The organism is Actinoplanes sp. DH11 (assembly GCF_020873875.1).
In the GTDB taxonomy this organism is placed as follows: Bacteria; Actinomycetota; Actinomycetes; order Mycobacteriales; family Micromonosporaceae; genus Actinoplanes.
Genome location: NZ_JAHWGU010000018.1, coordinates 1 through 57,469, shown reverse-complemented (window position 1 = coordinate 57,469; position 57,469 = coordinate 1). Strand labels below are relative to the sequence as shown.

At 70.6% G+C, this 57,469-nt stretch carries 53 protein-coding genes and 2 pseudogenes (1 of these 55 cut by a window edge); 33 read left to right on the top strand and 22 right to left on the bottom strand.

Features of this window, described 5'->3' with window-relative positions; genetic code table 11:
- A protein-coding gene (locus tag LPA41_RS25010; protein WP_229073212.1) for a hypothetical protein crosses the window boundary here: on the bottom strand, positions 1-58 show its 5' end (the start). The gene continues 791 nt to the left of window position 1, outside the view; only the first 58 of its 849 coding nucleotides appear in the window; it begins with the start codon at positions 56-58; its stop codon lies off the left edge, out of view.
- Between the two features lie 239 nt (positions 59-297).
- Here LPA41_RS25010 and folP point away from each other — a divergent pair, with 239 nt between their 5' ends.
- A complete protein-coding gene (folP, locus tag LPA41_RS25005; RefSeq protein ID WP_255690244.1) occupies positions 298-1,098 on the top strand; it encodes a dihydropteroate synthase in 801 nt (266 codons plus the stop codon).
- A 30-nt stretch (positions 1,099-1,128) separates the two neighbouring features.
- On the opposite strand, the gene LPA41_RS25000 is transcribed toward folP, so the two are convergent.
- Positions 1,129-1,677, bottom strand: a complete 549-nt coding sequence (locus tag LPA41_RS25000) for a TetR/AcrR family transcriptional regulator (protein ID WP_229073210.1) — start codon at positions 1,675-1,677, stop codon at positions 1,129-1,131.
- A gap of 66 nt (positions 1,678-1,743) precedes the next feature.
- On the opposite strand from LPA41_RS25000, the gene LPA41_RS24995 reads away from it, so the two are divergent.
- Entirely contained in the window at positions 1,744-3,144 is a 1,401-nt protein-coding gene (locus LPA41_RS24995) for a DHA2 family efflux MFS transporter permease subunit (protein ID WP_229073209.1), read from the top strand.
- Between the two features lie 922 nt (positions 3,145-4,066).
- On the opposite strand, the gene LPA41_RS43050 is transcribed toward LPA41_RS24995, so the two are convergent.
- Complete coding sequence (locus LPA41_RS43050) at positions 4,067-6,067, bottom strand: LamG domain-containing protein (RefSeq protein WP_229073208.1); 2,001 nt, start codon at positions 6,065-6,067, stop codon at positions 4,067-4,069.
- A gap of 165 nt (positions 6,068-6,232) precedes the next feature.
- On the opposite strand from LPA41_RS43050, the gene LPA41_RS24985 reads away from it, so the two are divergent.
- On the top strand, positions 6,233-6,679 hold the full coding sequence (locus tag LPA41_RS24985) for a hypothetical protein (protein ID WP_229073207.1): 447 nt from the start codon (positions 6,233-6,235) through the stop codon (positions 6,677-6,679).
- A 27-nt stretch (positions 6,680-6,706) separates the two neighbouring features.
- Positions 6,707-7,492 carry an LLM class F420-dependent oxidoreductase gene (locus LPA41_RS24980; RefSeq protein WP_229073206.1) on the top strand — a complete coding sequence of 262 codons (786 nt, stop codon included), beginning with the start codon at positions 6,707-6,709 and terminating at the stop codon, positions 7,490-7,492.
- Positions 7,493-7,618: 126 nt separating this feature from the next.
- Here the strand turns inward: LPA41_RS24980 and LPA41_RS24975 are convergent, their stop codons facing one another.
- The 3 genes and pseudogenes from LPA41_RS24975 to LPA41_RS42740 all read right to left on the bottom strand — a co-directional run.
- Complete coding sequence (locus tag LPA41_RS24975; protein ID WP_229073205.1) at positions 7,619-9,151, bottom strand: GntP family permease; 1,533 nt, start codon at positions 9,149-9,151, stop codon at positions 7,619-7,621.
- Positions 9,152-9,575: 424 nt separating this feature from the next.
- Positions 9,576-9,908 (bottom strand): SDR family NAD(P)-dependent oxidoreductase, encoded by a 333-nt coding sequence (locus LPA41_RS42745; RefSeq protein WP_308036611.1) that lies wholly within the window; start codon positions 9,906-9,908, stop codon positions 9,576-9,578.
- Positions 9,909-9,960: 52 nt separating this feature from the next.
- Positions 9,961-10,248, bottom strand: a pseudogene (locus tag LPA41_RS42740) (SDR family NAD(P)-dependent oxidoreductase); the annotation flags it as partial.
- Positions 10,249-10,318: 70 nt separating this feature from the next.
- Here LPA41_RS42740 and LPA41_RS24965 point away from each other — a divergent pair.
- The 3 genes from LPA41_RS24965 to LPA41_RS24955 all read left to right on the top strand — a co-directional run bounded on the left by LPA41_RS24965 (position 10,319) and on the right by LPA41_RS24955 (position 12,467).
- The gene (locus LPA41_RS24965) at positions 10,319-11,206 is read left to right on the top strand and encodes a TetR/AcrR family transcriptional regulator (protein ID WP_229073204.1); all 888 of its coding nucleotides are present in this window, start codon (positions 10,319-10,321) and stop codon (positions 11,204-11,206) included.
- 150 nt (positions 11,207-11,356) lie between these two features.
- Positions 11,357-11,515 carry a hypothetical protein gene (locus tag LPA41_RS24960; RefSeq protein WP_229073203.1) on the top strand — a complete coding sequence of 53 codons (159 nt, stop codon included), beginning with the start codon at positions 11,357-11,359 and terminating at the stop codon, positions 11,513-11,515.
- A gap of 136 nt (positions 11,516-11,651) precedes the next feature.
- Positions 11,652-12,467 (top strand): PfkB family carbohydrate kinase, encoded by an 816-nt coding sequence (locus LPA41_RS24955; RefSeq protein ID WP_229073202.1) that lies wholly within the window; start codon positions 11,652-11,654, stop codon positions 12,465-12,467.
- Here the strand turns inward: LPA41_RS24955 and htpG are convergent.
- Entirely contained in the window at positions 12,464-14,335 is a 1,872-nt protein-coding gene (gene htpG, locus LPA41_RS24950) for a molecular chaperone HtpG (RefSeq protein ID WP_229073201.1), read from the bottom strand. The two genes, LPA41_RS24955 and htpG, sit on opposite strands and share 4 nt — an antisense overlap.
- A 114-nt stretch (positions 14,336-14,449) precedes the next feature.
- Positions 14,450-14,728, bottom strand: coding sequence for a hypothetical protein (locus LPA41_RS24945; RefSeq protein WP_229073200.1), 279 nt, complete (start codon positions 14,726-14,728; stop codon positions 14,450-14,452).
- 179 nt (positions 14,729-14,907) lie between these two features.
- On the opposite strand from LPA41_RS24945, the gene LPA41_RS24940 reads away from it, so the two are divergent.
- The 3 genes from LPA41_RS24940 (at position 14,908) to LPA41_RS24930 (ending at position 17,679) form a co-directional block, all read left to right on the top strand.
- Positions 14,908-15,276 (top strand): hypothetical protein, encoded by a 369-nt coding sequence (locus LPA41_RS24940; RefSeq protein WP_229073199.1) that lies wholly within the window; start codon positions 14,908-14,910, stop codon positions 15,274-15,276.
- A gap of 225 nt (positions 15,277-15,501) precedes the next feature.
- Positions 15,502-16,644: an alpha/beta fold hydrolase gene (locus tag LPA41_RS24935; RefSeq protein ID WP_229073198.1), complete on the top strand. Its 1,143-nt coding sequence runs from the start codon at positions 15,502-15,504 to the stop codon at positions 16,642-16,644.
- 162 nt (positions 16,645-16,806) lie between these two features.
- Complete coding sequence (locus LPA41_RS24930; protein WP_229073197.1) at positions 16,807-17,679, top strand: endonuclease/exonuclease/phosphatase family protein; 873 nt, start codon at positions 16,807-16,809, stop codon at positions 17,677-17,679.
- 228 nt (positions 17,680-17,907) lie between these two features.
- Here LPA41_RS24930 and LPA41_RS24925 read toward each other — a convergent pair whose 3' ends face one another.
- Complete coding sequence (locus tag LPA41_RS24925; RefSeq protein WP_229073196.1) at positions 17,908-18,516, bottom strand: hypothetical protein; 609 nt, start codon at positions 18,514-18,516, stop codon at positions 17,908-17,910.
- A gap of 205 nt (positions 18,517-18,721) precedes the next feature.
- Between LPA41_RS24925 and LPA41_RS24920 the strand changes: the two genes are divergently transcribed.
- Positions 18,722-19,606, top strand: a complete 885-nt coding sequence (locus LPA41_RS24920) for an ABC transporter substrate-binding protein (protein WP_229073195.1) — start codon at positions 18,722-18,724, stop codon at positions 19,604-19,606.
- An 18-nt stretch (positions 19,607-19,624) separates the two neighbouring features.
- Here the strand turns inward: LPA41_RS24920 and LPA41_RS24915 are convergent, their stop codons facing one another.
- A complete protein-coding gene (locus LPA41_RS24915) occupies positions 19,625-20,377 on the bottom strand; it encodes a CDP-alcohol phosphatidyltransferase family protein (protein ID WP_229073194.1) in 753 nt (250 codons plus the stop codon).
- Between the two features lie 84 nt (positions 20,378-20,461).
- Here LPA41_RS24915 and LPA41_RS24910 point away from each other — a divergent pair, with 84 nt between their 5' ends.
- The 5 genes and pseudogenes from LPA41_RS24910 to LPA41_RS24890 form a co-directional block, all read left to right on the top strand.
- Complete coding sequence (locus tag LPA41_RS24910; RefSeq protein ID WP_229073193.1) at positions 20,462-21,439, top strand: zinc-binding alcohol dehydrogenase; 978 nt, start codon at positions 20,462-20,464, stop codon at positions 21,437-21,439.
- Positions 21,440-21,496: 57 nt separating this feature from the next.
- Entirely contained in the window at positions 21,497-21,895 is a 399-nt protein-coding gene (locus LPA41_RS24905; RefSeq protein WP_229073192.1) for a 6-carboxytetrahydropterin synthase, read from the top strand.
- On the top strand, positions 21,892-23,151 hold the full coding sequence (locus LPA41_RS24900; protein ID WP_229073191.1) for a glycosyltransferase family 4 protein: 1,260 nt from the start codon (positions 21,892-21,894) through the stop codon (positions 23,149-23,151). Before LPA41_RS24905 ends, LPA41_RS24900 begins: the two co-directional genes overlap by 4 nt.
- 260 nt (positions 23,152-23,411) lie before the next feature.
- The gene (locus LPA41_RS24895) at positions 23,412-24,176 is read left to right on the top strand and encodes a class I SAM-dependent methyltransferase (RefSeq protein ID WP_229073190.1); all 765 of its coding nucleotides are present in this window, start codon (positions 23,412-23,414) and stop codon (positions 24,174-24,176) included.
- Between the two features lie 48 nt (positions 24,177-24,224).
- Positions 24,225-25,178: pseudogene (locus tag LPA41_RS24890) on the top strand (lysylphosphatidylglycerol synthase transmembrane domain-containing protein); the annotation flags it as partial.
- A gap of 479 nt (positions 25,179-25,657) precedes the next feature.
- Here the strand turns inward: LPA41_RS24890 and LPA41_RS24885 are convergent.
- Positions 25,658-26,350, bottom strand: a complete 693-nt coding sequence (locus tag LPA41_RS24885; RefSeq protein ID WP_229073188.1) for a dihydrofolate reductase family protein — start codon at positions 26,348-26,350, stop codon at positions 25,658-25,660.
- Positions 26,351-26,457: 107 nt separating this feature from the next.
- On the opposite strand from LPA41_RS24885, the gene ribA reads away from it, so the two are divergent.
- From ribA to recQ, 4 genes are all read left to right on the top strand, one after another.
- Positions 26,458-27,120, top strand: coding sequence for a GTP cyclohydrolase II (gene ribA / locus LPA41_RS24880; RefSeq protein WP_229073187.1), 663 nt, complete (start codon positions 26,458-26,460; stop codon positions 27,118-27,120).
- A 108-nt stretch (positions 27,121-27,228) separates the two neighbouring features.
- Positions 27,229-27,477, top strand: coding sequence for a PAS domain-containing protein (locus LPA41_RS24875; RefSeq protein WP_229073186.1), 249 nt, complete (start codon positions 27,229-27,231; stop codon positions 27,475-27,477).
- A complete protein-coding gene (locus LPA41_RS24870) occupies positions 27,474-29,150 on the top strand; it encodes a SpoIIE family protein phosphatase (RefSeq protein WP_229073185.1) in 1,677 nt (558 codons plus the stop codon). Before LPA41_RS24875 ends, LPA41_RS24870 begins: the two co-directional genes overlap by 4 nt.
- A gap of 50 nt (positions 29,151-29,200) precedes the next feature.
- Positions 29,201-31,057, top strand: a complete 1,857-nt coding sequence (gene recQ, locus LPA41_RS24865; RefSeq protein WP_229073184.1) for a DNA helicase RecQ — start codon at positions 29,201-29,203, stop codon at positions 31,055-31,057.
- A 17-nt stretch (positions 31,058-31,074) separates the two neighbouring features.
- Here recQ and LPA41_RS24860 read toward each other — a convergent pair whose 3' ends face one another.
- Positions 31,075-31,707, bottom strand: coding sequence for a YceI family protein (locus LPA41_RS24860; protein WP_229073313.1), 633 nt, complete (start codon positions 31,705-31,707; stop codon positions 31,075-31,077).
- 562 nt (positions 31,708-32,269) lie between these two features.
- Here LPA41_RS24860 and LPA41_RS24855 point away from each other — a divergent pair.
- Complete coding sequence (locus LPA41_RS24855) at positions 32,270-32,683, top strand: DUF4259 domain-containing protein (RefSeq protein WP_229073183.1); 414 nt, start codon at positions 32,270-32,272, stop codon at positions 32,681-32,683.
- Positions 32,684-32,699: 16 nt separating this feature from the next.
- Here LPA41_RS24855 and LPA41_RS24850 read toward each other — a convergent pair whose 3' ends face one another.
- Entirely contained in the window at positions 32,700-33,110 is a 411-nt protein-coding gene (locus LPA41_RS24850) for a VOC family protein (protein ID WP_229073182.1), read from the bottom strand.
- Between the two features lie 307 nt (positions 33,111-33,417).
- Positions 33,418-36,096 (bottom strand): pyruvate, phosphate dikinase, encoded by a 2,679-nt coding sequence (ppdK, locus tag LPA41_RS24845; protein WP_229073181.1) that lies wholly within the window; start codon positions 36,094-36,096, stop codon positions 33,418-33,420.
- A gap of 192 nt (positions 36,097-36,288) precedes the next feature.
- On the opposite strand from ppdK, the gene LPA41_RS24840 reads away from it, so the two are divergent.
- Positions 36,289-36,963: a hypothetical protein gene (locus tag LPA41_RS24840; protein WP_229073180.1), complete on the top strand. Its 675-nt coding sequence runs from the start codon at positions 36,289-36,291 to the stop codon at positions 36,961-36,963.
- A gap of 31 nt (positions 36,964-36,994) precedes the next feature.
- Complete coding sequence (locus LPA41_RS24835) at positions 36,995-38,350, top strand: MAB_1171c family putative transporter (protein ID WP_229073179.1); 1,356 nt, start codon at positions 36,995-36,997, stop codon at positions 38,348-38,350.
- A 23-nt stretch (positions 38,351-38,373) separates the two neighbouring features.
- Here LPA41_RS24835 and LPA41_RS24830 read toward each other — a convergent pair.
- The 3 genes from LPA41_RS24830 to LPA41_RS24820 form a co-directional block, all read right to left on the bottom strand.
- Positions 38,374-39,281 (bottom strand): IS5 family transposase gene (locus tag LPA41_RS24830; RefSeq protein WP_374238206.1). Its coding sequence is split into 2 segments (ribosomal slippage): positions 38,374-38,907 and positions 38,910-39,281, totalling 906 coding nucleotides; the frame shifts between segments, so codons are not numbered across the junction.
- An 85-nt stretch (positions 39,282-39,366) separates the two neighbouring features.
- Positions 39,367-39,819: a helix-turn-helix domain-containing protein gene (locus LPA41_RS24825; protein WP_229073178.1), complete on the bottom strand. Its 453-nt coding sequence runs from the start codon at positions 39,817-39,819 to the stop codon at positions 39,367-39,369.
- Positions 39,820-40,122: 303 nt separating this feature from the next.
- The gene (locus tag LPA41_RS24820; protein ID WP_229073177.1) at positions 40,123-40,821 is read right to left on the bottom strand and encodes a hypothetical protein; all 699 of its coding nucleotides are present in this window, start codon (positions 40,819-40,821) and stop codon (positions 40,123-40,125) included.
- Positions 40,822-40,999: 178 nt separating this feature from the next.
- Here LPA41_RS24820 and LPA41_RS24815 point away from each other — a divergent pair, with 178 nt between their 5' ends.
- From LPA41_RS24815 to LPA41_RS24775, 9 genes are all read left to right on the top strand, one after another.
- Positions 41,000-42,448 carry an FAD-linked oxidase C-terminal domain-containing protein gene (locus LPA41_RS24815; protein WP_229073176.1) on the top strand — a complete coding sequence of 483 codons (1,449 nt, stop codon included), beginning with the start codon at positions 41,000-41,002 and terminating at the stop codon, positions 42,446-42,448.
- Positions 42,449-42,450: 2 nt separating this feature from the next.
- Complete coding sequence (locus tag LPA41_RS24810) at positions 42,451-43,686, top strand: FAD-binding oxidoreductase (RefSeq protein WP_229073175.1); 1,236 nt, start codon at positions 42,451-42,453, stop codon at positions 43,684-43,686.
- Positions 43,687-43,734: 48 nt separating this feature from the next.
- Positions 43,735-45,114, top strand: a complete 1,380-nt coding sequence (locus tag LPA41_RS24805; protein WP_229073174.1) for a (Fe-S)-binding protein — start codon at positions 43,735-43,737, stop codon at positions 45,112-45,114.
- A 167-nt stretch (positions 45,115-45,281) separates the two neighbouring features.
- Positions 45,282-46,406, top strand: coding sequence for a cellulose binding domain-containing protein (locus tag LPA41_RS24800; protein ID WP_229073173.1), 1,125 nt, complete (start codon positions 45,282-45,284; stop codon positions 46,404-46,406).
- Between the two features lie 114 nt (positions 46,407-46,520).
- Positions 46,521-46,952, top strand: coding sequence for a DUF1801 domain-containing protein (locus LPA41_RS24795; RefSeq protein WP_229073172.1), 432 nt, complete (start codon positions 46,521-46,523; stop codon positions 46,950-46,952).
- Between the two features lie 29 nt (positions 46,953-46,981).
- A complete protein-coding gene (locus tag LPA41_RS24790; RefSeq protein ID WP_229073171.1) occupies positions 46,982-47,275 on the top strand; it encodes a hypothetical protein in 294 nt (97 codons plus the stop codon).
- A 43-nt stretch (positions 47,276-47,318) separates the two neighbouring features.
- A complete protein-coding gene (smpB, locus tag LPA41_RS24785) occupies positions 47,319-47,798 on the top strand; it encodes an SsrA-binding protein SmpB (RefSeq protein WP_229073170.1) in 480 nt (159 codons plus the stop codon).
- Between the two features lie 9 nt (positions 47,799-47,807).
- Positions 47,808-48,830 carry an LLM class flavin-dependent oxidoreductase gene (locus tag LPA41_RS24780; RefSeq protein WP_229073169.1) on the top strand — a complete coding sequence of 341 codons (1,023 nt, stop codon included), beginning with the start codon at positions 47,808-47,810 and terminating at the stop codon, positions 48,828-48,830.
- A 19-nt stretch (positions 48,831-48,849) separates the two neighbouring features.
- Entirely contained in the window at positions 48,850-49,575 is a 726-nt protein-coding gene (locus LPA41_RS24775) for an alanyl-tRNA editing protein (protein ID WP_229073168.1), read from the top strand.
- Between the two features lie 33 nt (positions 49,576-49,608).
- Here LPA41_RS24775 and LPA41_RS24770 read toward each other — a convergent pair whose 3' ends face one another.
- The 5 genes from LPA41_RS24770 to LPA41_RS24750 all read right to left on the bottom strand — a co-directional run bounded on the left by LPA41_RS24770 (position 49,609) and on the right by LPA41_RS24750 (position 55,649).
- Complete coding sequence (locus LPA41_RS24770) at positions 49,609-50,730, bottom strand: sugar ABC transporter substrate-binding protein (protein WP_229073167.1); 1,122 nt, start codon at positions 50,728-50,730, stop codon at positions 49,609-49,611.
- A gap of 220 nt (positions 50,731-50,950) precedes the next feature.
- On the bottom strand, positions 50,951-51,820 hold the full coding sequence (locus LPA41_RS24765) for a carbohydrate ABC transporter permease (RefSeq protein WP_229073166.1): 870 nt from the start codon (positions 51,818-51,820) through the stop codon (positions 50,951-50,953).
- Positions 51,817-52,761: a carbohydrate ABC transporter permease gene (locus tag LPA41_RS24760; RefSeq protein ID WP_229073165.1), complete on the bottom strand. Its 945-nt coding sequence runs from the start codon at positions 52,759-52,761 to the stop codon at positions 51,817-51,819. The genes LPA41_RS24765 and LPA41_RS24760 overlap by 4 nt, the downstream gene beginning before the upstream one ends.
- Positions 52,758-54,140 (bottom strand): ABC transporter substrate-binding protein, encoded by a 1,383-nt coding sequence (locus LPA41_RS24755; RefSeq protein ID WP_229073164.1) that lies wholly within the window; start codon positions 54,138-54,140, stop codon positions 52,758-52,760. Before LPA41_RS24755 ends, LPA41_RS24760 begins: the two co-directional genes overlap by 4 nt.
- A gap of 81 nt (positions 54,141-54,221) precedes the next feature.
- Entirely contained in the window at positions 54,222-55,649 is a 1,428-nt protein-coding gene (locus tag LPA41_RS24750) for an NAD-dependent succinate-semialdehyde dehydrogenase (RefSeq protein WP_229073163.1), read from the bottom strand.
- 72 nt (positions 55,650-55,721) lie between these two features.
- Here LPA41_RS24750 and LPA41_RS24745 point away from each other — a divergent pair, with 72 nt between their 5' ends.
- Positions 55,722-57,197 carry an alpha-amylase family glycosyl hydrolase gene (locus tag LPA41_RS24745; protein WP_229073162.1) on the top strand — a complete coding sequence of 492 codons (1,476 nt, stop codon included), beginning with the start codon at positions 55,722-55,724 and terminating at the stop codon, positions 57,195-57,197.
- Positions 57,198-57,469 lie beyond the last annotated feature (272 nt).

Here is a 57,469-nt window from a genome sequence, read left to right as displayed (position 1 = left end):
CGTCGAGCGGGTAGGCCGGATCGGCCGGCACGCGGCCGCCCGGTGCGATGTCGCTCATGGTTCCTCCGAGTGGGGATGTCAGTCGTTGCTTGCAAGCCATCACCTACCCCCGGCGGCACCAGCCGACGCATCCTCCGTTGTGATGAATAGCGCGAAAGGATCAACCTATAAAACCCCAGATCAGGGGTAAGCCCACCGGTTCCGCACCGGCTGTTAGGGTCGCTGATCGTGAGCGAAACCAGCGGCGCGCGCGTCATCGGCGGCCGGACCTACGACTTCTCCCGCCGCGTCGTCGTGATGGCGATCGTGAACCGTACGCCCGACTCCTTTCACGACCGCGGCCGCACGTTCGCGCTGGAGCGGGCCACCGAGGCGGTCCGCGCGGCGGCCGGGGACGGCGCCGACTGGATCGACATCGGCGGGGTGCCGTTCGCGCCCGGCCCGGAGGTCACCGCCGCCGAGGAACTCGACCGGGTGATGCCGGTGGTGGAGGCGGCCCGCGGTCTCGCGGTGGTCTCGGTGGACACCTTCCGCCCCGAGGTGGCCCGCGCGGTGATCGAGGCCGGCGCCGGGGTCATCAACGACACCTCGGGTCTGCGGGACCCGGCGATGGCCGACGCGGTCGCCGGCACCGGCGCGCAACTGGTGATCACCCACAGCCTGGCGGCGCCGCGGACCCGGCATCCGCGCCCGCAGTACGGCGACGTCACCGCCGAGGTGGCCAAGTTCCTGCGCGAGCGGGTCGACCTGGCACTCTCCCGCGGGGTGCGGCCGGATCAGATCATCATCGACCCGGGTCACGATCTCAACAAGAACACCCTGCACTCGCTGGAGATCACCCGCCGGCTCGAGGAGATCACCTCGATCGGTTACCCGACCCTTGCCGCACTGAGCAACAAGGACTTCATCGGCGAGACGCTGGACCGGCCGCAGCCGGACCGGCTCGCCGGAACGCTTGCCACGGTGGTCTTCTGCATCCTGCGCGGAGCCCGGATCATGCGGGTGCACGACGTGCGCGCGGCCGTCGACGCGGTCCGGATGACCGAGGCGATGCTGGGCTGGCGGGAACCCGTCCACCTGCGCCACAACATGGACTGAGCCACCCTCCGGCTGCCCGCTCGGCAGCATTCACGCCGGTGGGAGCGTGCTCAGCAGCTCGGTCATCCACGGCTGGGCCGGCACCGCGTCCGGGCCCAGCACCCGGATCGCGCCGAGCACGGTGATCAGCATCCCGGAGGCGAAGAAGTCCCGCACCTCCTCGGCGGAGGCGCCGGTCAGCTCCCGGACGACCGTGTAGAGGTTGCCGTACGAGTCGCGCACCGCCTCGCCGATCACCGGGTCGGCGGCGGCCGCCGCGTACCCGTGCAGCAGCACGGCCAGCAGCTCCTTCTCGGCGAGCAGCTCCTTGTAGGCCCGGCCCAGCCCGGGCAGGGTCGGCTCCTTCGCGGCGGCCGCCCGCCACTTCTGCTCGATCCGGTCCGACGCGTGGCGCACGGTCGCCAGGAACAGTTCCTGCTTGGTGCGGAAGAGCCGGATCACGTACGGCTGGGAGACACCGGCGATCCGGGCCACCTGGTCGGTGGTAGTGCCGGCGTAGCCACCCTCGGCGAAGGCCTGCAGCGCAGCCGACAGCAGCTGGGTGTGGCGTTCCTGGGCGGTGAGGCGGGTCCGGGTCACGTTGACAGGTTATCAGTCAATGCATACCGTGCTGAGTTATCAGTGAATAACAACCAGGGGGAAACAGTGACCACGCTTGCACCCGCGACACCACACCCCGGCCGGCGGCGGACCCGCCCGCTCGGCCTGGTGCTGGCCGCCGTCGGCATCCCGACCTTCATGGGTTCGCTCGACAACCTCGTCGTCAGCACGGCACTGCCGGTCATCCGCACCGAACTCGGCGCGTCCCTCACCGACCTGCAGTGGTTCGTCAACGCCTACACCCTCCCGTTCGCGGCGTTCCTGCTCACCGCGGCAGCACTCGGTGACCGGATCGGCCGGCGCCGGATGTTCCTGGCCGGCATCGCGCTGTTCACCGCGGCCTCCGCCGGCGCCGCCCTCGCCACCGAGCCGTGGCAGCTCACCGCCGCCCGCGCCGTGCAGGGCATCGGCGGCGCGGCAGTCACCCCGCTGTCACTCACCCTGCTCGCGGCGGCCGTCCCCGATCGGCTGCGCAACACCGCGGTCGGCATCTGGGGCGGCATCACCGGCCTCGGCGTCGCCCTCGGCCCGGTGGTCGGCGGCGCGGTGGTGGACGGTCTCACCTGGAACTGGATCTTCTGGGTCAACGTGCCGATCGGCGTGATCGCCCTGGCACTCGCCGCCGTCGTACTGGAGGAGTCCCGCGGCGGCGCCCGCCGGCTCGACCCCCTCGGCCTGGTGCTCTCCGCCGGCGGCATGCTGCTGCTGATCTGGGGCGTCGTCGACGGCCCCGAGCACGGATGGACCACCGGCCGGGTGCCGGTCATGCTCGGCGGAGGATTGGCGCTGATCGCCGGGTTCCTCTTCTGGCAGAGCCGCAACAGTACGCCGATGCTGCCGTTGCGCCTCTTCCGCTCGCGCGGGTTCAGCCTCGTCAACGCCGTGACCCTGACGTTCTCGGCGGGCGCGTTCGGCGCGGTCTTCCTGCTCGCCCAGTTCTTCCAGGTGGTCCAGGGACTGAGCCCGCTCGAGGCCGGCCTGCGCACGCTGCCATGGACGGCCGCCCCGATGATCGTCGCCCCGCTCGCCGGCATCTTCGGCGCCCGCCTCGGCATCCGCAACCTGATCGTCGCCGGCCAACTCTTCCTCGCCGCCGGCCTGCTCTGGATCGGCCTGGCCACCACGACCGACGTCACCTACGGCCGGCTGGTCGTCGCGTTCGCCTTGGCCGGGATCGGCATGGGGCTCACGTTCGCCCCGGTCAGCACGATGACCCTCGCGTCGGTGAGCGCGGACCAGCGAGGCGTGGCCTCCGGGACGAACAACACGATCCGCGAGTTCGGGGTGGCCGCCGGCGTGGCAGCCCTGTCATCCATCTTCAGCACCTACGGCGGCTACGCCGGCCACCAGGACTTCGTCGACGGCCTGACCCCGGCCGTACTCACCGGCGCCGCCGTGATCGCCGCCGGCGCGGTCGTCGCGGCCTTCCTCCCCCGGCGCACCTGACTCCCCCACCAGCGGGACCAGGCCGCCGTCCGCGGCCTGGTCCGACCCCCTCGAGCCGGGCTTACAACGACCACAAGCACTGAAGGTCGTCGACATCCAGGCCGAACATGGCGAGCGCGCCGCAGGCAAGAACACCACGCGACCCTCACCGGCCGCACAGCCCGCCGCGTCGACGTCCTGCACGCCATGCTTCGCACCCACACCACACCCCGCCACCCGCACTCGCCACCCGCACTCGCCATCCGCACTCGCACTCCCACTCGTCACCCGCACTCGCCACTCGCACTCGCCAAACCCACCGCCACTGGCACCGCCACCGCCACCGCCACCGGCACGGCACAAAAGCGGCAAAAGGCGCGCGCCCCGTCGCGCCTCGCAGTGGCGACGGATGCGCCGTCCAACCAGCGAGAAGTTGATCTGCTAGCGCTACGAAATCGCCGTGATCAAGGGGTTGAAACCGCGACTTCGTAGCGCTAGCAGATCAACTTCTCCGCGCGGGTCCACCACGGCTGGTCGTGGCTGCGTGTTCCGGACCGCGACAGAGCCGAGGGCGAGCAACACCACGCCGCACCGGCCTCCTCCCCGGCGCGCCCGCCGTCCGGCCCGTCCCGCGCCGCTGCGGAGCGGGCCGCACCATGCAACATCGATTAACGGAAAGAAGCCTGCCTGTTGCACTTCTGCAACATGACTGCAACGATGACCTTCGATTCCGTGCCGTCGGGTCACCGCGGGGTCACCGGCCACCGTCCTCGCCGGCCGACCCATGTCGTGGTGCCCCCGTTCCCCAACGGGCACGGGATCAAGCCGCTGGTGCACCGGCGGTGCGCGAAGCTGTGTGTGCCGGCCCTCCGACCGGCACACACATTCCTGCCCCGGCGGTCTGCCGCCGTCCGCGCCGGCTGCCGGGGCTCACACCCACGACTCAGCCCACCTGCACCCAGACGTCGTCGAGGGTGCCGTGGAACTGGTCGTTGTCGGCCCCCACACCCTTGCCACCGATGGTGAACGGATGATCGGTCTCCACGGACAGGCCGGCGGGGACCGCCACGGTCGCCTCCAGCCGGTCGTCGACCAGGAGCGCCAGGGTGGGCCCGGTGCGGCGGCACTCCAGCGTGTGCCACTTGCCGTCGGCCACCGATGTGCGGCTGCGGGCGACGTGCACGGCCGTACCGTCCTGGTCGCCGATGCCGCAGCTCGGCTTGCCGGAGAAACCGTCGACCTGGAGCTTGTACTGACCGCCGCCGGTCGAGTACCCCTTCTGCAGGATGTTCTCGCCGCGCCCGGTCTCAGCCGGTGACAGCAGCACCCCGGCGCCGTACCGCAGCGGCCGCGTGCCCGGATTCAGGTCGTCCGTGTCGCCGGCCTGCAGGATCAGCCGCGGGCAGTTGTCGCCGGCGCACCGGGCCGGGAAGTTCAGTGCCTGCCCGGTGCCGTGCGGCACCAGTTTCGGCGCACCGCCGTTCCGGGTCACCGCCCGCAGCAGATGGCCGTGACCGGACCCGTCGTCGAAGGTGCCGTCCGCGATGGTCGAGTCGAAGTTGTACGCGGCGACGAACGCGGCCCGCGGCGACGCGACGGCCGGAGCCGCCGGGTCCGCCGAGGCACTCGGAGCGGCTGGACCGCCCGAGGCAGCGGGAGCAGCTGGGCTGCCCGAGGAGGCGGGAGCGGCCGGGCTTCCCGAGGCAGCCGGAGCGGTTGGACTTGCCGCGGACGCCGGAACGGTTGGACTTGCCGCGACGGCCGGAGCCTGTGAAGCCGCCGGGCCCGGGCGGGACTCCGCGAACGCCGACGGCGAGGTTCCGGTGAACTCGGCGTACCGCTTGCGCGTCGCCCCACCCACCATCGTGAAGTCACCGACCGCGCTCACCGACCGCTGTGCCTGGCTGGCCGTGAGCGCCCGGGTGCCGGCGACCCCGTTGGCCTGCGGCGCCCACGCCAGCAGGTTGCCGTCCAGGTCCGCCGCGGCGAGCTTGCCCCGGATCACCGAGCCGTCGGTGCAGATCCCCTTGACGCCGTTGTTCGTGGTGGTGCAGGCCTTGTCGAAGTGCCCGCCCACGTACACCACGTCGCCGAGCAGCGTGATCGCCTGGGCATCACCGTCGAAGACCCGGGTCCAGCGAGTCTCCCCGGTCCGGGTGTACGACACCGCCCGTCCGCCCAGCCCGCCGAGCGCCGCGAACACCCCGTCGGTGTGCGCCGCGAGGGCGAAGACCTGCGACACCGGCTTGGCCCGGAACGCGGGATCGAGCACCCCGGTGACCGGGTGCACCGCGGTGAGCCGCAGCGTGCTGCTGACGTTGTTGGTGCGGTGGAACCGCCCGCCGACGTAGACCCGGTCGCTCGTGACGGCGAGCGCGTTCACCATGTCGTCGGTGGTCGGCGCCCACGGGTCGAGCGCGCCGTCGGCCAGGCGCAAGGCGGCGAGGTTGCCCCGCGGCACCCCGTCGACCGCGGTGATCCGGCCGCCCACGTAGAGCCGGCCGTTCCCGGCGGCCAGCGCGCTGGGCTGCCCGGCCACGGAGTGCTGGAGCGGGGTGAGCGCGCCGCTTGTCGCGCCGATCCCGGCGACCGCGTCCCGCGCTTCGCCGTTGACCGTGTCGAAATCGCCCGCCGCGTAGATCGTGTCACCGTCGACGGCGAGGGCTCGCACGTTGGCGTCCGCGGCCGGCTTCCAATCGAGCAACGCGCCGGTGCGGGCGCTGAAGGCGGCGAGACGGGTACGGGGTGTGCTCCGCCCGTTGACGACGGCGCTGGTGAAGTTGCCGCCGACATAGACGGTGTCGCCGCGATAGGCGACCGCGTAGACGGAGCCGTTGAAGGACGGTGAGGTCACCGGGTCGGAGGAGACGATCTCGGCGAACGCCGTGCCGCCGGCCGCGACGAGCACCGTCGCGACCCCGACGGTCACGATCCGCCTGATCACCGACTCACCTTTTTTCGACTTATCAACCACGCCAAGTCAACTTCCGACTCCGGCAAAGGTGGCGCACCGGCAGTCCGGCACCACCGGCCCAGGCGTACGCCCACCCGGCTGTCCGATCCGGGGGTTATGCTCCGCCCGTACGATCGATCGACGAAGGGGAATGTCGTGCCGCAGCGTCGCCGCACCTCCGCGCCCATCGCCCTGGCCGCAGCCCTGATCACCGCCACCGCCGCGCTGAGCGGCTGCACCGTCGAGGTCCCCGCCGGCGCGATCCCGGCGCCGTTCAGCCAGGCGCCGGTGCCGTCCGCCTCCGTCGGCCACCCGGCCTACGTCTGCACCGCCGTCTACCAGGTCCTCACCGACGGCGCGGTTCGGCTCGCCCCGTACACGACCGGTGACGCGGACGCCGTGCAGGGCCTGCGGGACACTTTCGCGGCGATGTCCGCGGACGTCGCCGCGGCCGCCGCTACCAGCATCGACCCGGCACAGCGGGGAACCGTCGAGCGGATCGCGGGCTCTCTCGACGAGGCCGCCCGGGGCGCCGACCCGCGGGCTTTCCTGACCGGCGAGTTCCGCACAATCAGCCAGGAACTGGACGACACCTGCGCATGATCACCGACCGGTCGATATGGTCTGCACATGATCAAGAGGCCGATCCGGATCGGGCTGCAGCTGCAGCCACAGCACATGGACTACGCGACCATCCGCCGCACCGCGTCCGAGGCCGAAGAACTCGGCGCGGACATCCTGTTCAACTGGGACCACTTCTATCCGCTCTACGGCGAGAAGGACGGCCTGCACTTCGAGTGCTGGACCATGCTGGCCGCCTGGGCCGAGTCGACGTCCCGGGTCGAGATCGGCGCCCTGGTCACGTGCAACAGCTACCGCAACCCGGACCTGCTCGCCGACATGGCCCGCACCGTCGACCACATCAGTGACGGCCGGGTCATCCTCGGCATCGGTTCCGGCTGGTTCGAGCGCGACTACACCGAGTACGGCTACGAGTTCGGCACCGCCGGCTCCCGGCTCGACGACCTCGCCGAGGCGCTGCCCCGCATCGAGTCCCGCTGGGGCAAGCTGAACCCGGCACCCACCCGCAAGATCCCGGTCCTGATCGGTGGCGGCGGCGAGAAGAAGACGCTGCGCCTGGTCGCGAAGCACGCCGACATCTGGCACAGCTTCGCCGACGCGGACGTTCTCCCGCGCAAGCTGGGCATCCTCCGCGACCACTGCGCCGCCGTGGGCCGCGACCCCGCCGAGATCGAGGTGTCGGTCGAGGTCGGCGGCGAGGCCGACCCCTCCGCCGCCGGCCAGCAGTTCCGCGACCTGGGCGCCTCGCTCTTCACCATCGGCGTCGGCGGCCCCAAGCCCGACCTCTCCCGCCTGCGCGACTGGCTCGCCTGGCGCGACGAGGCCAACGCCTAGCCCTTACCGCGGAGCTCCTCGCGGGTTGCCCGGGAGATCTCCGTGCGCTCTCGCGAAATCCCCTGAACGGCAGATCTCACCGATCCGGCCCTTACCGGATCGGTGAGATCATCCGATGTCAGGACGTCAGAAGAACAGGCTCAGCAGCATCACACACGCGAAGCCAACCACCGAGATGATCGTCTCCATCACCGACCAGGTCTTGATGGTCTGCCCGACGGTCATCCCGAAGTACTCCTTGACCATCCAGAACCCGGCGTCGTTGACGTGCGAGAAGAACAGCGATCCCGCACCGATCGCCAGCGCCAGCAGCGCCACGGTGGGCGAGTCCAGCGTCGTGGCCAGCGGCGCCACGATGCCCGCAGCGGTGATGGTGGCGACCGTCGCCGACCCGGTGGCAACCCGGATGCCGACCGCCACCAGCCAGCCCAGCACCAGCGCGTTGATGTTCGCGTCCTGCGCCGCGTTCGCGATCACGTTGCCCACGCCGGCGTCGACCAGCACCTGCTTGAACCCGCCACCCGCCGCAACGATCAGCAGGATGCCCGCGACCGGGGGAAGCGCGCCGCCCAGCACCGCCGACGTCTCCTTGCGGTCAAACCCGGCCCGGTACCCGAGCGCCCACATCGCCAGGAACACGCCGGCCAGCAGCGCCACCACCGGCTCGCCGATCACTTCGAACGCGTTGCGAACGGCGTCACCCTCGGGCAGCAGCAGTTCGGCGATGCCGCGCGCCAGCATCAGCACGACCGGCAGAAGCACAGTGAGCACGGCCGCCCAGAACCCCGGGTTGCGCCGGCGACCGACCTGCTCGTCCACAAGTTTTGCGGGCCGCTCCGCACCGGGGTTCGCCAGGTCGTCCCGGTCGACGAAGTCCTGACCTCCCACGGGTCCGGAGGCGGGCCGACCGGCCGAGGACCGCTCCGCGTCGGCCGAACTCCGCTCCGCGCCGCTCAGGGCGCCCGAGCCTTCCCCGCCGGAGACACCCGGCAGCGCCGGCACGGGCAGCGGAACCCGCTTCGCGATGAAGTTACCGAACACCGGTCCGGCGATGATCACCGTAGGGATCGCGCAGAGCAGACCGAGCAGCAGCGTCAGACCGAGGTCCGCGTTCAGACTGGAGATGGCGACGAGCGGTCCCGGGTGCGGCGGCACAAGCCCGTGCAACACGGAAAGTCCCGCCAGCGCCGGAATGCCGAGGCGCAGCAACCCGACATCGGTACGGCGGGCCACCAGCAGCACGATCGGCACCAGCAGCACGACGCCGACCTCGAAGAAGAGCGGCAACCCGATCAGGGCAGCGACCCCCGCCATCGCCCACGGCAGCGCCGCGCCCGAAACGCCGTTCACGATCCGGTTCACGATGCCGTCGGCCCCACCGGACTCGGCGAGCAACGCACCGATCATCGACCCGAGCGCGATCAGCAACCCGACGTTGCCGACCGTAGTGCCCAGCCCGGTCGTGAACGAGTCGATCGTGGCACCGGGCGCAGCGCCCGCCACCAGGCCGAGCACGCCCGAACCGGTGATCAGCGCCAGGAACGGATGCCATTTCGCCCACGCGATGAGGAGAACGACGACCGCGATGCCAAGCACCGCGGCAAGGACCAGTTGACCTGTGCCGGCATCAGTGATGGCCTCGGCTGCGATCGTCGACATGAAGCGCCGGTACCCCCGTGAAACACTTTTCAATCTCCCAGTCCGGTCCCCTCTCCCAGCCATCGACGCTGCCATTCGCGGTGACCGATTCAGCGCAACCCGGGCTCGGTGCCGGCCGCGCTCCAGGCCCGAAACGTCGGACTTGAGTTCAGGTCCGTCTCGGGCTCAGGCCCGTCTCGGGCTCAGGCCCGTCTCGGGCTCAGGCCGGTGCCGCGACTGGCCCTGCACGCCGGGCCGTAGACGTCGCCGGTGGATATGCCGCCCACGACCTTGGGCTATCCGCTGCTCCTACGGACTCGTCGAGGTCACGCGCAGCGCACCCGTTCTTCGCCGCCCACCACGCGCTCACCCAGACCCCCACCCCAGGCCCGAGGGTTGCTCAGCGCGGCCGTCCCACTGTGTCCCGACCGCGAAATCTCGCGGGTCAGCCCGCCAGGCTCGCCTTGACCTGCTCGGTCAGCGCGTCGGCGAGCACTTCGCGGTCCCCCCGCTCGACGGCGTCCAGCGCCAGTTTCGCGACCACGGCGGGGTCGGTCTTGTGCTCCGGCGGGACGGACGCCGCCATGTCGGTGTCCATGTAGCCGACGTGCAACCCGGTCACCGTGATCCCCCGGGGCGCCAGCAGTTCGCGGCTGGAGTTGGTGAGCGCCCACGCCGCCGCTTTCGCCGCCGAGTAGGAGCCCAGGTCTGCGGGGTGCAACCAGGAGAGCACCGAGAGCACGTTGAGGATCGCTCCCCCGCCGTTGGCCTCGATCACCGGGCGCGAACGCCCGGGTGGCGGACAGGGTGCCGAAGTAGTTGGTTTCCATGTCGAGCCGATTGCCGTCGAGGTCGCCGCCGATCAGCGGCTGGCCGGCCGAGACACCGGCGTTGTTGATCAGCAGGGTGGCGTCAGCGGCCTCCGCTGCCGCACGCGCCACCGACTCCGGATCAGTGACGTCGAGCCGGAGCGGAGTCACGCCCGGCAGGCTGATGCTCCCCGGATGCCGGGCGGCGCCATAGACCTTGGCGCCTCGCCCCAGCAGCTGAGCGGCGAGGTGACAGCCGAACCCACGGTTGGCCCCGGTGACGACTGCGACTGCGTTGGCGAGTTCCATGCCACTTAGATTAGGACCATCATCTAAAATTGGCAAGCTATAGATGACGCCTCTCATCTATAGTGGGCGCATGGGACGGGTCTCGCAGGCACAGGCGAAGCAGAATCGGGAGCGCATCGTCGCTACCGCGGCGCGGCTCTTCCGGGAGCGGGGCATAGGTGGCGTGAGCGTCGCCGACGTGATGGCTGAGGCCGGGCTGACCCACGGCGGCTTCTACAAGCACTTCGCGTCCAAGGACGCTCTGGCCGCCGAGGCCGTGGGCGAGGCCTTCAGTGAGCAGGCGGCCGCACTCGGGCTTACGTTCAGCTATCCGCGCGCCGACACGCCGCTGCGCTACGTGGGTCACGCCCACGCCGACGGCCGGGATGCCACCACGCCGACCAGCACCGAGGCCGTGCACCCGCAGGCCGTGGGCGATGCGCCGCTCAGCGCAGACACCGTCGGACCCGAGTGCCCGGCCAGCCATGACGCAAGCATCGTCGCCACCACGACGTCATCAGCATCGGGTGACGGCGAGACGATCGATTCGTTCACCAGCCGGACGACCACCCCGACCGGCAGAGCTGCCCTTCTCGACGCCTATCTTTCCGCTGATCACCGGGATCACGCAGGGGCAGGCTGCCCTTCGGCCGGGTTCGGGAGCGACGTCGCGCGGGCGGCCGGCGGCGAGGAGACCCGGCGGGCTTACGCGGCGGGTGTCGAGGCTTTCGCCCGCCACCTGGGCACCTCCGGCGAGCCCGATCTCGCCGCCCTCAGCACGATGGTCGGCGCCCTGATCCTCTCCCGGGCGACCGCCGGCACCGACCTTTCGGACCGCATCCTGGCCGCCGCCCGAGCAGCCCTGCCCGACGACAGCGCATCGCCGCTCGACAATCGCCCTGGCGATTTCCCTGAGCACACGACATCGCCCGAAAACGGCCCGAGCCCGAGACGACCGCGCACCGCCCGCCCGTCATGAGGGGTTCCATGCCGCTATGTGGCGGCAATCGGCCGGCTCACCAGCCGCGACACATCGGGCGGCTGCCGTCTGCTCCGGCGCGCCGCACCCGCCGGGTCGCGAGCGTGTGTCACGATCGCGCGTGGCCTATCAGGGGAATCGGAGGACATGATGAAGAAGGTCCTCGGCTGGGTCCTGCTGTTCCTGCTGGTTTTCTGGATCGGCACGAACCCCGGTCAGGCCGCCGACGTGGCACGCAGCCTCGGCGACGGAGTGGCCCAGATCTTCCGCAACATCGGCACGTTCTTCTCCGAGCTGGCCAACGGCTGACAAGTCCCGCAGCCCCGCGCGACAAAGGCGGGATGGACGGGATTCGCCGGCCTCTCCGGGCCGGTGGCGGCCACGAGCAGGCCTGCACACGACGGTCCCGGCAGGCGATGTCAACCCTGACTGATCGCGGGCGTCCATGACCGTGCGGATTCTCTGCGTCGGGCTGGCGACGGTGGACCTGGTGCAACGGGTCGACCGGCTGCCGGGCGTCGACGAGAAGGTGCAGTCCGAGTCCGTCGAGGTGGCGGCGGGCGGACCGGCCGCGAACGCCGCCGTCACCGCTGCCGCCCTGGGCGCGGAGGTCACGCTGGTGACCGCAGTCGGCGCGCACCCGCTCGGCGCGCTGATCCGCGCCGACCTGGCGGCTCACGGGGTGACCTTGATCGACGCGGCGCCCCATGACACCGGGCCGCCACCGGTCTCCGCGGTGACCGTCCTCGCGGGCACGGGCGAGCGCACGATCGTCAGCCGCAACGCGGGCAGCCGCACCGTGGCCGTCCCCGCCGCCGGGCTTCCGGAAGCGGATCTGACGCTTGTCGACGGCCACCATCCCCACCTGGCCGTGGCGGCGGCGACAGCGGCTCGCCGTCTGGTCGTGGACGCGGGCAGTTGGCGGCCGGTCTTCACGGAGATCCTGCCGTACGCCGAGGTGGTGGCCTGCTCCGGCGACTTCCGACATCCCCATGCGGCCGTCGACGGGATAGCACCGCACGTGGTGATCACCCACGGCGCCGAACCGGTGCAATGGTTCAGCGCCGGGCGATCAGGGGAGATCGAGGTGCCGCGCGTGGAGGCCGCCGACACCTCGGGCGCGGGCGATGCCTTCCACGGGGCCTTGGCCGTGAGGCTGGCCAGGGACGACGACGTGCTGACCGCCGTTCGGGAAGCGATCCGGGTGGCCGGCGTCCGTGTCGCGCACGCCGGCCCCCGTGACTGGCTGAAAGAGCTTTAGACGGTCTGCGCCAGCCGGTCCGCGAGCAGTTTGGCGAAGCGTGCCGGGTCCTCCAGGTCGCCGCCTTCGGCGAGCAGCGCGGTCCCGTACAGCAGCTCCGCGGTGTCCGGCAGGGCCGAGTCCTCCGCGCCGCGCTCGTGGGCGGCACGGAGCCCGACCACCAGCGGGTGGTTCGGGTTGAGCTCGAGGATCCGCTTGACCCGCGGGCCTTCCTGGCCCATCGCCCGGTACATCTTCTCCAGCGCGGGCGTGATGTCGTTCGCGTCGCTGACCAGGCAGGCCGGCGAGGTCGTCAGCCGGTGCGACAGACGGACCTCCTTGACGTGCTCGTCCAGCTTCTCGGTGAGGAAGCCGAGCAGCGGGCCGAAGTCACCCTCCGGTTCCTTCGTCTCTTCGTCTTTCTTCAGGTCGACCGAGCCGCGGGCGATGGAGCGCAGCTTCTTGCCGTCGAACTCGGTGACCGCGTCCACCCAGATCTCGTCGACCGGGTCGGTCAGGATCAGCACCTCGTAGCCCTGCTCGCTGAAGGCTTCCATGTGCGGCGAGTTCACAACCTGGGAGCGGCTCTCGCCGGTCAGGAAGTAGATCTCCTCCTGGCCTTCCTTCATTCGCTCCACGTAGGCGGCAAGGGTGGTCGGCTCATCGCCGGCGGTGGTCGCGAAGGAGGCGATCTCGAGGATCGGCTGGTGGTTGTCGGGCTCGCTGAGCAGGCCTTCCTTCACCGCCCGGCCGAACTCGCGCCAGAAGGTCGCGTACTTCTCCGGGTTGCTGCTCATCAGGTCCTTGATCGTGGAAAGGACCTTCTTGGTGAGCCGGCGCCGGATCATCTGGATGTGGCGGTCCTGCTGGAGGATCTCGCGGGAGATGTTCAGCGACAGGTCGGCCGCATCCACCACGCCCTTGACGAAGCGCAGGTAGTCGGGGATCAGCTCCTTGCTGTCGTCCATGATGAAGACGCGCTTGACGTAGAGCTGGAGGCCGCGCCGGGCTTCGCGCTGGAACAGGTCGAACGGCGCACGCGACGGGATGAAGAGCAGCGCCTCGTACTCGAAGGTGCCCTCCGCCTTCATGTTGATGATCTCGAGCGGGTCGGTCCAGTCGTGGCTGATATGCCGGTAGAACTGGTGGTATTCCTCGTCGCTGACCTCACTGCGGGGTCGCGCCCACAGCGCCTTCATCGAGTTCAGCGTCTCCGGCTCCGGGGTTTCCGCGCCCTCCTCGGCGGGGGCGGCGGCCATCCGGATCGGGAAGGCGATGAAGTCGGAGTACCGCTTGACGATCTCCTTGATCTTCCACGTGTCCGCGTAGTCGTAGAGGGCGTCGTCCTCGTCCTTCGGCCGCAGATGCAGCGTCACCGTGGTGCCGACCGGCGCGTTCTCCGCGTCGTCGATCGTGTAGGTGCCCGCGCCCTCCGACTCCCAGCGCGTCCCGTGCCCCTCGGTTCCGGCCTTGCGCGTTACCAGCGTGACCCGGTCGGCGACCATGAACGTCGAGTAGAAGCCGACACCGAACTGGCCGATCAGCTCGGGGCTCTCCTTGGCCTCCTTGAGCTTGGTCAGCAGCTCGGCGGTGCCGGATTTCGCGATCGTGCCGATCAGCTCGACGACCTCTTCGCGGGTCATGCCGATGCCGTTGTCACGCACGGTCAGCGTTCGCGCCTCGCTGTCCGCCTCGATCTCGATGTGCAGGTCGGAGGTGTCCGCTTCCAGGCCGTCCTGCAGCTTGGCGAGGCGCAGCTTGTCCAGCGCGTCGGACGCATTCGAGATCAGCTCGCGCAGGAAGATGTCCTTGTTCGAATAGATCGAGTGGACCATCAGCTGCAGCAGCTGGCGCGCCTCTGCTTGGAACTCCAACGTCTCCATCGTCACCCGTTCCCGTCATGTCCGGTGTACACACCGATCGTAGGACGTCCCTGGTACGCGGAGTCACCGGAGGCGGCGAACGACCTTTCACCAGCCATGCCGCGACGTTGGCGCATCCGATCAGGCGGCGGCGCATCCCGGTCCGGCGGCGAGGCCTTCTTTGATGCGGTACGCGGAAATGTCGCCCCGCACCCAGCCGTAGAGCTGCTCGATGGACGTGGGCGCCTCCCCGTTGACACTCACGTAACCCACGATCGCGGTGTCCACGGTCCGGCAGGTGGCCCGGTCCGCAACCGTCTGCGCATCGCCCTTCAACTTCTCCGGGTTGTACGCAACGTAAGAAACACCGGAAATACCCACCGTGAGCGCCATCGTCATCGCCATCTCCGCCAGCCGCATGAGAGCAGGCTAGTCGCCATTACACAGAGTGTCCAACCGGCCGAACGGCCTGAGCCGTGAATACGGAAGGTGAGATTGCATCCTGGCGCGAATGAATAGCCGTGAGGCTTTACTGGCGGGATGGGTGTTCTGTACGTTGATTACTCCGAGCAACGGTCTAGTAACGCAGGAGGACCCCCATGCGTCGTGCCGCTGTCGTTTTCACCCTCGTCCTGGCCGGTCTCTGGATCGCCGCGCCCGCGCAGGCGTTCGCGCACAACAGAGTTCACAGCCCTGCCCTGCACGCACTTCTGGACGGCTTGACCCTGCTGGTCGCTTCGGCGCCGGTGTGGACCGCGCTGCTCTGGAGCGGCGGCCGCCGCTGGCTGCTGGCCGCACTGATCGCCGTGGTGCAGATCCCGGTCGCGATCATCGGTTTCGTGCCGATCGTGAACCCGTACCTGCACCTGACCCTGTTCGTCCTCGCCCTCGGCCTCACCGCCGTCAGCCTGCGGGTGGTCCGGAGCCAGGCACGGGCTACCGCCGCACCCGCACCCAGTCGCCACTAGGCGACGCGACGGCCAGGCCGGCAACGGTCTGGCCGTCTTCGATCGCAACGCCCCGGCGCAGCCGCGTCCGTCGCGTCGTCGAACAGCGGAGTGCCCCACTCGCCGTGACACGCCCGGCAGCATCCCTTGGCGACAACACGCTGCTCAGCAAGATCCGCGATGGGACCCGCGATGTGATGTCCATTTAACGTGCCCGCAAGTGAGCATCGCCACACTGGTGCCGTGGTGACCGAGACGATATTGCCGGTCAACGGCATCCAGCTATGTGTCGAGACGTTCGGCGAAGCTACCGACGACCCGCTGCTGCTCCTGGCCGGGGACGCCAGTTCGATGGACTGGTGGGACGACGAGTTCTGCCGGCGCCTCGCCGCCGGCGGCCGATTCGTGGTCCGCTACGACCACCGGGACACCGGGCGGTCCACGTGCTTCCCCATCGGCTCCCCCGCCTACACGGGGCTGGACCTGCGCGACGACGCCCTGGGCGTACTCGACGTGCTCGGACTGCCTGCCGCTCACCTGGTCGGTTTCTCTCTGGGCGGCGGCATCGCACAGCGCATGGCGGTCGACCACCCGGAGCGCGTGCTGAGCCTTACCCTGATCTCCACAAGCGCCGGCTCCGGCGACGCCGACCCGCCGCCGCCGTTGATCGACCGACCCGCTCCCGTCCGGCAACAGGTGAAAGCGACGACCTCGTCGTCCGGCGAAGCGAGACCCTCGGACACCGCGCGCGGAGAAGCCGAGCGACCGCGCGCGGCATCCCGTGAGGCACCCGCCTCCGTGCCCCGTGACGCGCGGGCCTCCGTGCCCCGTGACGCGCGGGCCTCCCTGCCGCGTGACGCGTCGGCATCCGTGCCACGCGAGGCGCCGACATCCGTGGCGCGTGAGGCACCGGCTTCAGCGCCCGATCGGGCAACGGGCTCGGCGGGCGTTGACGCGTGGAGCACCGGGTCGCCGGGTGTTGCCGTCCGGACCGTTCCCGAGCTCGACTGGTCGGACCGCAGAACCGCCGTCGCCCGGCTGATCACCGAGATCCGGGCTCAGGGCGGCCCGTTCACGGCGGCCGAACCGCACCTACGCCGGCTCGCCGAGCGAATCTTCGACCGCACGGCGGATCTGGCGACAGGCCGTCGCAATCATCGAACGGCGGGGTACGGCCCACCGATCCGCGAACGCCTCGGCAGCATCACGGCACCGACCGTGGTGTTGCACGGCACCTTGGACCAGCGTTTCCCCGCCGAGCACCCGAAAGAACTGGCAGCCACCATACCGGGCGCCCGCCTGGTCTGGCTCGACGGTGTAGGACACGAACTGCCCCCACGCGCGGTCTGGGACACCGTCCTGGGCGAAATCCTCCGAACGCACGCCTGATCACCACCCACCGCCAAGGCCGCATCCACCCGGATCTCCGTCGAGGAGGCCCGGCAACCGCCCGGCTCGGAGCCGCGGCAACACCCGTGGACGGCGCCCACCGAGCCGCCGCCCGCGTCTGTCGCACCCACAGATGTGCACAGGCCTGCCACCATGGCGCGGGTGTCGATCATCGTTGCTGCCCTATTGCTCTTCCACGGGGCCGTGCCGTCCGCAGGTCTGCTCGAGACGTTCCTTCCCTGGCTGGGCCTGGCAATCCCGTTGCTGCTGGCCCGTGCCTGGTTCCGTTCGTTGCGTGCCCTCGTCGTCGCTCTCCTCCCCCTGGTCGTTTGGCTGGGGCTCTTCGGCGACCGGCTGCTGCCGGCATCGACCGGTCCGCATCAGCTCGTCGCCGTGCAACACAACGTCAGCGACGAGAACCCGGACCCGGCCGGCACCGCCCGTGCCCTGCTGCGCTCCGGCCCGGACCTGATCGGCCTGGAAGAGATCGTCCCTGCCGCCCTGCCCGCCTACGAGGAGGCGCTGCGCGCCACGCACCCCCACTCCGCCGTGCACGGCACGGTCGCCCTCTGGTCACGGCACCCACTCGTCGAGTCGGGCCCGCTGGACATCCGGCCACGTTCGCTGGGCGCCGACTGGAACCGTGGCCTGCGCGCCGTCGCCCGCACCCCGCACGGCGACATCGCGGTCTACGTCGTGCACCTGCCGTCCGTACGCCTCAACCCGGCCGGCTTCGACACGGCCCGCCGCGACGAGAGCGGCCGCAAACTCGCCGCCGCGCTGGCCGCCGAGCCTCTCCATCGGATCCTGTTGCTGGGCGACCTGAACAGCACCGTGGACGACCGGGTGCTCACCCCCGTCCTGTCGCGCCTGAACACCTCGGACTCACGTTTCGCCTTCAGCTGGCCGGCCGCCACTCCCCTGGCCCGGATCGACCACGTGATGGCCGGCGGGATGACCGTCCTGGACGTCCGGACACTCCCGCGCACCGGCAGTGATCACCTCCCGGTGGCAGCCCACCTGCACGTTCCCTGACCGCGGCGACCGCAGGACCACATCGCAGGTCGTCCCACTGCCTGATCGGCCTGACGCAGCCCGGCGAGCTGATCGGCCTGGCCCAGCCTGGCAAGCCAATCGCCCTGACGCAGCCAAGCAAGCTGATCGGCTTGCCGCGGCCCGGCGAGCTGATCGGCCTGGCGCGGCCCGGCGAGCTGATCGGTCGGCGCGGCCCGGCGAGCTGATCGGTCGGCGCGGCCCGGCGAGTTAATCGCTCTGGCGCAGCCCGGCGAGCAGGGCGAGCCCGGCGATCACCGAGCCGGCGCAGGCGCCGAGGTAGAGCACCAGCAGACCGAGCCCGCTGCTGACCCCAGCCACCACCAGCGCGGTCATCAGGGCCCCGGCCACCGCGCCGGTGGTGAGCACCCAGCCGGCCGCTTTCTGCGCCGGACTCCAACTCGACGACCCGGTGGCGATCAGCATGCCGGCGCCCGGGCCCACCACCGGCAGAACGAAGCCACCGACCAGCAGCAGCGCGATCGCCGCGTGCTCGGCACCGCCGCCGGTCGTCCGAGCGGGTGATCGCGGTGCCGGACGGGCCGGTGTCAGCGGGCCGGGAAGACGGAGATGACTCGGCATGCCGCCGCGGCGCACCGTGTCGGCCAGTTGCTCCGGTGGACCGAGGCGGATGATCACCTGGGCAGGGTCGTCGGCGAGATCCCGTCGCAGTGCGATGTAGCCGGTCACCGTGTTCATCAGTTCGTCGCGCGTCTCGGGTGTGAGGTCCTCACTGGCCGCCCAGAGCGCGGCCAGGTAGTCGAGGACGAGCGTGTCGGCATGGGCGAGCGGCGCCGCGACTTCAGGTGAGGCGGTCATCGTTTCCTCCAGCGTGGGCGACGGGCAGCACCGGCGATCAGCGGCCGGAACGTTCGGCAGCAGCGGCGATGTCAGCCAGCATGCCGCCGCCCGTACCTCTGACGCATCGGACCAGGGTCGTATTTGTCGCACCCGATCTCAGACTTTCGGCCTACCGCCCTGAAGGAAGCGAGTGGTAGCCGCCAACAGGGGGCAGGATGGGGGCATGCGCCTCGTGTCCCTGCTGCCCTCCGCAACCGAGATCGTCTACGCCCTCGGGCTCGGTGACGACCTCGTCGGTGTGACGTTCGAGTGCGACGAGCCGGCTGCGGCCCGCTCCACGAAGACCGTGGTCGTCGGCGGCCGCGACACCAGGGCCATGACACCGGCCGAGATCGACGACTATGTCCGGACGCAGATGGCGGCCGGCGGCGACCTCTACACCTTGCACGCCGACGCGCTGGCCGGCCTGGCGCCGGACCTCATTCTGACGCAGGACCTGTGCCGGGTGTGCGCGCTGCCCTCGGGCCATGTGGACGACGCGCTGACACATCTGGGCTGCCGGGCCGACGTGCTTTCGCTGGACCCGCACACGCTGCGGGAGGTGCTCGACACCTTCATCGAGGTGGCCGGCGCGGTGGGCGTACCCGAACGGGGTCAGAACCTGCTGTCGCAGCTGGAGGAACGCCTGGCGCGGGTTGCCGCAGCGGTCGAGGGGCGGCCGCGCCCGAAGGTGACCGTGGTGGAGTGGGTGGATCCGCCGTTCGGGGCCGGGCACTGGGTCCCGGACCTGATCGAGGCGGCGGGTGGTCGGCCGGTGGCGGCGCGTGCCGGGCAGCGGTCGGTGCAGGTGACATGGGCCGAGCTGACCGCCCCGCAGCCGGAGATCGTGCTGGTCACGCCGTGCGGATATCACCTGGAGGGCGCGATCCGGCAGGCCGAGACGGTGCGGCCGCACTTCCCGGGAGCGCAGATCTGGGCAATCGACGGCGACGGCCTGGTGGTGCGGCCGGGCCCCCGCCTGGTCGACGGGGTGGAGGCGATCGCCGCGATCCTGCATCCGGACGCCGTCCCGCCGGCGCCGCCGGGCACCATCGCCCGGGTCGCCTGAGGGCTCACCCGGCGCGGACTACTGGGTGACGAGCGTGGCGGACCAGCGCTCGCGTGCGGTCTCGCGGACCCGGGAGGCCTGGTGGAGCCAGACGACGTCGCGACCGAACGACCAGGTCAACGATCCCAGCGCCACCCCGAGAGTGGCCACGGCCAGCCACCCCGGCAGCAGGCCGCTCGCCACGACGGCCAGCATCACACCCTGCTGAGCGGCCACCACCTTGCGCCCGAAGCGGGGCGGCAGCGGCGCGTTCAGCCACGGCCACAGCCACGAGGCAACGACGAAGACGTACCGGAAAGCGCCGATCGCCAGGGCCCACCAGCCGTGCTCGATGGCGGCCGACACGCTCAGCACCAGGATCAGGAACGCGTCCACCTCCATGTCGAAGCGGGCGCCGAACGAGGTGCTCGTTCCGGTGCGCCGGGCCACCTGCCCGTCGACGCCGTCCATGGCCAGCGCGACAGTCGCGATGGTGACCAGCAGGAGAGCCGGGACGGCGACGCCGGAGGCGGACGTGGCGACCAGGGCGAAAACTCCACCCGTCAGGATGGCGCGTCCGAAAGTGATCAGATTCGCCCACCCGAGCGACGGCAGGGCGGCGCGGTGCAGCAGACCGCAGAGCACGACACCGAACGCGACCCCCGCCACCCAACCCCAGCTGCTCAGACCGGCGGAAGCGGCGAGAACGACCAGGAGGAGGAGCTGAGCCGCGAACCCGGCCAGCGGAGCCCGTGACGGACTCGTCGTGGTCGTGTCGGTACTGATGGTCACCAGTCCTCCTGGACGTAGGGTTTAGCCGCTGTCCCCGATTGACACGCTCTCCGGGGAAGTTCGGTTCACGGAAAGGACGACCTCTTGTCGAAATCGGCCCGCGCCTTCTGGATGCCTTGCCCGGGATCGGGCGAGATACGCACCGAGGACCTGCCCGATCCCGGCCCGGGTGAGGTACTTGTCCGGACCCTTCACTCCGGGGTGAGCCGCGGCACCGAGACACTCGTCTTCCAGGGCCGCGTCCCGCAAAGTCAGTGGGAGACGATGCGGGCGCCGTTCCAGGCCGGGGACTTTCCGGGGCCGGTGAAGTACGGCTACCTCAACGTCGGCGTGGTCGAGGCCGGTGACGACCGCCTCGTCGGCAGGACCGTCTTCTGCCTCTACCCGCACCAGACTCACTACGTGGTACCGGCCACGAGTGTGACGGTGGTGCCGGAGGGCGTACCGGCGGACCGGGCCGTACTCACCGGAACGGTGGAGACCGCGGTGAACGCCGTCTGGGACGCGAATCCCCAGATCGGAGACCGGATCACGGTCGTCGGGGGCGGCATGATCGGGCTGTCGGTCGCGGCCGTCCTGGCCGGCTTCCCCGGTGCTGATGTCCAGCTCGCCGACACCGACCCGAGCCGGGCCGGCATCGCGTCGTCACTCGGGATCCAGTTCGCGCACCCGGACCAGGCCGACACCGATCGCGACCTGGTGATCCACGCCAGTGCCACCACTGCCGGCCTGAGCCGGTCCCTGGAGCTGCTGCGGCCCGAGGGCACGGTGGTCGAGCTCAGCTGGCACGGGGACGCGCCGGTCGCCGTGCCCCTGGGTGAGTTCTTCCATTCGCGGAGGCTGACCATCCGCAGCAGCCAGGTCGGCGGCATCCGGCCCGACCGCCACCGCACCTATGCCGAACGGCTCGCTCTCGCCCTGAAGCTGCTGAAAGACCCCCGTTTCGAAACGCTGATCAGCGGCCGCTCGGACTTCGACGACCTGCCCGAGGTGCTCCCCGAACTGACCGGCGGCACCCGGCCGGCTCTCTGCCACGTCATCGACTACCCCACCGGGAATTGATCTTTCCCGGACGGGTAACCGTAGATCCGCACATCCGCACACCGAGGAGACGATCACTTGTTCAGCGTCACCGTCCGCGACCACATCATGATCGCGCACAGCTTCTCCGGCGAGGTCTTCGGACCGGCTCAGCGCCTGCACGGCGCCACCTTCGTGGTGGACGCGACGTTCCGCCGGCCTGAGCTGGACGACGACAACATCGTGGTGGACATCGGGCGGGCAAGCGAGCAGTTGCGCACCATCTGCTCCACCCTCAGTTACCGCAACCTCGACGACGACCCGGAGTTCTCGGGCGTCAACACCTCCACCGAGTTCCTGGCGAAAGTGATCACCGACCGCCTCGCCGTCCGGGTTCAGGCCGGTGAACTCGGCCCGGGCGCGAACGGCCTGACCAGCATTTCGGTCACTCTGCACGAGTCGCACATCGCGTGGGCGAGCTACGAGCGCGACCTGTGATTCTGCACGTGGTGCTGCCGGGTGGCGTCGACGACCCGGCAGCACCGAGCGGGGGCAACCGTTACGACCGCGAGGTGCTGCGGCGGCTCTCCACACTTCCCAACCCCTTTCTCGTACGGGAATGCGCCGTCCCCGGCGACTGGCCCCGCCCCGGCAGCACCGGGGAGCATGCCGTCGGCGAGGTTCTCCATGAGGTGCCCGACAACGGCACCGTCCTGCTCGACGGCCTCGTGGCCTGCGGTATCCCCCATGTCCTCGAGCCGCACACCGACCGCCTGCGGCTGGTGATCCTGGTGCACCTTCCACTGGCTGACGAGACAGGGCTGTCCGCAGCGGAGGCCGCGGAACGGTCGGCCCTGGAACACCGCGCCCTGCACCTGGCCACCGCTGTGATCGCCACCAGCACCCCGGCAGCGCGCCGCATCGAAGCGCTGCACGGCCTGTCCGGTGTGCACGTGGCGCCGCCCGGCGTGGACCCCGCCGCACCGGCCGACCCCTCCCCCGCCGGTAACCGCCTGCTCAACGTGGCGTCGCTGACCCACCGCAAGGGCCAGGACGTGTTGATCGCCGCGTTGAGGCAGCTCACCGACCTGACGTGGAACTGCACCCTGGTCGGCGCCGGCCCGGTCGTCCCGGACCTCGTCCCGGGGGTCAGCCTGACCGGCCCGCTCACCGGTGCGCCGCTCGGCGACGCCTATGCGAACGCGGATCTCTTCGTCCTCCCCTCTCGCGCCGAGACCTACGGCATGGTTGTCACCGAAGCCCTCGCCCGCGGGCTGCCGGTGGTGGCGAGCGACGTCGGCGGCGTGCCGGAGGCGCTCGGCACGGTGCCCGTGACCAGCCTGGCCGCCGGCGTGGCCGCACCTTCGGCCGGTGACGCGGACGGCGGCACCCGTGACACAGGCGACGACGCGGGCAACGACGCTGGTGACGCAGGCCGCGGCACGGTGACGCCCGGCATGCTGGTGCCGCCGGACGACCCGGACGCGCTCGCCGCCGCACTACGCGCCTGGCTCACCGACCCTGGGCTACGGACACAACTGCGTGCCGCAGCGCTCGTCCGCCGCGACCGCCTGACCGGCTGGGACGAGACCGCCCGGCGCGTCGCCGAGGTTTTGGCCCAGGACCGAACCGAGCCGCACCCAGCCGAGGCGGACCAAGACGAAACGGACCAAGGCTCAGCATGCCGAGATGGATCGAATCCGTCAGCGTCGAGTTCCGTCCCGACCGCTTCGACGCTACTCGACCGGCCATGACACCGGCCTAACAGCATGTGTGATGCCGGTGTTATCCGCCTTGGAGCACGATGACCGGACAAGGCGGGAACGGCATCTTTGAAACCATCGCCCAACCCGACGGCATGACAGACCGAGCGGACCGCTCCCGGCCCGCCGGCAAACGACGGGCCACCCGGGACCGGGACACAACGACAGGTCACGTGGCGGCGAACCTCGCCTGCCGCACCAGCGATTGACAGGCCGCCGCTGCCGGCGCGGCCATGACGGACGGAGAGAACATGACCGGAGAGTTCAGTCCTGACTGGCTGGCCCTGCGCGAGCCCGCCGACGCCGAGGCCCGGGACGCCAGCCTGCTGAAAGAGCTGCCGGCAGGCATCCGGGTGATCCGTGATCTGGGCTGCGGGACAGGGTCGATGGGGCGCTGGTTGGCGCCCCGGCTGCCGCTGCCGCAGCACTGGATCATGACGGATCGCGATCCGGCGCTGCTGCCACTCGCTGCCGAGGGCATGCCACCGCAGGTCACGGTCGACACCCACCTGCGCGACGTCACCGAGCTGACGCCGGGTGATCTGACCGACGTCGACCTGGTCACCTGTTCGGCACTGCTCGACGTGCTCACCGCCGCGGAGGTGGAGGCTCTGGTCGCCGTCTGCGCCGAGGCCCGGGTGAGCGTGCTCTTCACCCTCTCGGTGACCGGTGAGGTGCGGATGGCTCCGGACGACCCGCTCGACCGGGAGGTGGAGGCGGCGTTCAACGAGCACCAGCGGCGCGAGGTCGGCGGGCGGCGTCTGCTGGGGCCGGACGCGCCGGCGTTCGCGGCCGCCGCGTTCGAGAAGGCCGGTGCCCGGGTGCTGACCGGCGCCAGCGCGTGGCGGTTGGGCCCGGCCCGCACCGCGTTGACCACCGAGTGGCTGAAAGGGTGGGCCGGGGCGGCCGGGGAGCAGCGGCCGGAGCTGCCGATCGGGGCCTACCTGGTGCGCCGGCTCGGGTCTGTGCCGCACACCTCGGTGGGTCATCAAGACTTGGTGGCGACGTTCGCGTGACTTCCATGTGCTGAACAACTCGATCTTCAACTGAACCGTGGGCCGCGCATCGGGCGTACTAGTCCTCGAGAACGACGAGGGGACTGCACCGTGACGCGATCGATCTGGGCCTGGGCACGACTGCTCGGCGGCGCCGGCATTCTGGCTGTGGTGCTCTGGCGACTGGGCACCGGCGCGTTCCTGGACGGGTTGCGAGTCCTCGACACCGGCGCCCTCGTCACGGCGCTGGCCATCGGTGCCGCGACCACGGTGCTGAGCGCCTGGCGTTGGTGCTTGGTCGCCCGGGGCCTCGGTATGAAGCTGTCGTTGCGGGCCGCCACCGCCGACTACTACCAGGCACTCTTTCTGAACGCGGCGCTGCCGGGCGGAGTGCTCGGCGACGTCGGGCGGGCGGTCCGCCACGGTCGTGACGAAGGGGATCTGGGGCGCGGTGTCCGGGCGGTTGTCCTGGAGCGGACTGCGGGACAGCTCGTACTCCTCGTCGTGGGCGGGTTGGTGCTCCTGCTCGTACCGTCTCCGGTTCTGTCCCTGCTCAAGGACCACGCCGCCGGGGTCGCCGTGACCGGCGTGGCGGTCCTGGTGGCCGGCGGCCTCGCGACGATCGCGATGCGTCGGTTGCGGCGGGGTGCCTCCCGGGCGGCCCGGGCCACGCGCACCGGTGTCGCCGAGATTCGCGTGAGTCTGCTGTCGCGGCGCAACGGTCCGGCCGTGCTGATCGCGTCGGCCGCGGTGCTGGCCGGGCACCTGGCGACGTTCCTGGTGGCGGCGCGTGCGGCGGGTAGCGCTGCCTCCCTGCTGCAGCTCGCTCCCCTACTGCTGCTCGCGCTGATCGCGATGGGGCTGCCGGTCAACGTCGGCGGCTGGGGACCGCGTGAAGGGGTGATGGCCTGGGCGTTCGGTGCGGCGGGCCTGAGTGCGGCGCAGGGACTGACCATCGCGGTCGCCTACGGCATCCTGGCGTTCGTGGCCGCGGCGCCGGGTGCGGCGATCGTGCTGCTCCGAGTGATGGCGCGCTCGCGGGCGCGAGAACTGGACCCGGTGACGGGCCACTCGCCGATGCGAGAACTGAACCCGGTGACGGGCCACTCGCCGATGCGAGAACTGAACCCGGTGGCGGACACCGTCGCGGTACGGGCCGTTGCGCCGGTCTCGCCGGCTCCGGTGATGGCTGCCCGGCCGCTCATCGTGCCGGCGCCGATCCCGGTGGTCCGGCGCACGGTGGTCCGCCAGCCCGCCTACTCCGGCGGTGTCGCCGCTTGATCCACCCGTCACCACCCGCCGGCCCGGCAGCGGCGCCGTTCATGCAGACCACGGACGGAGTTGCGCCGCCCGTAGGAGCCCCGGACGAATCTCCTGCGGACGGCGAGAAGCGCTGCGCAGGAACACCAGGCAGAGCGGGTGGGAGCGCGACGGCGGGTGAAGGGCGGGTGGGCTCAGTGGGCGGCACCGGCCCGGGCCCCGCGGCGGTGGGTGGCCGGCGGTCAGGTTGCGGTGAAGCGGGTGGAGAGGGCGTAGCGGAGCAGGACCACGTCGCCCATCTGGCGGACCTCGGCAAGGGTTGCCCGGTTCTTCGGGCCCCAGGGGAAGTCGCCCTCATGGACGAAGCGAGGTGCTCTGGCGTCGCCCACGAAGAAAGGGGCGACCACCAGTTGCAGCTCGTCGGCGAGGCCGGCGCTGAGGAACTGGGTGTGCATGCGGCCGCCGCCCTCGACCATCAGCCGGCGGATCCCGCGGGCGCCCAGGTCCTCCACGACGCGGCGCACGTCGACCGGGTCGCCGCCGTCCACCACGGTCGCCACCGTGCTCAGTTTCGCGCGCGCCTCGGCCGTCGCGGACGTCGCACAGTAGACCAGTTTGGCCGCGCCGCCGGTCACGAAGAACGATGCCTGTGGATCGAGGTGGCAGTTGCTGGTTACGGTGACCTTGACCGGGTCCGGGTCGTCGCCACGGGCGACCCGGGCGGCCCGGCGCTCCGTCGAGCGGACCAGCAGCCGCGGGTTGTCCTGGCGGATCGTCGAGGCGCCGACCAGGATCGCGTCGCAGCCGGCGCGGACGTCGTCGACGCGGTCGAAGTCGGCGTCGTTCGACAGGAGCAGCCGCTCGTCGGAGGCGTCGTCCAAATAGCCGTCGATCGACATTCCACAGCTCAGAAGGATGTAAGGACGCTCAGCCACCCACCCACGATAGTCGGCGAGCATGCCGCCGACGATCTTTGGGCAGACAACGAGGTGGCCGGGCGGGCCAACCCCGCCGGCCCGGCGGGAACCAACGAGGAGGACCGATGTTCGAAGCCCCGGCAGCTGTGGTGAAAGCGACCATCCGGCGGCAGGTCACGGTGCCGCTGCGCTTCCCGGACGGCTTCACCACCAGCGCACGGGTGATGACCTTCGACGGGCTGGCCGACGGCAAGGAGCATCTCGCGCTCGGGCTGGGCGACTGGCAGCGGGCCCTGACCAAGTCGGCCGCCGGCGGGCGGGCGCCGCTGGTGCGCCCGCACAGCGAATGCCTCACCGGTGACGTCTTCGGCAGTCAGCGCTGCGACTGCGGCCCACAACTGCGGGAGGCCGTGGAACGGATCGCCGACCAGGGCGGGTTCCTGCTGTACCTGCGGCAGGAGGGTCGCGGTATCGGCCTCTACGCCAAACTGGACGCGTACGCGCTGCAGGACGACGGGCTCGACACCTACGAGGCGAACGTGGCGCTGGGCCGCGGCGAGGACGAGCGTGACTACACCGCGGCCGCGCAGATGCTGCTGGCCCTCGGGGTGGACCGGGTGCGGCTGCTCAGCAACAACCCGGACAAGGCGGCGCAGCTGACCGGGCTGGGCATCGAGGTATCGCAGCGAATCCCGACGGGGGTGCACGTGTCGGCGGCCAACGTGCGATACCTCAGCGTCAAGGCCTCCCACACCGCGCACACGATCGACCTGCCCTTGGCGGAGTAGGCAGAAGCGGAGTAGGCAGAAGCGGAGCAGGCAGACGCGGAGCGAACAGGGTGCGCGGGCGAGTGACCGATGGGGTCTTTCTGCCGCCGGCTCCGGCAGGATGGGGTGGTGACGGGCGTGGACCTTCCGGGCGCGAGCGAGATCGAGGCGATGGTCGGCGCCGTCGATCGGCTGCCTTTCATTCTCGTCGTGTGCGAGGGCCCGGACCTGACGCTCGTCGCGTGCAACGCCGCCACCCGCGCGATGCTGCCCGGTCGCGAGCTGATCGGCCGGCCGATCCGTGACGTGATCGCGGACCTGGCCGGTCAGCAGTGGGTGGACGCGTACTACGAGGTCTCCGGACCGGCGAGCCGGTGAACGGCCGGCAGTGGCGGGCGCACCTCACGCAGCCGGACGGTTCGGTGCACGAGATGTACGCGACCTTCACCATCGTGCCGTGGCGGGATGCCGGCGGCGGCCTGCGGGGCGTGATCGGGGCCGGTTTCGACGTGACCGAGCTGGCCCGTACCCGGATCGCCGCCGAGGCGGAGGCGGACCGGCTGCGACGGCGGTACGAGCAGAACCGTGACGTGATGGCCACATTGCAGCGGGAGCTTCTGCCGGCCGGCCTGCCCGTGCTGCCGGGCCTGCAGGTGGCGGCGAGTTACCTGCTGGCCGACACGGAGACGGCGGCGGGCGGTGACTGGTTCGACGCGGTGTCCCAGCCGGACGGCCGGGTCGCCCTGGTCGTCGGCGATGTGGTCGGGCACGGGGTCACCGCGTCCGGCGTGATGGGCCGGCTCCGGGCGGTGCTGCAGGAACGTCTCGACGCCGGTGCGGGCATCCCGGAGGCGCTCGCCGCGGCCGACCGGGTGGCGCACCGGGTGCGTGCCGCCCACGCGACCACGATCTGCCTGGTGACGCTGGATCCGGCGACGGGCGAGATGGCGTACTGCACGGCGGGGCATCCGCCTCCGCTGGTGATCACGGCGTCGGGCGGGACGCGGTATCTGCCGGCGACGGGCGGGGTGCCGCTGGGCGCCGCTGGCAGGTTCCCGATCGGGACCGCCCGGCTCGGCCCCGATGACATGCTGCTGCTCCACAGCGACGGCATCCTGGAGCGGCCGGGTGCCGGGGACGGCGCGGCCGAGCTCGCGCAGGTGGCGGCCGACGCGGCGGCCGGGCGGGCGTTACACGACCCGGACGCGACCGCGGCGGAGCGGGTCTGCACCCAGACGGTGGAGCTGCTGGTCCGTGCCGGTGGGCACGCGGACGACATCACTCTGCTGGCTGCTCAGCGCGTCCTGCCCGTACCCGACCTGGCCGTCGACCTTCCGGCGGAGCCGGGTGCCCTGCGCCTCGCGCGCCGGCGGATCGGGGCGTGGCTGTCCGCCGCCGGTGCCGCCGAAGGCGATGTCTTCGTGCTCCAGCACGCGCTCGGCGAACTCGCGACAAATGCGATCGAGCATGCTTTCGGAGGCGACTTCGGCAAGGACGTCATCGAGATCCACGCGACGCTGACGGCGTACGGGCTGGTCGAGGCGACCGTGACCGACCACGGCGGCTGGCGCGTCCCGGAGCGTCAGCCGGTCCGCGGCCGCGGTCTTGCCCTGACCGCCCAGCTGGTGCAGAGCCTGCGCGTGGAGCCGGGCCCGCACGGGACGGTGGCGACGGTCCGGCAGCCGCTGAGCCGGCCGGCGCGGCTGCTGAGCAGTTTCGACGCGCCGTCACCGGTGGTGCGGAAGGTGGCGGAGCTGACCATCACCGAGTTGCCCGGCGGCGACGAGGCCCGGGTCCAGCTGGACGGCCCGATGGACGCGGCCTCGTCCGCGCACGTGCGTCAGGAGCTGCTGCGGCGCAGCCGGGGCGGCTCCGTGCCGATGACCGTGGACCTCTCCGGGGTGACGCACCTGTCCAGTGCCGGGGTGTCCGCGCTGCATCTGGTCGCCGGCAGCCACGTCGACGAGGCGCCACTCACGCTTGTCGCCGCGCCGGGCAGCCCGGCGCGGCAGATCCTGGACCTGGTCGGCCTCGCCGGCGTCACACCATAGTTATCCACAGGCATCGGACGATCTCCGGTTCGGCTCTCTACTATCGCGGGGTGACCTCGGCTCCCCCGATCCCTGTTTCCGACGCCGTCGACGCCCTCAACCGGGTCTTCGGCTATCCGTCGTTCCGCGGCCAGCAGAGCGAGATCGTCGAGCACGTCGTCGCCGGTGGCGACGCCTTGGTGCTGATGCCTACCGGTGGCGGCAAGTCGCTCTGCTACCAGATCCCGGCGCTGGTCCGGCCGGGCACCGGGGTGGTGATTTCCCCGCTCATCGCGCTCATGCAGGACCAGGTGGACGCGCTGCGCACGCTGGGTGTGCGGGCGAACTTCCTGAATTCGTCGCAGGATCTCGACGAGCGGCGGCTGGTCGAGGCGGAGTTCGTGGCGGGCGAGCTCGACCTGCTCTACGTGGCGCCGGAGGGTCTCGGCACGGCCGGCGTGCAGCGGCTGCTCGACCGGGGCAAGATCTCGCTGTTCGCGATCGACGAGGCGCACTGTGTGTCGCAGTGGGGTCACGATTTCCGGCCCGACTATCTGAACCTGTCGATGTTGCACGAGCGCTGGCCGGACGTGCCGCGGATCGCGCTGACCGCCACCGCGACCCCGGCCACCCGGGACGAGATCGCCGCCCGGTTGCAGCTGACCGAGGCACGCCACTTCACGGCCAGCTTCGACCGGCCCAACATCCAGTACCGGATCGTGCCGAAGAACTCGCCGGCCAAGCAGTTGCTGGAGCTGCTGCGCACCGAGCACGCCGGGCACTCCGGCATCGTCTACTGCCTGTCCCGCGCGTCGGTGGAGAAGCACGCCGAGTTCCTGTCGCAGAACGGGATCCCCGCGTTGCCGTACCACGCCGGTCTGGACGCCCGGACCCGCGCGGCCAACCAGTCGCGGTTCTTGCGCGAGGACGGCCTGGTCATGGTGGCGACAATTGCCTTCGGCATGGGGATCGACAAGCCTGATGTACGGTTCGTCGCGCACCTGGACCTGCCGAAGTCGGTGGAGGGCTACTACCAGGAGACGGGCCGTGCCGGACGGGACGGCCTGCCGTCGACGGCCTGGCTGGCGTACGGGCTGCAGGACGTGGTGCAGCAGCGCAAGATGATCGAGAGTTCGGACGGCGACGTCGGGTTCCGCCGGAACGCGGCCCGGCATCTGGACGCGATGCTGGCGCTGTGTGAGAGCGTCACGTGCCGCCGGGGACAGCTGCTCGCTTACTTCGGCCAGGCGGAGAACCCGGAGAAATGCGGCAACTGCGACGTCTGCCTGGTGCCGCCGGAGTCGTGGGACGGCACCGTGCCGGCGCAGAAACTGCTCTCCACGGTGGTCCGCCTGCAGAAGGAGCGCGGTCAGAAGTTCGGCGCCGGCCAGTCGATCGACATCCTGCTCGGCAAGCGCACCGAGAAGGTCAGCCAGTTCCGGCACGACGAGCTGACCGTGTTCGGCATCGGCGCCGACCTGCGCGAGGCCGAGTGGCGCGGCGTGGTCCGGCAGCTGCTGGCCGGTGGTTTCCTGGCCGTCGAGGGAGAGTACGGCACGCTCGCCCTCACCGAACGCAGCGGCGAGGTGCTGCGCGGCGAGCGGAAGCTGCTGATGCGACGGGAGGCACCGTCGGCCCGGCATTCGTCGTCCCGCTCGCCGGGCGGAAGCCGGCAACCGGCCGCCGCCCCGGCCGACTTCCCCGAGTCCGCGGCGCCGCTGTTCGAACGGCTGCGGACCTGGCGGGGCTCGGTCGCCAAGGAGCAGGGCGTCCCGGCGTACGTCATCTTCCATGATGCGACCCTGCGCGCGATCGCCGCGCTGGCGCCGGTCAGCCTGGACCAGCTCGGGACCGTGGCAGGTGTCGGTCAGGGCAAGCTGGCCAAGTTCGGCGACCAGGTCCTCGAGGTGGTCGCCGCCGAGCAGTGACCGCCTCGCCGGCGAGGTCAGCTCTCCCTGATGGCCTCGCCGGCGATCTCGATGCGGACCTTCTTGCCGACCAGCACGCCACCGCTCTCCAGCAGCACGTTCCAGACCAGGCCGTAGTCCTCCCGGTCGAACTCGGCGGTCGCGCTGAACCCGAAGATGTCCCGCCCGTACGGGTCACGTCGCGCCCCGCCGAACTCCATGTTCAGGTTGATCGGTCGGCTCACGTCCTTGATCCGCAGGTGGCCGGCGACCACGAACTTCCCGGACGCGCGGGTGGCCGCGGACGGCAGGTCGGTCTGGGCACCTCGCCGGGCGAGCGGGTTGTTGCGCAGCCGGGCCCACTGGAAGATCGGGTCGCTTTCCGCCTCCCACCTGATCTCGGTGCTGCGGAATTCCATGGTCGGGTAACGCTCGACGTCGAGGAAGTCCGCGCTGGAGAGGTGCGTGTCCCGCTCCGGGTTGTGCGTGTTGACGCTGGCGGTCGGAATGCTCGCGCTGACCTGTGACCGCAACGGGTCCTCGGCCACCAGGATGGAGGCGCTGCCCTGCGCGAACTCACCGCGGATGGGGCTCACCATCATGTGCTGCGCGACGAACCCGATGCGTTTGTGGGCTTCGTCCAGTGTGTACACGCCTGGATCCGGAATCATCAGGCCGTTCCACTCCCGGATCGGCCGGTCGACGTTCACGTAGCCCTCCCCCTCGGCAACACCGCGCCCTTCGGCAAGGTCGCGGACACAGCGGCTCTCGAGCCCACCAGCTCGCTCGAACCACGGAATTGACCGCGATTCTAGGCTCCAACTTGATCAAAGCGCGCCCCCGAGGACTACGTATCGTGTCCGCCGACACAGTCGCCACGCTGCCCCAGATACCGTTTTAAGTCCGATTTGGTCAATGCCGGAATTCACTCGCGAAGCACGGTCTGAGCTGCGAAGATGCGAATTGACAAAGTCATCCGCACCGATCGGTACGGGCTACCGTAAACGCACTGTCGGAAGCTGGACAGCGACGAGGAACACGGTCAGAAGTAGCGGAAAGTGAGCATTGTCTCGTCACCGATCCGTACGCCATTCTCACCGATCTCACAGAATCGGCCACGTTACGGCATTTGATGACTACACACTGTTTTCACCGATCCGGCGGCCGAGGCACGGATCCCGGCGGCCCTGTGTGATCATCTTGCGGGACACCGAGCACTGTGGAGGACACGACATGGGTACGTGGGACTTCGGGCCGTTCGACAACGACAGCGCGGCCGACTGGTGCGGCGACCTGCAGGACACCGACCCCGCCCGGCGTGTCGAACTGATCCGCGACACCCTCACCGAGGTCCTGCACGAGAGCGAGTACGTGGAGGGCGACCTCGGCGCGGCAGCCGTCGCCGCCGCGGCCGTCGTCGCCTCTCAGCTGCCCGGCGGATCTCAGCTCACCTCGCCCTACGCCCCGGATTTCCTGACCGGGGGCGGCACCCTGGAGATCCCCGCCGACCTGCCACCGCTGGCGCTGCGCGCCCTCGACCGGGTGGCCGGCGACGACTCCGAGTGGAGCGAACTGTGGGAGGACAGCCTGCCGAAGGCCCTCACCGCCCTGCGCCCGGTCCGTGCGGCCCTGGAGTCGGCAGGCTAGGCCGTGTTCTCTGGTGTCAGGCCGGCTGCACCACGTTCACCATCCACGGCACGCCGAACCGGTCGACGAGCTGGCCGAACTCGTCGCCCCACATCTGCTTCTCCAGCGGCACGCCCACCGTGCCGCCCTCGGCGAGGCGGGCCCACACCTCCCGCAGGCCGTCGCCCGCGTCCCCGCTCAGGCTGACCGTGACCGTGTCACCGGGGTTCCACGGCATGCCGGGCGGGCAGTCCGACGCCATCAGCGTGTAGCCCTGGGGCGTCTCCAGCTGCGCGTGCATGACCTTGTCCTGGATGCCGGGGTCCGGCGTGCCGAACTCACCGAACGTCGAAACGGTCAGCTCGCCGCCGAAGACGTCGCGGTAGAACTCGACAGCTTCGCGGGCGTTGCCGTTGAACGACAGGTACGGGTTCAGTCGAGAAGTCATGCCCCGGACGCTAGCCCGGTTCGCGGCACCATCCGGCGGATCGATGCGCTTCCACCCGCCCGATACCTTCCTCGCGCCCGCGGTAAACAGGGGCGGCCCGGCGACGCGTCTTAAGAGGTGAGGGTTGCCGAGCCTTTTACACGCCGGGCAAGCAAATTGTTGAACCGGACCATGCCAAGGCGGTGATCAATGTGACCGGCCGCGCCGGAAGGTGGTCCGGAAATGAAGCCGGCCCGGAGACGCCATTGTCCCCGAGCCGGCCTCAGAGTCCGGCGGCAAACGCAACGCCGCCGGCTCAGCTCATCACTCAGCGGTGGTCGGAACCCGCTGACTCGACTGCCGCACGGCCCGCCTCCAGGCGGGCGATCGGGACCCGGAAAGGAGAGCAGGACACGTAATCCAGGCCGACCTCGTGGAAGAAGTGCACCGAGTCGGGGTCGCCGCCGTGCTCGCCGCAGACACCGAGCTTCAGGCCGGGCCGGGCCTCGCGGCCCTCCTCGGCCGCGATCCGGATCAACCGGCCCACGCCGTCGGCGTCGATCGACTCGAAGGGAGAGATACCGAAGATGCCCAGCTCCAGGTACCGCCAGAAGAACGCGCCTTCGACGTCGTCCCGGGAGAAGCCCCAGGCCATCTGGGTGAGGTCGTTGGTGCCGAAGGAGAAGAACTCGGCGGCCTCGGCGATCTGCCCGGCGGTCAGGGCGGCCCGCGGCACCTCGATCATCGTGCCGATCAGGATCTCCACGCCCGCGTCCGCCACGACCGAGGCGATAATCTTCTCGGCCTCGGCGCGGACCGTCTCGAGCTCCTGCACCGCGCCGACCAGCGGGACCATGATCTCCGGACGGGGCCGGCCCCCCTCGGCCGCCAGCGCGACCGCCGCCTCGGCGATGGCGCGGACCTGCATCGCGAACAGTCCCGGGATGACCAGGCCCAGACGGACACCGCGCAGCCCCAGCATCGGGTTCTGCTCGTGCATCCGGCGCACGGCGGCGAGCATCTTCTCGTCGTGCTCGACCCGGCGGCCGTGCTCATGAGCCACGGCCACCCGCACCGCGAGCTCCTCCAGCGACGGGAGGAACTCGTGCAGCGGCGGGTCGATCAGCCGGATGGTGACCGGCAGGCCGTTCATCTCCCGGAAAATGTCCAGGAAATCGGCCCGCTGCAACGGCTGCAGCGCGGCCAGAGCCTCGTCCCGCTCCGCCTCGGAACGCGCCAGGATGAGCCGCTCCACCAGCTCCCGGCGGTCGCCGAGGAACATGTGCTCGGTCCGGCACAGGCCGATCCCCTGCGCTCCGAAACGCCGGGCCCGGGCCGCGTCGGCGCCGGTGTCGGCGTTGGTCCGCACCGTGAGGCGGCGCCGGGAGTCGGCGTGCGTGATGATCAGGTGCACGGCGCTGACCAGCGGATCGTTGGCCTGCGCCGGGTCCAGGTCGCCCTCGAAGTACTGCACGACCTCGCTGGGCCGCACCGGCACCTCCCCGAGGTAGACGCGGCCGGTAGTGCCGTCGATGGAGATGGTGTCGCCCTCCTGGACGTCGGTGCCGCCGACGGTGAACGAGGACGGGCCGACCTCGATCTCGTCGGCGCCGCAGACACAGGTCTTGCCCATGCCGCGGGCGACCACTGCCGCGTGCGACGTCTTGCCGCCACGGCTGGTCAGGATGCCCTGCGCGGCGATCATGCCGGGCAGGTCGTCGGGGTTGGTCTCGCGGCGGACCAGGATCACCGGCTTTCCCTCGGCGGCCACCTCTACGGCACGCTGCGCGGTGAAGACCACCTCGCCGAACGCGGCGCCCGGCGACGCACCGACGCCCCGGGTGATGGACGCAGGGTCTCCGGAGAGGTCGAAACGAGGGAACATCAGCTGCCCCAGCTGGGCGCCGTTGACCCGCACGAGCGCCTCGTCGAGGTCGATCACACCCTCGTCGACGAGCTGGTTCGCGATGGTGAAGGCGGCCGCCGCGGTGCGCTTGCCGACCCGGGTCTGCAGCATCCAGAGCTTGCCACGCTCGATGGTGAACTCGATGTCGCACAGGTCGCGGTAATGGCCTTCGAGCGTCGCCATGATCTGCATCAGCTCGTCGTAGGACTTCTTGTCGAGCCGTTCCAGGTCGGCGAGCGCCAGCGTGTTACGGATGCCGGCGACCACGTCCTCGCCCTGGGCGTTGGACAGGTAATCGCCGTAGACGCCCTGCTCCCCGGTGGCCGGGTCACGGGTGAAGGCGACGCCGGTGCCGGAGTCGGCGCCCAGATTGCCGAAGACCATGGCCACCACGTTCACGGCGGTGCCCAGGTCCGCGGGGATCCGCTCCTGCCGGCGGTAAAGAACGGCACGGTCGGCGTTCCACGAGCGGAAGACGGCGGCGATCGCCCGGTCCATCTGCTCGCGCGGGTCCTGCGGGAACTCGTGGCCGGTGTGCTTGACGAACACCTTCTTGTACGCGCTGACGAGCGCCCGCAGGTCGTCGGCGTCGAGCTGGACGTCGTCCGTGACGCCCTTGCTCACCTTCGCCTCGTGCAGCGCGTCCTCGAACTCGTGCCCCGGCACCTCACAGACGGTCTTGCCGAACATCTGGATCAGCCGCCGGTACGAGTCCCAGGCGAACCGGTCGTTGCCGCCGGCCTGCCGGGACAGCCCGGCCACCGACTCGTCGTTGAGGCCGACGTTGAGAACGGTCTCCATCATCCCCGGCATGGAGAACTTGGCGCCCGAGCGCACCGAGACGAGCAGCGGGTCGGCCGGGTCACCGAGGCGGCGGCCCATGGCCTGCTCCAGGGTGGCGAGGTGCTCGTCGATCTCGGCGCCGAGACCTTCGACGTGCGTGCCGTTCCGCAGATATTGCTGGCACGCCTCAGTGGTGATCGTGAATCCGGGCGGAACGGGCAGGCCCAAGTTCGTCATCTCCGCGAGATTGGCGCCCTTGCCACCCAGCAGGTCTTTGAGATCCTTGTTTCCCTCGTGGAAGTCGTAGACGAACTTCATGCCGCACCCACCTCCGGTTAAGAATCCGCGGCCGAAGTGGTTCCTGCCCCGGGATTCGTAAGGCTAAGCACGCTGACAGCGAATAGTTAACAGCCACATGACTTTTTCCACACCACCACGAAGAACAGTGATCGAATCATGGTCTCTCCGCGCAGTTACGCGCATCGACGGCATCGCGGTAGCGTTTCTCCAATGGGTGGACTGCGGGTGCCGGTGTCGCTCCGGCGGCGGTGCGCGCGACGGTTGCGCGGCATCCGCGTTCCCGACCCGTTCGATCTCGACGCCTTCTGCGCCGAGGTCGCCGCCTCCCGTGGGCGGCCGCTGCACCGGCGCCCGCTGCCGGGTCTCGGCCCGGGCGCACCGTGCGGGCTGTGGCTGGGGCTGACCGGCGCCGACTACGTCTTCTACGACGCCGACACGTCACCGCTGCACGCCGAGCACATCGTGCTGCACGAGATCGCCCACATCCTCTGCGCGCACGGCGGAGGCAAGCTGCCGGGGCAACTCTTTCCCGACCTCGGCCCGGCACTGGTCGGCCAGGTGCTGACCGACCCCACCCAGCTCAGCGCCGGCCAGACCGGCGGCGGCCCGGTCGGTGGCGGCCCGGCCGGCGGCGGCCAGCTCGGGGGCGGCCAGCTCGCGCCCGGTGAAGTCGGGGGCGGCCGGAGAGGGGTCGGCCGGGTGCTGGGGCGGGCCTCTTACACCTGTGAGCAGGAGCGGGAGGCGGAGATGCTGGCCTCGATGATCCGTACCGCCCGGAGCGGTGGACCGAGTGGGCGTGAACCGAACCTGACGCTCTTCGGCAACGCGACCCTCGACACCGCGGTCCACCGGGTCGCCGACGCCCTCGGCGCGCCTCCACCGTGAGCGGGGCCCGGCGCGGGACCGGGCGGGGCTCGTGACTGTCGCCGCCGGCGTCTCGGTGGTGCTCTGGGTCGCCGTCGTGACACGGCTGCCGAGCCTGCGCCGCGACGTCCGCCACCGCGTGCTCTGGGCGAACCTGCTGGCCTGTGCTCTCACCGTCACGCTGGCGCTGCCCGCCCACGCCGCCGGCCGGCCCGCCCCGGTCGCCGCGCACCTGTGCGCCGTCGTCGCCGCGCACCTGCTGCTGCGGTTCGTCTGCCTGGTCACCGCCGCCGGGCGGCCCTGGGCGCAGCGCACCCTCACCGGCGCAGTGCTCGCGTTCATGTCGGTCTCGGCGCTGCACGAACCGCCCGGTTCGTCCTTCCCGCCGGACGCGCCGACAGGGTCACAGGTGGCGTACTGGACGGTCGTCAACGCCTACCTCGCCCTCGTGCTGCTGATGTGCGCGCGGGCGTGCACGATCATCGGCCGGGCCGCGCCGGCCGGGTCACTGCGAGGCGGGCTGCTGACCATGGCGGCCGGGATCGCGATCCTGTCCGGGTACGCGACGGTGAAGGCGCTGCTGATCACGGCGAGGGGGGCCGGCGCGCCACTGGATCTGCCGGCCTGGGAGCCGTGGGTTTCGGCACTGCGCACCGGTGGGGTGCTGCTCTACGTCGGCGGGGGCTCGGTGCCGGTGGTGGTGCGGGTGGGGACGGTGCTCCGGGCGTACCACTCGCTTCTGGTCCTGCGTCCGCTGTGGGCGGCGATGCGGGACGCCTACCCGGAGGTGGTGCTGATGCGGCCGGCGCGGGCGGCGCTGGCGATGACTGGTGAGGCGGGTGCGCGGCTGCGGGTGTACCGGCGCGTGATCGAGATCCGGGACGGCATGCTCGCCCTGCGCCATCATGTGCCGGCGCAGGCCGAGGCGGACGCACACGGCGAACGACGGACCGGCACAGAGCCGAGCGGCGAAACGGCGGCCGGAGAAACGGCGGCTGGGAAGGCGCAAGCCGGGGAACAGGCGGCCGGGGAACAGGCGGCCGGAGAAACGGCGGCCGGGAAGGCGCAAGCCGGGGAACAGGCGGCCGGGGAACAGGCGGCCGGGGAACAGGCGGCCGGCGAGGGCAGGGATCCGGCGGTGGTGGAGGCGCGGCGGATTGTGGTGGCTCTGCGGCGACGGGCTGCCGGTGCGGCGCTGGTGGAACCGCCCGGACGCTGGACTCCGGTCGGGCCGGAGATGGCCGACGAGGTGGCCTGGCTTTCCCGGGTGAGTCGTGCGTTCCGCCGTGAAGGGAAGGCGACGGCGGCGCATCGGACGGCCGCCGGGACCGGACCTGGCGAGAGCCCCGGAGCAGGCGCGGAGACCGGCGCAGGAACGACCGCACAGGGCCGGGACAGGGCCGGCTGAAGCGCTAGAGCGCATCTGACGGATCATGGTGAGCTCCGGTCGGGTTTCGCGCGGAGCCAGATCATGATCGAGGCGATGGTTACCGTTGCCTCGTAACGGTCTTTGAGCTTGTCGTACCGGGTGGCGACGGCCCGGAACTGCTTGAGCCTGTTGAAGGCCCGTTCCACCTGGTTACGGTCCTTGTACCGCTGTCCGTTGAAGTTCGGCGGCCGTCCACCCCGGGATCCCTTACGAGCGCGGCTTCTGCGCACATCATCGCGTTCTGGGATGGTGTGCGGGATCCGCCGGGCTCGCAGTGAACGCCGGTTGGCCTTCGACCCGTACGCCTTGTCCGCAGTCAGGTGATCAAGCCGTTTGCGGGGCCGGCCGATGCCTCCGGGCCGGGCCACCGCAACGTTGTCCAGCAGCGGCACGAGTTCCTTGGTGTCGGAGGCCTGTCCGGGTGTGAGCCGCTTGACCAGGCTGCGCCCACGTCCTTCGGCCAGCAGATGCAGTTTGGTGGTCAGTCTTCCTCGCGAGCGACCCATCCCTTGGGCTGCCCGCGAGTCGGCCGGACTCAGCCCCCTTTACGCGCCCCGGCGGCGTGCTGGTGCGCCCGGACGATGGTGGAGTCGACCTGCGCGCGCCAGTCGAGATCGCCGTCGGCATCGGCCTGCGTTTGCAGATGCCGCTCGATGCGCGCCCAGGTGCCGTCCTGCTCCCACCGGGAGAAACGGTCGTAACATGTCTTCGCCGGACCGTACCGCTCCGGGATCTGATCCCACTTCGCGCCGTTGTCGATCCGCCACAGGATCCCGTTGATCACCTGCCGGTGATCACGCCACCGGCCACCCCGCTGCGGTGCCATGGACGGCAACAACGGTTCCAGCCGCTCCCACTCCTGATCAGTCAGATCACCAGCCACAACACGCCAACGATCGACCACAGTCATCCGTGATGATCCGTCAGATGCGCTCTAAGCCCCGGGGGTGCTCCGACTCCCCGAGCTGAAGCGTGACAGGGGCCGGCTGAAGCGCTCAGCCCCGGGGGTGCTCCGACTCCCAGATCTGCCGGATCGCCTCGTTGATGGCGGCTCGGCCGCGCGGGGACACGTCGGCCGCCCGTAGTGCCATCTCGGTGATGCCGGCGTCGCGCAGGGTGTGCAGCAGGTCCAGCTGGCCGTTGACGCGGCGGGTGGTGTCGTCGTCGACGAAGTAGGCGGCCGGCACGCCGAAATAGGTGGCCAGCGCTGTCAGATGCTGCACAGTCGGGTTGTCGCGGCGGCCGGTCCGCAGTTGCCAGATGTAGGTGTGCGAGATCGCTACGCCCTGCCCGGCCCGGATCGCCTCGGCAACCGACATGTAGCTCGGCTCCGGGCGGCCCGTGGCGCGGAACAGCCGGTCCAGCTTTTCGGCGAACGAGGAGGCACCCTCAGATCCGGGCATCCCGCACCACTCCCCGCCGGCCCGCCGCTGGACCTCGCAGCTCACCGGTGACCATCATGGGCAGCGACAACGCCATGAGCAGCGACGATCACGCCAGGTAGCAGCGATGACGCCGATGCACATCCCCCGATGCCGGCCGACCATAAACTGAGGTTGATGAGCCGAAGAGAAGCCTAGGCCACAGTCGAGCATCGCTCAAGAAAGTTCACCGGGACGACTGAGTCCGCATCGGACGGTCGGGGGATGCCGGGATGGGCCGGTCGGCAAATTAGGGCGCCGCTGCGAATTCCACGGGGGAAGAACTCGCAACGGCGCATGGCGAACATTAGACCACTGAGGCCGCGCTGTCTATCCCACGCGCTGGACGACCGAGCCGACGAGTCGCTTCCAGTCCGCCTCGAAGCCCGGGGAGGCGCTCGCGTTGTTCAGGCGATAGATGGCGTACGTGTCGACGAGCACCACATTCCGGCTGGTCAGCACGGCCACGGCGGTGTCGGCCGTGCTCGGCTCGGCGGTGTCGTACCGCTTGTGGCGCACGATCACGAACCCGGACCAACCACCCTCGTCGAGCGCGCGCACCTCGGCCGTCTCGGTGTACGCCGGCTCATTGCGGTCGGCGGTCACGGTCTTCGGCACCTCGACGGACGGCGGGCACTGCTCGGCCACCGTGCGCAGCAGTTGCAGGCCGCTCGCGGCGGAGGTGGCGTCCGGGTAGACCAGGGCCGTCTGGTGCAGCGTCTGCGCGCCGGTCTGCCCCTCGTCGGCCAGTGACGACGACACCAGTTCGGCACCGGGCGGCACCTCGGGCGGCGTGCTGGTGCCGCCGCAGAAGCTGACCAGCTGCTGCGGCGGGGCGCTCTCGTCCGGCGCCGACCAGGTCGGGCCGACGTCGCCGGCCTGCAGGAACGCGCCGCGCATGGTGGTCACGGTGACGAGACCGCCGTCGGGGGTCGGTTCCGGATCGTCCGAGCCGCACCCGGCCACCAGCGCCAGGGCGCAGACGGCCGTGGCGGCGAGGCGGAGTGTCCGGCCAGCAGTCACGAGCATCGGGCCATCTTGACAGACCGGCGCGGCCTGCGGAAAAGCCCGCACAGGGGATCGACGGTGCGTGATGCGGCGGCCACCGGAGGCGAGCGGACCGGGCGCACCCGTCGCGCGTGGCGTGGATCACGGATAGCGTGACGAGTAGGTGACGTCATCGACGACAGCCACCGGGGAGGCGACGATGGACATCGATGCATTCGCGGCCCGGCTGCGGGCCGAGATCGGCGCGGACCGAGTGCTCACCGATCGGCAGCAGTTGCGGACCTACGAGTGTGACGGCCTGGCCCACTACAAGGTCATCCCCGCCGTGGTCGTGCTCGCCCGCAGCGAGGAACACGTCGTCGCCACCGTGCGGGCGTGCGCGCGGGAAGAAATCCCGTTCGTGGCACGCGGCTCCGGCACCGGACTGTCCGGCGGCGCCCTGCCGCACGCCGACGGGGTGCTGATCGTGACGTCCCAGCTGCGGGAGGTCGTCGAGCTGCGCCCGGAGGACGAGCGGGCCGTGGTGCAGCCCGGCGTGATCAACCTGAATGTCACGAAGGCCGCCACCCCGTACGGCTACTACTACGCCCCCGACCCGTCCAGCCAGCAGATCTGCTCGATCGGCGGCAACGTCGCGGAGAACTCCGGCGGCGCGCACTGCCTGAAGTACGGGTTCACCACCAACCACGTGACCGGCCTGCGCGTGGTCACCCCGGACGGCGAGGTGGTCCAGCTGGGCGGGCTGGCGCCGGACACACCGGGGTACGACCTGCTCGGCGCGTTCGTCGGCTCGGAGGGGACGCTCGGCATCGCGACCGAGGTGACGGTCCGGCTGACCCGGTTGCCGGAGACCGTCCGTACGCTGCTCGCCGCCTTCGCCTCCACCGACCAGGCCGGCGCCGCCACCTCGGCGATCATCGCGGCCGGCGTGGTGCCGGCGGCGATCGAGATGATGGACGCGCTCTCCATCGAGGCCGCCGAGGCGGCCGTCCACTGCGACTACCCGGCCGGCGCCGGCGCGGTGCTGATCGTGGAGCTGGACGGGCCGGCCGCCGAGGTGGCCGCCCAGTTCGACGAGGTGACCCGGATCTGCGACGACGCCGGGGCCTTCGCGACCCGGGTGGCCGCCGACGACGCGGAACGGCAGCTGATCTGGCGCGGCCGCAAGTCGGCGTTCGCCGCGGTCGGCCGGATCAGCCCGGACTACATCGTGCAGGACGGGGTGATCCCGCGGACCGCCCTGCCCGAGGTGCTGCGCCGGATCGGCGAGGTGGCGGACCAACACGGCGTCCGGGTGGCGAACGTCTTCCACGCCGGTGACGGCAACCTGCATCCGCTGGTGCTCTTCGACGACGCGGTGCCGGGCGAGGCGGAACGCGCCGAGAAGGTGTCCGGTGCGATCCTCGACCTCTGCATCGAGCACGGCGGCTCGATCACCGGGGAGCACGGCGTCGGCGTCGACAAGGCCCGCTACATGCCGCGGATGTTCAGCGACACCGACCTGGAGACCATGCACCTGGTGCGCTGCGCGTTCGACCCGGACAACCTGGCGAACCCGGGCAAGGTGTTCCCCACCCCGCGTCTCTGCGGCGAGCGGCCCGGCCGCCGGCAGGGCGCCTTCGAGCACGAGGGCGCGGAGGTGTTCTGACGATGCCCGTCCTGGACGATCTCGCGGTCGCCGCCGGCGACGACGACGTGGTCGGCGGCGTGCCGGCCCGGCTGGTCGCGGCACCGGCCAGCACCGAGGAGGCGGCGGCCCTGGTCGCCGCGTCCGCCGGCCTCGCCGTGGTGATCCGGGGTGGCGGCACCAAGGTGCAGCAGGGCCCGCCACCCCGCGAACTGGATCTGATCATCGACACGCGGCGGCTGACCGGGGTGGTCGAGCACGCGGCCGGCGACCTCATCACGGTGGTCCGCGCCGGCACGCCGATGAGCGAACTGCACGCGCTGCCCGCTCAGCAGCTCGCCCTCGACGCCCCGCCGGGCGCCACCGCGGGCGGGACCGTCGCGGCGAACGCCGGCGGGCCGCGCCGGTTGCGCTACGGCACCGCCCGGGACCTGCTGATCGGCATCACCGTGATCCGGCCCGACGGCCTGGTCACCCGGGCCGGCGGCAAGGTGGTGAAGAACGTCGCCGGCTACGACCTGGGCAAGCTCTACACCGGTTCCTTCGGAACCCTCGGGTTGATCACCGAGTGTGTCTTCCGGCTGCATCCGGAGCCGGCCGCGACCTCTTTCGTACGGGCGTACGCGGCACCCGGACACGCCGCCCGGATCCTCGCCGCCCAGGTGGCGCCGAGCGCTCTCGAGGTGTACGCCGCGCCCGGCGCCGACCCGGAGGTCGCGGTGCTGCTCGAGGGCACCGCCGCGGGGGTGCGCGAGCGGGCCGCGACGGTGGCCGCCCTGCTCGGCGGCGACGTGACCGCGGAACCGCCGCCGTGGTGGGGCGTGCCGCCGCCCGGTGACCTGACACTCCAGCTGACCGGGGTGTTGTCGCAGGTGCCGGCACTGGTGGCGACGGCGGTGGGCGCCGGGGCGACGGTGACCGGCTCGGCCGGAGCCGGCGTCCTGCACGCCGGCTTCGACACCGGATCCGGTTCCGCCGCCGGGTCCGGTTCCGCCGCCGGATCCGGTTCCGCCGGGTCGGGTCCCGCCGCACGTTCTGGTTCCGCCGGGTGCGGTGATCCGCACGGCCGGGTGGAGCTGATCCGGGCCGCCGCGCTGCGGGCCGGCGGGCATGCCGTGGTGCGGACCGCGCCGCCGGGCCTGCGCGACACCCTGGACATGTGGGGCCCGGTGCCGGGGCTGGCACTGATGCGCCGGGTGAAGGAGCGGTTCGACCCGGCACACCGGTTCGCGCCGGGCCGGTTCGTCGGCGGGATCTGAACGAGACCTGACCAGCGCCGCGGTTTTCGACGGACGGAGGCTTTCGAGATGGCCGATGTGGACGCCACCCACGGCACCGGCACGCCACCGCCGGATGCGCTGCGGGCCGCCGGGCAGCTCGGGCCACCACCCGGCCCGCCCGCGTTCGACGGCGAGCACCCGCCGTCGGCCGGCATCGTCTCGGACTGCGTGCACTGCGGGTTCTGCCTGACCACCTGCCCGACCTACACCCTGTGGGGCGAGGAGATGGACTCGCCGCGCGGCCGGATCCACCTGATCGGGCAGGGACTCTCCGGTGAACCGCTCAGCGACTCGATGGTCACCCACTTCGACAACTGTCTCGGCTGCATGGCGTGTGTGACGGCGTGCCCGTCCGGGGTGCGCTACGACCGGCTGATCGAGGACACCCGGGCGCAGGTGGAACGACGCCACGACCGGAGCCCCGCCGATCGGGCGCGCCGGGCGGCCATCTTCGCGCTGTTCCCGTACCCCCGCCGCCTCCGCCTGTTGCGGGGACCGCTTCGCGCGTACCAGAAATCGGGTCTGCAGCAATTGATCGGCCGCACCGGCCTGCTGGAACGCGTGGCACCCACCCTCGCCGCGCTGGAGAGCCTGGCGCCCCGGTTGCGCCGGGTGGCACCGCCGCCGCGCCGCGTCGCGGCCCGAGGCACCCGCCGAGCCGTCGTGGGCATGCTCACCGGATGCGTGCAGTCAGCGTTTTTCCCCGAGGTCAACGCCGCTACGGTACGGATCCTCGCGGCCGAGGGCTGCGAGGTGCTGATCCCGGCCGGTCAGGGGTGCTGCGGCGCGCTGAGCGTGCACAACGGTCGCCGGGCCGAGGCGGAGCGGTTCGCCCGGCGGTTGATCGACGTGTTCGAGCAGACCGGAATGGATTACTTCGTGGTGAACGCGGCCGGCTGCGGGTCGACGCTGAAGGAGTACGGTGAGCTGCTCGCCGGCGACCCGGCCTACGCGTCCCGGGCGGCCGCGTTCGCCGCGAAGGTCCGTGATCTCGCCGAGGTGCTGGTGGAACTCGGCCCGGTCGCCCCGCGGCACCCGCTGCCGATCGTCGCGGCCTATCACGACGCGTGCCATCTCGGGCACGCTCAGGGGGTGCGGGCGCAGCCGCGGGCGCTGCTGCACGGCATCCCTCGGCTGGAGGTCCGGGAGATCGCGGATCCGGAGATCTGCTGCGGCTCGGCCGGCGTCTGGAACGTGCTGAACCCGGTGCCCGCCGCCGAACTGGGTGACCGGAAGGCGGCGTCCGTGCTGGCCACCGGTGCCGGGCTGCTGGTGACATCGAACCCTGGGTGCTTGATGCAGGTGGCGGCCGCGATCCGGCGGCGGGGCGGTTCGATCGCCCTGGCGCACACGGCGCAGGTCCTCGACGCGTCGATCCGCGGGCTGGGGCCGGAGGCGCTGACCTAGCTGCGCCCGGCGCGGCTCGGATCAGCTCGGCGTGAGTGGGCGCGGCGCGAGTGGGCGCGGCTTGGCTTGGCTTTGGCTTGGCTTGGCTTGGCTTGGTGCGGCTTTTCGCGAGGCCATCGATGTGCGTTAATGGGAGCGCTCCCATTCCCCGATCCCCGGAGAGCCCCATGAAGCCACGGAGACTCACCGTCCTCGCCGCCGCCTGCGCCGTCCTGGCCGGTGGCCTCGTGTCGATCGCCGGCCGGGCCGACGCCGCCGCCGGTTGTTCCGTGAAGTACACCGTCTCCAGCCAGTGGCCCGGCGGATTCGGCGCCACCGTCGACGTCACCAACCTCGGCGACCCGGTGAGTTCCTGGACGCTTACCTTCGCCCTCTCCGCCGGGCAGACGATCGGCCAGCTCTGGAACGGGACGGTGACCCAGTCCGGCACCGCGGTGACCGTGCGCAACGCCGGCTGGAACGGCGCCGTCGGGACCGGTGGCACAGCCTCGTTCGGCTTCACCGGATCCTGGGCGGGCGCCAACCCGGCGCCGTCATCGTTCGCCCTCAACGGTGTCGCCTGCACCGGCGGCGTGACACCGACCGGCTCCACCTCCCCCAGCACCTCACCCTCCGTCTCGCCGTCCCTCAGCACATCACCCAGCACGTCCCCCAGCACGTCACCCTCCACGTCGACGCCGCCCGGTGACGGGCCGACGCGCGTGATGGCGCTCGGCGACTCCATCACCGGCTCCCCCGGCTGCTGGCGGGCGCTGCTCTGGCAGAGACTGCCGGCGGCCGAGGTCGACTTCGTCGGGACGCTGCCCGGTCAGGGATGCGGCTTCGCCTACGACGGCGAGAACGAGGGGCACGGCGGGTACCTGGTGACGAACGTGGCCGCCCAGAACCTGCTGCCGGGCTGGCTGGCCACCAGCGATCCGGACGTGGTGCTGATGCACTTCGGCACCAACGACGCCTGGAGCAACCTGCCGCCGGCCACCATCCTGAACGCCTACACGACCCTCGTCGGGCAGATGCGCGCGGCCAACCCCCGGATGCGGGTCATCGTCGCGCAGATCATCCCGCTGAACCCGCCCACCTGCGCCGACTGCGGGCAACGCGTGGTGGCCCTGAACGCGGCGATCCCCGGCTGGGCCGCGTCGCTGAGCACGGCCGCCTCCCCGATCACCGTGGTCGACCAGTGGACCGGGTTCGACACGGCGACCGACACCTACGACGGTGTGCATCCCAACGACACCGGCAACACGAAGATCGCCAACCGCTGGTACCCGGCGGTGTCGGCCGCCCTGTAGTTAGCGGCCGCCTCCGACCGCTGCTGCCCGAACGGGGGGACGCGGCGGGTCCGGCTTCGGACTGCGGCACAACGGGCATGCCCCGTGGCCTCGGTCCGGGCCTAGGATGACGGGATGGCCGAGCCCAAGACGTCGCGGACCGGGCAGAGCGTGACCGAGTTCCTGGCCGCCGTCCCCGATCCGCGGCGCCGGGCGGACGCCGAGGCCGCCTGCGCGCTGATGGCCGCGGCGACCGGGGCCGAGCCGGTCATGTGGGGCAGTGCGATCGTCGGCTTCGGGACGTACCACTACCGCTATCACACCGGCACCGAGGGCGACTGGCCGGCGGTCGGGATGTCGCCGCGGAAACAGGCGCTCACCCTCTATGTGTCGGCGGGCTTCGAGGCGTACCCCGATCTGCTCTCCCGGCTCGGCCCGCACCGCACCGGGAAGTCCTGCCTGTACCTCAAACGCCTCGCCGACGTGGATCAGGAAGCGCTGCGGGAGCTGGTGACGGCGGGTTACCAGCACCTGAACGGCAAAACAGTGATCACCGAGAGGGTGTAACGGTCCGAACCGGACGGCATAATCATCCGGTGGACAATTGGGAGTACGCGCGGCTCGAGTACCGCGCGGCGGGCACGCTGGGATCCGACCGTTTCATGGACTGGACGGCGACGTTCCATCATCCGGGCGGTGTGCTGCGCTGGGGCACCGACGAGCGCTACGACGACATCCGCCACCTGAACCGGGCGGGGGCGGCGGGCTGGCAGGCGTACGACCGCGCGGCCATGCACGTCAAGGACGAGCCGCACCGGCTGAGCAGCGTGACGTACTCGATGCGCCGGCCGATCCCGGTCGACCCGCCGAGTGTGCCCGGGGTGTCCTGACCTGTCACACCGGTGTCATGCCGGGGGGCCTAGGGTTTCCGGTGTGGGTAGGGAAACCGGGACCAAACTGATCGCCTCGAACAAGAAGGCGCGGCACGACTACGCGATCCTCAAGACGTATGAGGCGGGTCTCGTGCTGGCCGGGACCGAGGTCAAGTCGCTGCGCCTGGGCCGCGTGTCACTGGTGGACACGTTCGCCCAGGAGCACGACGGCGAGCTGATGCTCTACGGCCTGCACATCGCGGAGTACGGGTTCGGCAGCTGGACCAACCACGCGCCACGCCGCACCCGCAAGCTGCTGCTGCACAAGGCCGAAATCATCAAGATCCTCAACAAGCTGAACGAGGGGTCCGGCCTGACCCTGGTGCCGCTGTCGCTCTACTTCAAGGACGGCTGGGCCAAGGTCGAGCTGGGGCTGGCGCGCGGCCTGAAGTCTTACGACAAGCGGCAGGTGATGGCCGAGCGGGATGCCAAGAAGGAGATCGCCAGGGAGTTCGGCCGGCGCCTCAAGGGGCGGCGCTAGGCTCGGCGGGTGGAATTCGGTCTTGACACCTTCGGCGACGTCACCGTCGACACTGAGGGTAAGCGCCTCCCCTATGCCCAAGTGATTCGGAACGTCGTGGAGCAGGCGGTGCTGGCCGACCGGCTCGGCATCGATGCTTTCGGGGTCGGCGAGCACCACCGTGACGACTACGCCATCTCCGCACCGGAGATCGTGCTCGCGGCGATCGCCGCGCGCACCGAGCGGATCCGGCTCGGCACGGCGGTCACCGTGCTGAGCTCCGATGACCCGGTCCGGGTCTTCGAGCGCTTCGCCACCCTGGACGCGATCTCCGGCGGCCGGTCCGAGATCATCCTGGGCCGGGGCTCGTTCACCGAGTCGTTCCCGCTGTTCGGGTTCGACCTGACGGACTACGAGCGGCTCTTCTCGGAGAAGCTGGACCTGATGTCGCACCTGCTCACCGAGGACGCGGTGACCTGGTCGGGTTCGGTGCGGCCCGCGTTGGCCGAGCAGCACGTCTACCCGAAGACCGAGTCGGGCCGGATCCGGGCCTCGATCGGCGTGGGTGGCAGCCCGGAGTCGGTGGTCCGCGCCGCACAGTACGGCCTGCCGCTCGTCCTCGCGATCATCGGCGGCGAGCCGGCCCGGTTCGCGCCCTACGTCGACCTCTACCATCGAGCGCTCAAGGAGCTGGAGCAGTCGGAACAGCCGGTCGCCGTGCACTGCCCCGGTTTCGTCGCGGCCACCGACCAGGAGGCCATCGACCAGCTCTGGCCGCACGCGCGGCGGATGCTGGACCGGCTGGGCCGGGAGCGCGGCTGGCCGCGGATCACCCGGGACCGGTTCGAGGCCGACGTCACCGAGGGCGCCTGGCACGTGGGTTCGCCGGAGACGGTCGCCCAGAAGATCGCGGCGACCGTGCAGGCGCTGGGCATCCAGCGCTTCGACCTGAAGTTCGCGCACGGCACCCTGCCGCACGAGCAGCTGATGACGTGCGTCGAGCTGTACGGCTCACAGGTCCTCCCGAGGGTTAGGGAACTCCTGGCCGCGTGACCGGCGTTACAGTCGGTTCATGACCGAACGTCTGGATTGGGCCGACCCTACGGTCCGTGAGTGGGATTGCACCGTCGTCTGGTCGGATCCGGCCGATCCGGAGGCGGGCATCGTCCTGGACCGGTCGGCCTTCTATCCCGGTGGGGGCGGGCAGCCGCCGGACCATGGGGTGCTGCTCTGGGAGGGCGTCCAGACGCGGATCGTCGACACGCGAAAAAGAGACGAGTTCTATCTGGTGCCGGCGCCGGAGGATCCGGTGCCGGCGGCGGGCACCACGGTGCGCGGGGCGCTCGATGACGCGCGGCGGAGCAGCCTGATGCGTACGCATTCGGGGCTGCACATTCTCTGCGGTGCCGTGTTCCGGGATTTCGGGGCACTCGTGACCGGCGGCAACATGCAGCCGGGCGAGGCGCGGATGGACTTCAACCTGCCCGAGGTGCCGCCGGGGTTCAAGCAGACCCTGGAGGACGCGGTGAACGCGGAGATCGCCGCCGACCGCAAGATCGTGGCGCGGGTGCTGCCGCGGGCGGAGGCGCTCGAGATCCCGACGCTGGTCCGCACCCAGGACGCGCTGCCGCCGCTGGAGAACCCGGAGATCCGGGTGATCGACATCGTGGGGCTGGATGTGCAGGCCGACGGCGGCACCCACGTCGCCTCGACGCGGCAGGTCGGGCGGGTCGAGGTGGTCAAGGTGGAAAGCAAGGGCCGGCAGAACCGCCGGGTCCGGATCAGGATCGCGGACTGAGGTGGCGGCCTGCCGGCCCCTGAGAGAGCGTGCTTACTTGATGCCGGCTGCCGTGCAGGCCGCCTTGAACTCCGGGGTGCAGAGGTCCTTGACGGTCACGAAGCCGCTCGCGACCACCGACTTGATGTCCTTCTTCTTGATCGCGACCGGGTCCAGCTTCACGAACGGCACGTAGGCGCCCGACTCCGGGTCCTTCAGCTTGTCGTCGACCGGCGCCTTGACGTTGTTGTACAGCTTGATCGCCAGGTCGGCGGCCGCGTTGGCCTCCTTGGCGATCTCCTTGTAGACCGTCATGCACTGGTCGCCGGCGAGGATGTTCTGCAGACCCTGCACGGTGGCGTCCTGGCCGGTGACCGGGACGGTGCCGTTCAGCTTCTTCTCCCGCAGCACCTCGATCGCGGCGTTGCCGAGGCCGTCGTTGGCGGCCAGCACCCCGCGGACCTTCGGGAACTGCTTGATCATCTGCCCGAAGATCTCCCGGCCCTCGTCCTCGTCCCACTCCGGGACGAACTGGTCCGGGCCCTTGGTGAACTGGGCGGTGTCGAAGTATTCCTGCAGGACCCGGTCGTAGCCGGCCTTGAACAGGTGGGCGTTGTTGTCGGTCGGCGAGCCGTTGAGCTCGGCGATGATCGGGTTCTTGACGCCCTTGAGGCAGGTCGCGAGGCCCTGGGCCTGGAGTTCGCCGACCTTCTCGTTGTCGAAGCTGACGTAGTAGTCGGCGCCGCCGTTGAGGGTGAGCCGGTCGTAGTCGATCACCGGGATGCCACGGGACTTAGCGTTGTCGATGACTGCCTTGCCGCTCGCCGCGTCCAGGTTCGCGATCACCAGAACCTTGGCGCCGTTGTCGAGCATCGAGTCGCCGAGGCGCTTGAACTGCTCCTTGTCACCTTCGGCGTTCTCGATCTGGTACGGCACCTTGGCCTTCTCGAACGCGGCCTTGAGGTACTTCGGGTCGTCGGTGCTCCAGCGCTGCGAGCTCTTGGTGTCCGGCAGGATCACGCCGATGCCACCCGAGCCGGAGGAGGTGCCGCCGCTGCTCGTCGTCGCCGAGCCACTGTCGCCGGAGTCACCAGGGTCGGTGCCGTCGTCACAAGCCGTGAGGGTGACCGTGGTCATCAGGCCTGCGGCGACCAGGGCGAGCAGAGACTTACGCATGGCGATCTGTGTCCTCTCAGGGGGTCCCGAGCTGCGGTGGGGCGCTGAACGGCCCGCCTAGTATCGGCCAGCGCGTCACGGGAGCAGCATCGGGAGGGGGCCAGAGCACAAGATTATTCATTTTCTCACGGTTACTGCCAAACAAACACGAGCAGTAATCGTACGGTCGCTCTAACGCACCACGCGTTGCCCGATTTTCCCGACATGCACCTGCGATCCGTCAGGCTTTCTCGGCTCCCGCCGTCAATCCTTCGGTGAGCAGCCGCTCAGCCGCGAAGAATATGATCACGATTGGCAGCGTCAGCACAACGGAACCGGCCATCAAGACGGTCTTGCTGACCTCGATGCCGCCGGAGAGCTGCGCCAGGCCGAGCGAGACGGTCCAATCGGCCCGATCCTCCACCAGGAAGAGCAGAGCGAACAGAAATTCGTTCCACGCGATCATGAAGACGTACAGCGCGTTCGCCATCACGGCGGGCGCGGCGAGCGGCAGGATGATCTTGCGGAGGGTCTGCAACCGGCTGTACCCGTCGACGGCCGCCGCCTCCTCCAGACTCTCCGGGATCGTGCTGAGGTAGTTGCGCAGCATGTAGATCGAGACCGGCACGGTCTGCGCGATGTACACGATCGTCAGGCCGCCCAGCGAGCCACGCAGGCCGAGCCGGGTGAAGAGCACGAAGAGCGGGATGGCCAGCAGGATCGACGGGAACAGGTAGACCGAGAGGAACAGGAAGTGCACCTGGCGGCGGCCGGTGAAACGGAGCCTGCTGACGGCGTACGCGCCGGGGATCGACACCAGCAGCGTCAGCGCCGTCGCCGCCAGCGAGACGATCGCCGAGTTCGCCAGGAACCGCAGGAAGCCCTGACCGCCGTCGGACACCGACGTGAGCACCTCCTGGTAGGTGCCGATCGTCCACTCGGACGGCGGCACCCAGAGCTGCCCAGGATCCTGCAGGAGCTGCTCGATCGGGCGCACCGAGAGCAGCAGCATGTAAAGGAACGGGAAGATCGTCGCGACCAGCAGCACGATGATCACGACGGGGCGCAGCACCCCCAGGACGCGCGCCTCGATCGTCGCCCGGTCCCTCATGACTCCCCCTCGACCTTCGGCGCCAGGAACCGCAGATAGATCACCAGCAGCACGACCAGGCCGGCCGCGAGCACCAGCGCCTGCGCGGCGGCCGCGCCGACGTCGAAGCGGGCGGTGAGGAACTCGTAGACGCGCACGCTCACCACCTCGGTGCCGGCCCCGCCGCCGGTCAGCAGGTAGACGTCGTCGAACTTGTTGAACGTCATGATGAAGCGCAGCACACAGAGCAGCGCGATCACGGCGGAGAGCTGCGGCAGCAGGATGTGCCGGAAGTTCTGGGTGGGCGCGGCGCCGTCGACCCGGGCCGCCTCCTCCAACTCCTGCGGCACCGCCTGCAAGCGGGCCAGCAGGAACAGGAAGGCGAACGGGAAGTACCGCCACGACTCGAACGCGATCACGGTGAGCAGGGCCAGCGGGATCTCGATGTGCCAGCCGAGCAGGTCGAGGGCGTACTCCCGCTGGCTCAGGAAGGCGATCGGCCGGTCCCAGCCGAGGAACCGCATGCCCCAGTCGTTGACCAGGCCGAACTGCGGGCTGAGCAGGATCGTCCAGACGAACGTCACGGCCACCACCGGGGCCACGTACGGCAGCAGCACCGACGCCCGGACCAGGGTGCGGCCGCGGAACCGGCCCCGCAGGGCGAGCGCCGCGATCAGGCCGAGCACGATCGAGCCGAACGTCGAACCCACCGTGTAGACCACCGTCGTCCAGAGCGACGACCAGAATCCCGGCGAGGTGAGCACCAGCTCGAGGTTTGCCAGTGAGTAGTCGCCGAAGACGCCGGCCCGGCGCAGGTTGATCAGCCGGATCCGCTGGAAGGCCAGCATGATCGTCCAGAGGATCGGCGCGACCACGACGACCAGGACGACGATCAGCGTGGGTGACAGGTAGGCGAGCCCGGCCCGGTTCTCCCGTTGCCGCAGCGTCAGCGGTGCTTTCACTCGAGGGACTTCTGGATCGTCTTGACGTCCTCGGCGGCCCGCTCGGCCGCGCCGGCCGCGTCCAGTTCCCCCGTCGCCAGCCCGTTGATCGCCTTGGGCACCGGCAGCTCACCCAGGGTCGCACCCACGAGCGCGCCCTGCTTCTGCGGGAAGCCCCAGCGCTGGAACGTGTCCGGGCTCTGCCGCATCGCGGTGAGGAAGTCCTCGGGATAGAGCTCGGCGAGCGGCTTCTTCGTGTCCACGCCCGCGGGCAGCGTGCTCCAGGCGGTGGCGAACTTGGTCGCGTCCTCCGCCGTACCCTTGCGCACCGGGATCTTGCCTTCCGGCGCGATGCTCAGCCAGTCGGTGTAGCCCTCGTTCATCATGTAGGCCACGAAGCGCTTCGCCGCGTCGGTCTGCCCGCCGCCGGCCGTCAAGGCCCAGCTGGTGATCTCGCCGAACTGCGCCGGCCGGCCCTGCGGCCCGCTGACCGCGGTCACCACGCCGGTGTTCTTCGCCAGCCAGGTCGGGTCGTTCTTGCACTCGGCGCACGTGGGCAGGGCGTCGTTGCGCAGCCCGGCCAGCTCGTCGAGCAGGAACGAGGACCAGACCACCATCGACGCCTTGCCGGCGAAGTAGGTGGCACGGGTGGTGTCGACGTCCTGCGCGCCCGGCACCGACCAGTTCTTCAGCAGGTCGGAGTAGAGCTGGAAGGTCTCCACGCACTGCGGCGAGTCGAGCAGCACGGACTTCGCGTCGTCGACCATCTGGCAGTTGTTGCCGAGCGCCAGGTTCTCGAACGTCTGCTGGGTGAACGCGTCGTTCCCGACCGTCGCGAGGGTGATGCCCGCGACGTCCTTCGTGTTCAGCCGCTCCGCGGCCGCACGGATCGCGGCGTAGCTCTCCGGGGCGGCCAGACCGGCCTTCTCGAACAGGTCCTTGCGATAGAAGAGCAGCTGCGCCCAGCCGTCCGACGGCACCGCCCACTGTGCGCCGTCCTGACCGGTCAGCGCGAGCGCCGGCGCGGAGAACGTGCCCGTCCCGAGCTGATCCACCACGGCCTTGGCCGCCTCGGTGTCGAGGAGCTCGTTGGTGGCCATCTGCGCCACCGCGGCCAGCGGCAGGGCACCCACCACGTCGGGCAGCGTCCCGGCCGCCGCGGCCGAGGTGATCAGGCTGCTGAACTGGTTCTCGTCAGTCGCGACGATCTTCACCGGGATCCCGGTGGCCTTGGTGAACCCGTCGGCGATCCGCTGGGTGGCCTGCACCCGGTCGGTCAGGTTCTCCAAGCTCCAGACGGTGAGTGTCCCGTCCTCGTCACCACCACCCTCGTCGCCGCCGCAAGCCCCCAAGGTCAAAGCCAGCAGAACCGCTGTCGCGGCCGCAGGAACAGCCTTCATGATGTCCACCCCGTTACGCATCGATAACGAAGAACATCTCTGACCGTAAGCCCGCCGCCGCGACCGCGCGACCCGAAAGCTCTACCAGGTGACCGCGATGTACTTGGACTCCAAGTACTCCAGGAGGCCCTCGTGGCCGCCCTCACGACCGATTCCGCTCTGCTTGACACCACCGAACGGCGCGGCCGGGTCGCTCACCAGACCCCGGTTCAGGCCCACCATGCCTGCCTCGATCGCCTCACTGACCCGCAGGCCACGGGCCAGGTCGGCGGTGTAGACGTACGCCACCAGCCCGTACTCGGTGTCGTTCGCGAGCCGCACCGCCTCGTCCTCGCCGGTGAACGTCACGATCGGGGCGACCGGCCCGAAGATCTCCTCCCGCAGGATCGCCGAGTCCGGGGCCACCCCGGTCAGCACCGTCGGCGGGTAGTAGAAACCGGGACCCGCCGGCCGGCTGCCACCGGTGATCGCCTCGGCGCCGGCGTCCACGGCGGACCGGACCAGGTCGTCCACCTTCGCCACGGTGTCCTCGTTGACGAGCGGGCCCACCTGTGTCTTCTCGTCCGTGCCGGGGCCGACCACCAGCGCCGACATGCGCTGCGCGAGCCGGCGGGAGAACTCCTCAGCGATCGGCGACTCCACGAAGAACCGGTTCGCCGCGGTGCACGCCTCCCCGCCGTTACGCATCTTGGCGATCATCGCGCCCTCGATCGCCGCGTCCAGGTCGGCGTCGGCGAAGACCACGAACGGCGCGTTGCCGCCCAGCTCCATCGACGTGTTCACCACGTTCTCGGCGGCCTGGGCGAGCAGGATCCGGCCCACCTCCGTCGAACCGGTGAACGACAACTTGCGGACCCGCTGGTCACGCAGCATCATCGAGACGACCTTGCCGGAGCTGCGCGACGGCAGCACGTTCACCACGCCGTCCGGCACACCGGCCTCGGCCAGCAGCGCGGCCATCGCGAGCGCCGTCAGCGGGGTGTCGCTGGCCGGCTTCAGGATCACCGTGCATCCGGCGGCCAGCGCCGGGCCGATCTTGCGGGTGGCCATCGCTGCCGGGAAGTTCCACGGCGTCACCAGGACACAGACGCCGACCGGCTGCCGCACCACCAGGATCTTGTTGGCACCGGACGGCGCGGTCGCGATGGCGCCCTCACCACGGACCGCCTCCTCGGCGAACCAGCGGAAGAACTCCGCGGCGTACGTGACCTCGCCCTTCGCGTCCACGAGGGCCTTGCCGTTCTCCAGGCTGATCAGCTTCGCCAGGTCGTCGGCGCGCTGCGTCATCAACTCGAAGGCCTTGCGGAGCACCTCAGCCCGTACTCTCGGGGGTGTCGCCGCCCAGGCCGGACCGGCCGCCGCCGCCGCATCCACCGCGGCGATCGCGTCCGCCTCGCCACCGTCCGCGACCGAGGCGATCGTGTCGCCGCTCGCCGGGTCCAGCACGTCGAAACGGCTGCCCGACGAGGCCGGCACCCAGCTCCCGCCAATGAACAGTTCGGTTTCCACAACGGCTCCTTCGTCTACGTCATCTTGCTCCCCCACACTGCGCGCCGCCACGCATCCGCGCACACTGGGGGCATGGCGGGGGTGTGGTGGCGCGACGGCGTGGTGTATCAGGTCTATCCAAGATCATTCGCGGATGCGAACGGCGACGGCATCGGCGATCTGGCCGGTCTGACGGCCCGGCTCGGGCACATCGCGGACCTGGGCGCCGACGCCGTCTGGCTCACCCCGTTCCAGACCTCACCCCAAGACGATCACGGGTACGACGTGAGCGACTACACCGGCGTCGATCCACTGTTCGGGGACCTGCCGGCATTCCAGGCCATGCTGGAGCGGGCACACGACCTCGGCCTGCGCGTGATCATCGACATTGTCCCGAACCACTGCTCGTCCCAGCACCCGATCTTCCAGGAGGCGCTGGCCGGTTCCGAGTCGGCGCGGGCCCGGTTCCATTTCACCTCCGCCCCCAACGACTGGCCGAGCGTCTTCGGCGGCTCCGCCTGGGAACCCGCCGGCGACGGCACGTGGTACCTGCACCTCTACGCGCCTACCCAGCCCGACTGGAACTGGCGGGACCCGCGGACCGCGCCCTTCTTCGACGAGGTGCTCCGGTTCTGGTTCGGCCTCGGCGTCGACGGCCTGCGGGTCGACGTGGCGTACGGCCTGTTCAAAGCCCCCGGCCTGCCGCCCCTGCCACCCGGCGTCATCCCGGCACCGGGCCGGTTACGGACCAACCCGCTCGCCTGCGACCAGCCCGAGACGCCCGCCGTCTACCAGCGGTGGCGGGAGATCGCCGACTCGTACACCCCGCAACGCGTCCTCGTCGGCGAAGTCAACCTGCCGCCGGACCGCGCCGCCCGTTACGTGGGGCCCGACCGGCTGCACCAGGCATTCGCGTTCGGCTTCGTGATGGCGCCCTGGGACGCGTCGGCATGGCAGCGGATCGGCGCCGAACTGCTCGAACACCGCCCCGTCACCTGGGTGGTCGAAAACCACGACGTGGTACGGACACCGACCCGTTACGGCAGCCCCGCACGCGCCCGGGCGGCGATGCTGACCGTGCTCGGCCTGCCCGGGGCGGCCTACCTCTACCAAGGACAGGAGTACGGGCTGCCCGAAGCCGACGTCCCGGAATCCGCGCGACAGGACCCGGCCTTCACCCGCTCCGGCATGTCCCGCGACGGCTGCCGCGTCCCGCTGCCCTGGCCGGACGGCTTCTCACCGCCGGGCTCGGCCCCGCCGTGGCTCCCCGTCCCGCCCGGCTGGGACGAACACCTGAACTCACCGTCCCTCCCCCTGTGCCGCTCCGCGATCGCGATCCGCCGCCGGCTCCACCACGAAGGCACCCTCACCGCCGACGACCCGGTGCAGTGGTCGGTGGACGCCGACGCCCGGCTGATCGCCCGCCGACCCGGGTTCACACTGGTGGTGGCGATGGGCAGCGGGCCCGTGCCGCTGCCGCCGGGCGAACTCCTGCTGAGCAGCGACCCTCTCACCCCGTCCGGCGACCTCCCCGCCGACGCGGCCGCCTGGCTCCGCGTGACGACCTGACCCTTCCGCCACGCGCGCCAGCCCGCCGATCGCCATCCGCAGCGCCCCGTTCGCCAGCATCGCCGCTTCATCGGGCCCTCAACTCCCACCCCTCCGGCCACTGAACCTTGCCGCCCGCGCCACCCGTCGCCGCTCGCGCCGGTCGCGCCGGTCGGGCCGGTCGCCGCCGGTCGGGCCGGTCGCCGCCGGTCGGGCCGGTCGCCGCCGGTCGGGCCGGTCGCCGCCGGTCGGGCCGGTCGCCGCCGGTCGGGCCGGTCGCCGCCGGTCGGGCC

Excerpts from the sequence above, each read along its gene's own strand:
- folP (WP_255690244.1), top strand. The coding sequence starts at position 298 with ATGGCGATCGTGAACCGTACGCCCGACTCCTTTCACGACCGCGGCCGC.
- LPA41_RS24980 (WP_229073206.1), top strand. The coding sequence starts at position 6,707 with ATGATCAAGAGGCCGATCCGGATCGGGCTGCAGCTGCAGCCACAGCAC.
- LPA41_RS24975 (WP_229073205.1), bottom strand. The coding sequence starts at position 9,151 with ATGTCGACGATCGCAGCCGAGGCCATCACTGATGCCGGCACAGGTCAA.
- LPA41_RS24965 (WP_229073204.1), top strand. The coding sequence starts at position 10,319 with ATGGGACGGGTCTCGCAGGCACAGGCGAAGCAGAATCGGGAGCGCATC.
- LPA41_RS24960 (WP_229073203.1), top strand. The coding sequence starts at position 11,357 with ATGAAGAAGGTCCTCGGCTGGGTCCTGCTGTTCCTGCTGGTTTTCTGG.
- LPA41_RS24955 (WP_229073202.1), top strand. The coding sequence starts at position 11,652 with ATGACCGTGCGGATTCTCTGCGTCGGGCTGGCGACGGTGGACCTGGTG.
- LPA41_RS24945 (WP_229073200.1), bottom strand. The coding sequence starts at position 14,728 with ATGCGGCTGGCGGAGATGGCGATGACGATGGCGCTCACGGTGGGTATT.
- LPA41_RS24940 (WP_229073199.1), top strand. The coding sequence starts at position 14,908 with ATGCGTCGTGCCGCTGTCGTTTTCACCCTCGTCCTGGCCGGTCTCTGG.
- LPA41_RS24925 (WP_229073196.1), bottom strand. The coding sequence starts at position 18,516 with ATGACCGCCTCACCTGAAGTCGCGGCGCCGCTCGCCCATGCCGACACG.
- LPA41_RS24920 (WP_229073195.1), top strand. The coding sequence starts at position 18,722 with ATGCGCCTCGTGTCCCTGCTGCCCTCCGCAACCGAGATCGTCTACGCC.
- LPA41_RS24895 (WP_229073190.1), top strand. The coding sequence starts at position 23,412 with ATGACCGGAGAGTTCAGTCCTGACTGGCTGGCCCTGCGCGAGCCCGCC.
- ribA (WP_229073187.1), top strand. The coding sequence starts at position 26,458 with ATGTTCGAAGCCCCGGCAGCTGTGGTGAAAGCGACCATCCGGCGGCAG.
- LPA41_RS24860 (WP_229073313.1), bottom strand. The coding sequence starts at position 31,707 with ATGATTCCGGATCCAGGCGTGTACACACTGGACGAAGCCCACAAACGC.
- LPA41_RS24855 (WP_229073183.1), top strand. The coding sequence starts at position 32,270 with ATGGGTACGTGGGACTTCGGGCCGTTCGACAACGACAGCGCGGCCGAC.
- LPA41_RS24850 (WP_229073182.1), bottom strand. The coding sequence starts at position 33,110 with ATGACTTCTCGACTGAACCCGTACCTGTCGTTCAACGGCAACGCCCGC.
- ppdK (WP_229073181.1), bottom strand. The coding sequence starts at position 36,096 with ATGAAGTTCGTCTACGACTTCCACGAGGGAAACAAGGATCTCAAAGAC.
- LPA41_RS24840 (WP_229073180.1), top strand. The coding sequence starts at position 36,289 with ATGGGTGGACTGCGGGTGCCGGTGTCGCTCCGGCGGCGGTGCGCGCGA.
- LPA41_RS24820 (WP_229073177.1), bottom strand. The coding sequence starts at position 40,821 with ATGCTCGTGACTGCTGGCCGGACACTCCGCCTCGCCGCCACGGCCGTC.
- LPA41_RS24815 (WP_229073176.1), top strand. The coding sequence starts at position 41,000 with ATGGACATCGATGCATTCGCGGCCCGGCTGCGGGCCGAGATCGGCGCG.
- LPA41_RS24810 (WP_229073175.1), top strand. The coding sequence starts at position 42,451 with ATGCCCGTCCTGGACGATCTCGCGGTCGCCGCCGGCGACGACGACGTG.
- LPA41_RS24805 (WP_229073174.1), top strand. The coding sequence starts at position 43,735 with ATGGCCGATGTGGACGCCACCCACGGCACCGGCACGCCACCGCCGGAT.
- LPA41_RS24800 (WP_229073173.1), top strand. The coding sequence starts at position 45,282 with ATGAAGCCACGGAGACTCACCGTCCTCGCCGCCGCCTGCGCCGTCCTG.
- LPA41_RS24795 (WP_229073172.1), top strand. The coding sequence starts at position 46,521 with ATGGCCGAGCCCAAGACGTCGCGGACCGGGCAGAGCGTGACCGAGTTC.
- LPA41_RS24775 (WP_229073168.1), top strand. The coding sequence starts at position 48,850 with ATGACCGAACGTCTGGATTGGGCCGACCCTACGGTCCGTGAGTGGGAT.
- LPA41_RS24770 (WP_229073167.1), bottom strand. The coding sequence starts at position 50,730 with ATGCGTAAGTCTCTGCTCGCCCTGGTCGCCGCAGGCCTGATGACCACG.
- LPA41_RS24765 (WP_229073166.1), bottom strand. The coding sequence starts at position 51,820 with ATGAGGGACCGGGCGACGATCGAGGCGCGCGTCCTGGGGGTGCTGCGC.
- LPA41_RS24755 (WP_229073164.1), bottom strand. The coding sequence starts at position 54,140 with ATGAAGGCTGTTCCTGCGGCCGCGACAGCGGTTCTGCTGGCTTTGACC.
- LPA41_RS24745 (WP_229073162.1), top strand. The coding sequence starts at position 55,722 with ATGGCGGGGGTGTGGTGGCGCGACGGCGTGGTGTATCAGGTCTATCCA.